The sequence below is a fragment of the Paenibacillus sp. PK1-4R genome (assembly GCF_030369595.1).
Classification (GTDB): Bacteria; Bacillota; Bacilli; order Paenibacillales; family Paenibacillaceae; genus Paenibacillus.
The window spans coordinates 807,403-865,073 of the sequence record NZ_CP126535.1 but is presented as its reverse complement, the minus strand read 5'-3'; the positions used below and the strand labels follow the sequence as shown (position 1 = coordinate 865,073).

The window sequence follows — 57,671 nt, the reverse complement described above, 5'->3', positions numbered from 1 at the left end:
CAAGAATCAATGGGTACGAGGCCTGAGCCGATGAGACTTCAGTCGCCAAGTAAGCATGACTGGATACATACTTCAGGTGTTGAAAAGTAAACCCGGGGAGACCATAATTCTCCGCCATATAAGATAAGATTCGGGGATTAGGGATAAATGGAGTATACTTTTCAGTACCAGCTTCAGCCGGATACCACACCTGAACCATCAATTCTCTCTTGCCTGTCTCTGATTTCCCGAATGTCTCCTCCCGGTTTGGATCGACGAAATGAAAGACTTGCGTGCCTACTTTTAACTCGCCAGTTGGTGCTGGAAGGTCAAAAACCGGAAACACATAGTGGAAACAGACTGTGGCAATCAGCCCAATTGCAATAAAAAGGGGAGCAAGTACTCTAGGAATTCGGGAGACTGGCCGCACGCCTTTCTGCGTTCGAACAACTTTTATAAGAGAAAACATAAACATCAGGGTCGCAAATCCGTATAAAAATACAAGCTGAATCCTGTATCCTTCAACAAGCAAATGTATCACTAAAAAAATGAATCCGACTCCGCTTGTCAGGAGCAAAGCTGTTCTTCGTATACGTTGATTGGGAATGAACAAAAATGCCAATAAACAAACACTTGAGAAGAATAATAAAATTTCAATAAACCTCACGCCAACTCCCCCTGAAAATCAACCCCATCGATGGATAGGGTTAGTATACAGGAGCCACTAGATTGATTGTATTGATCTAACTTACAATTGCCTTACAACTGTGTAAGTTAAGTGAGAGGGCAATAATAAGAAAAAGCCCAACAAATGTGAGCTGTTCCTCTTTCATAAATCAAATTAGATAAAAAAAGACACACTCGATATCATCAAGTGTGTCTTCCTTGTTGCTTGGCGGCGTCCTACTCTCCCAGGACCCTGCGGTCCAAGTACCATCGGCGCTAGAGGGCTTAACGGTCGTGTTCGGGATGGGTACGTGTGGAACCCCTCCGCCATCGCCACCAAACGCGTAGCTTACATTTCAGAGATCGTTCTCTGAAAACTAGATTCGAAACGAAACATGCGATTTAGAACTTGCTAATTGGATAAGCCCTCGACCGATTAGTACTGGTCAGCTCCATGCATTGCTGCACTTCCACCCCCAGCCTATCTACCTCATCGTCTTCAAGGGGTCTTACATACTGGGAAATCTCATCTTGAGGGGGGCTTCACGCTTAGATGCTTTCAGCGTTTATCCCGTCCGTACATAGCTACCCAGCGGTGCTCCTGGCGGAACAACTGGTACACCAGCGGTACGTCCATCCCGGTCCTCTCGTACTAAGGACAGCTCCTCTCAAATTTCCTACGCCCACGACAGATAGGGACCGAACTGTCTCACGACGTTCTGAACCCAGCTCGCGTACCGCTTTAATGGGCGAACAGCCCAACCCTTGGGACCTACTTCAGCCCCAGGATGCGATGAGCCGACATCGAGGTGCCAAACCTCCCCGTCGATGTGGACTCTTGGGGGAGATAAGCCTGTTATCCCCAGGGTAGCTTTTATCCGTTGAGCGATGGCCCTTCCATGCGGTACCACCGGATCACTAAGCCCGACTTTCGTCCCTGCTCGACTTGTAGGTCTCGCAGTCAAGCTCCCTTATGCCTTTGCACTCTTCGAATGATTTCCAACCATTCTGAGGGAACCTTTGGGCGCCTCCGTTACTCTTTAGGAGGCGACCGCCCCAGTCAAACTGCCCACCTGACACTGTCCCCGCACCGGATTACGGTACCAGGTTAGAACCTAGATACGATCAGGGTGGTATCCCAACGTTGCCTCCACATAAGCTGGCGCTCATGTCTCTTAGGCTCCCACCTATCCTGTACAGATCGTACCCAAATTCAATATCAAGCTGCAGTAAAGCTCCATGGGGTCTTTCCGTCTTGTCGCGGGTAACCTGCATCTTCACAGGTATTAAAATTTCACCGGATCTCTCGTTGAGACAGCGCCCAAGTCGTTACGCCATTCGTGCGGGTCAGAATTTACCTGACAAGGAATTTCGCTACCTTAGGACCGTTATAGTTACGGCCGCCGTTTACTGGGGCTTCGGTTCACAGCTTCGGGATTACTCCCTAACCACTCCCCTTAACCTTCCAGCACCGGGCAGGCGTCAGCCCGTATACTTCGCCTTACGGCTTCGCACAGACCTGTGTTTTTGCTAAACAGTCGCTTGGGCCTTTTCACTGCGGCCCCCTCGTGCTATTCACACTACCGGGGCACCCCTTCTCCCGAAGTTACGGGGTCATTTTGCCGAGTTCCTTAACGAGAGTTCTTCCGCGCGCCTTAGAATACTCTTCTCGCCTACCTGTGTCGGTTTGCGGTACGGGCACCTTCACCTGGCTAGAGGCTTTTCTTGGCAGTGTGAGATCATGACCTTCGCTACTACAATTTTCGCTCCCCATCACAGCTCAGCCTTACAATGTGCGGATTTGCCTACACATCAGCCTCACTGCTTAGACGGACATCCATCAGTCCGCGTCACTACCCTACTGCGTCCCCCCATTGCTCATAACGGCTTACGGTGGTACAGGAATTTCGACCTGTTGTCCTTCGACTACGCCTTTCGGCCTCGCCTTAGGTCCCGACTTACCCTGAGCGGACGAGCCTTCCTCAGGAACCCTTAGGCTTTCGGCGGATCAGATTCTCACTGATCTTTTCGTTACTCATACCGGCATTCTCACTTGTATAATGTCCAGCGCTCCTTACGGTACACCTTCAACCCTTATACAACGCTCCCCTACCCCTGATGCAAAGCATCAAGCCATAGCTTCGGTGGTGTGTTTAGCCCCGTTACATTTTCGGCGCAGAGTCACTCGACCAGTGAGCTATTACGCACTCTTTCAATGATGGCTGCTTCTAAGCCAACATCCTGGTTGTCTGTGCAACTCCACATCCTTTCCCACTTAACACACACTTGGGGACCTTAGCTGATGGTCTGGGCTGTTTCCCTTTTGACAATGGATCTTAGCACTCACTGTCTGACTCCCGGAAGTAAGTCTATGGCATTCGGAGTTTGACTGAGCTTGGTAACCCTTGCGGGCCCCGCACCCAATCAGTGCTCTACCTCCACGACTCTGTTTTCCGAGGCTAGCCCTAAAGCTATTTCGGGGAGAACCAGCTATCTCCGAGTTCGATTGGAATTTCTCCGCTACCCCCACCTCATCCCCGCATTTTTCAACATGCGTGGGTTCGGGCCTCCAGTGCGTGTTACCGCACCTTCACCCTGGACAGGGGTAGATCACCCGGTTTCGGGTCTACGTCCACGTACTATGTCGCCCTATTCAGACTCGCTTTCGCTGCGGCTCCGGCTCTTCACCTTAACCTTGCACGGGAACGTAACTCGCCGGTTCATTCTACAAAAGGCACGCCATCACCCCTAAAACGGGCTCTGACTTTTTGTAAGCACACGGTTTCAGGTTCTATTTCACTCCCCTTCCGGGGTGCTTTTCACCTTTCCCTCACGGTACTGCTTCACTATCGGTCGCTAGGAAGTATTTAGCCTTGGCAGATGGTCCTGCCGGATTCATACGGGGTTTCACGTGCCCCGCACTACTCGGGATCCGTCTCGGAGGGAACAGACTTTCAACTACAGGGCTTTTACCTTCTTTGGCGGGCCTTTCCAGACCTCTTCGCTTAACCGGTTCCTTTGTAACTCCATGTGAGACGTCCCACAACCCCAAAGAGCAAGCTCTTTGGTTTGGGCTTCTCCGCGTTCGCTCGCCGCTACTGACGGAATCACTATTGTTTTCTCTTCCTCAGGGTACTTAGATGTTTCAGTTCCCCTGGTATGCCTCTACACAACCTATGTATTCAGTTATGAGTAACTGGAAATTACCCCAGCTGGGTTTCCCCATTCGGACACCCCCGGATCAAAGCTTGCTTACAGCTCCCCGAGGCAGTTTCGTTGTTCGCCACGTCCTTCATCGGCTCCTAGCGCCTAGGCATCCTCCGTGTGCTCTTAGTAGCTTAACCATATCGCTCGTGTTCGAGCTGTCACTCCACTTGGTTTGCTTGTGCAAATCCAAAAGTCGTTCCATTTCGATCACTCGCTCATGCAATCTACCTTATAAACACTTCACTTGTTTACACAAGATCAGCTTAAAGGAATGTTCTAATTCGCGTTTGTTTCGTTTCGATATCTAGTTTTCAAAGAACAAGCTCCATGCAAAAGCAAGCTGTTTGAGAGTTTGAGCTCTCAAAACTGAGCAACGAGTGAGTAGTTTGTGCAGCTAAGCTGCGTATTTGAATGTTTCCGTTGCAGGAAACGATTCTCCATAGAAAGGAGGTGATCCAGCCGCACCTTCCGATACGGCTACCTTGTTACGACTTCACCCCAATCATCTATCCCACCTTCGGCGGCTGGCTCCTTGCGGTTACCCCACCGACTTCGGGTGTTATAAACTCTCGTGGTGTGACGGGCGGTGTGTACAAGACCCGGGAACGTATTCACCGCGGCATGCTGATCCGCGATTACTAGCAATTCCGACTTCATGCAGGCGAGTTGCAGCCTGCAATCCGAACTGAGACCGGCTTTGTTGGGATTGGCTCCATCTCGCGATTTCGCAGCCCGTTGTACCGGCCATTGTAGTACGTGTGTAGCCCAGGTCATAAGGGGCATGATGATTTGACGTCATCCCCACCTTCCTCCGGTTTGTCACCGGCAGTCTATCTAGAGTGCCCATCCGAAATGCTGGCAACTAAATATAAGGGTTGCGCTCGTTGCGGGACTTAACCCAACATCTCACGACACGAGCTGACGACAACCATGCACCACCTGTCTCCTCTGTCCCGAAGGAAAGGTACATCTCTGTACCGGTCAGAGGGATGTCAAGACCTGGTAAGGTTCTTCGCGTTGCTTCGAATTAAACCACATACTCCACTGCTTGTGCGGGTCCCCGTCAATTCCTTTGAGTTTCAGTCTTGCGACCGTACTCCCCAGGCGGAGTGCTTAATGTGTTAACTTCGGCACCAAGGGTATCGAAACCCCTAACACCTAGCACTCATCGTTTACGGCGTGGACTACCAGGGTATCTAATCCTGTTTGCTCCCCACGCTTTCGCGCCTCAGCGTCAGTTACAGCCCAGAGAGTCGCCTTCGCCACTGGTGTTCCTCCACATATCTACGCATTTCACCGCTACACGTGGAATTCCACTCTCCTCTTCTGCACTCAAGTCACCCAGTTTCCAGTGCGATCCGGGGTTGAGCCCCGGGATTAAACACCAGACTTAAATGACCGCCTGCGCGCGCTTTACGCCCAATAATTCCGGACAACGCTTGCCCCCTACGTATTACCGCGGCTGCTGGCACGTAGTTAGCCGGGGCTTTCTTCTCAGGTACCGTCACCTTGAGAGCAGTTACTCTCTCAAGCGTTCTTCCCTGGCAACAGAGCTTTACGATCCGAAAACCTTCATCACTCACGCGGCATTGCTCCGTCAGGCTTTCGCCCATTGCGGAAGATTCCCTACTGCTGCCTCCCGTAGGAGTCTGGGCCGTGTCTCAGTCCCAGTGTGGCCGATCACCCTCTCAGGTCGGCTACGCATCGTCGCCTTGGTGAGCCGTTACCCCACCAACTAGCTAATGCGCCGCAGGCCCATCCCCAAGTGACAGATTGCTCCGTCTTTCCAGTTTCCTTCAGGCGAAGGAAACAACTATTCGGTATTAGCTACCGTTTCCGGTAGTTGTCCCAAACTTGAGGGCAGGTTGCCTACGTGTTACTCACCCGTCCGCCGCTAAGTATCAAGGAAGCAAGCTTCCTATCAACTCCGCTCGACTTGCATGTATTAGGCATGCCGCCAGCGTTCGTCCTGAGCCAGGATCAAACTCTCCAATAAAGTATTGAAAAGAGCGATAAGCTCATTTTGAATCTGACGAGATTAAAAATCTCATTTGTGCTTCAGCCGATTCAAGCCAAGGCTTGTCTCAAACTTTCGCGTTCATTCTGCAAGCAGAATGTTTACTCACTCGTTGTTCAGTTTTCAAAGATCAAACTTGTTTCGTTACCGAATGTTGTTCTCTTCAGCAACTCTTATATAATATCATGTCCAAACCAACTTTGCAAGCTCTTTTTTTAAGTTTCTTTCGAAGCTTATTTCATTCGCTTGCCGCACCGTGTATCTCGTGTTTTTTTGGCCGGAAATAGAATATACCATGTACAGTTATGGAACGCAAGTCTTTTTTCAATAAACATTGAATTCTTATACAATGAGTACCTGTAGACCTTTTAACAAGTATCTCCTTATAAACGGCTAAATGATACATCTGCGCACTAACTTTAATGATCGGAGTAATTAACTTACAAACGCAATAAGTTTTTTATATAATCCTTAATCCAATTATAGAGAAACTCATCTTGTATACAGTACAGACTCATCACGTTATAGAAACTTATTAACCGATGACTTCATTGGATAAACAACCAACAGATCATAGAACATTATACTCATTCCTTCTATATAGAAGGAAAACATTTTTGAAATTCATTTTGCTCAAGAAAAGAATACATAAAAAAGCGAAAGCTCCGGGTTTAAATCCCGTGGCTTCCGCTCTTTCATATATAAGGTTACATACTTAACGCAGTATTGTTCATCACAACTATTGTACGCTTACTCCCCGCCAATAAATACGTATCGGCAGACTACAATGATCGCCAAGATCCACATGAGCCAGTGAATTTTCACTTTACGCTCTGTAACCAAGTTACTGAACACCGCCAGAATCACATAGGATACGATACCTGCGGAGATCCCGTTTGCGATTCCACCTGTGAAAGGCATCAATACAATGGTAAGGAACGCAGGGAAAGCTTGCAGGAAATCATCCCACTCAATGCTGCGCACTTGACTCATCATAAGCACACCCACGATGATCAATGCCGGAGCCGTCGCAGCGGATGGAACAACAAGCGCAAGCGGTGCGATAAACAGGGCCAAAATGAACAACAAACCTGTCGTTACCGAAGTCAGTCCTGTACGTCCACCCGCCTCAACGCCTGAAGCACTTTCAACGTAGGCCGTAATGGTACTTGTACCCAGTGCAGCACCTGCGCTGACACCAACTGCATCGACGAGCATCGCTTTACCAATCGTTTTCTCGCCTTTTTTCTTATCCTTCATAATTCCCATACGTGTTGCAGTACCTACCATCGTACCAAACGTGTCGAACAATTCAACGAAGGTAAAGATGAAGATGATCTCGAACAATCCCAGACTGATGGCACCTTTCAAATCCAGCTGTCCAACTGCCAGATCACTGAAGTTAGGCAACCAGCTTGCGCCTGAAAGACCACTCAGATTCGTAACTCCCATCGGAATACCAATCAGCGTTGTTGCTATGATCCCGATCAGCAGAGCGCCTTTGACGCGCATAACCATCAGTATAGCAATAAGGAGCAAACCAATCAGAGCCAGCAATGCATCGTGATGTGTTACAAAGTTGCCCAATGACAGGTTAAAACTGCTACCTGGAATCGGCTGACTCAGATCTGCGTCTGGTGCAACATTAACTGTTACAGCCACGAGATTAGCAAGTTTGAAACCGATAATGGTAATAAAGAGACCGATACCCACCGTAATGGCCATTTTGATCGACTGCGGAACTGCAACAAGCAGCATTTGCCGAATCTTTGTCACGGTCAAAATAATGAACACGATACCGGAAAGGAACACTGCTCCGAGAGCAGCCTGCCATGTAATCGCCCCATTTGAACTTAGAACGACAGTCATGAAGTACGCATTCAATCCCATACCTGGTGCAAGCGCGATCGGAATATTCACGAACAATCCCATAATAATAGTCATTAATCCGGCGCCGACGGCTGTTGCAAAGAATACTGCATTATCCGACATACCCGCTCCGGCTTGACCCAAGAACAACGTATTTACAAAAAGAATGTAAGCCATTGTCATAAAGGTAGTGAGACCCGCAACAATCTCCGTTCTAACGTTTGTTCCGTTTTCTTTTAATTTAAAGAAACGATCCATAATTACTAACTCCCCCTTAGAGATGTTGAAGCCATATTGAAAAACGACAAATGACCCTGATGAAGATTCTTCACCCAGGGTTCAGCTGACAAGGAGTGGCATGATGCCTTTACTAAGAACAAAAAAAATTCTAATGTGCGTGATGTCCCCGCAATCATGTAGAATTCATGTGCTTAGCCTTCTCCTCTTCGTAGCCAGATCATTAGGGTGATCTCGTAGAGACTCCCGGGCCAATCCCCAGGATTATACGAATAAGTATGCGCTATTTGTTTGTTTCCCATCACTATTTTAGGAGGGCAGTATGTTTTTGTCAATGAGAAAAACGAATATTAATATCACCCTTTTATAATATCGTTCGTATTATTTAACAGATTGAACCAATTCAGCGGTTTACAACCCAATTGAATACGCTTTTTTCGTTGAGATCTCAATGGAATATGTCCATTCTTTCATGGCGAAAGTTCCGCAAGATAACATAAAAAAGCTAACCTGATTCAAGGGCGAGAAGCGCTCTAATCAGGTTAGCTTATGTTTCTGATGCGTTTTAGCAATCAGGTGAATGATATCTAGGAATAACGATGTCTCGTATTCCGAAGGCTTATACTCATTAGGTATATGGAGCAATTTGCGACATGTTCCGGGGCTATTTTTTACCGGATCAGTCCTATGTTAATTATATCTCTGTCTGCGGAGCATCTTGTACCTCTTGTTGTTCCTGATTTGCGTTCGTTGTTGTGTCAGAGGATAACTCCTGGTTTCTGGTCTGATCGGAAGAAGCATCCGTTGCCTCTAAGTTCACAAATGGAAAGTCCCCCGAACCGGAAGCCAGATCTTGCATACCTGAACCGCATCCTGCCAGCATCACCATCAGAAACGCACTTCCAATGCCCATCTTCCATTTGCTCATATAGTCGGTTTTACGCATACATTCAATTCTCCCTTCAGTAGACATATTGCCTTTAGTATGTACTTATTGTACAGGCCGGACCTGAAAGGATCATGAAGTCAACTTTAAAATGGGATTAATTTTGAGAGTGTACTATTTGTAAAAAAGTACCCAAATGAAAATTTTATCACAATATTCACTTTATAAAAAAATGCCCTTTTATTTGCGAAATACCGCAGATAAAAGGGCGTTTTTTTATAATCTATTTTTAAGAGTCTATACCCTATTCCCACTCGATCGTTGCTGGTGGTTTGGAAGTTACGTCATAGACGATACGGTTTACGTTATCAACTTCGTTAACAATCCGTACGGAGATTTTCTCCAGCACATCCCAAGGGATACGTGCCCAGTCCGCAGTCATACCGTCGATGGATGTTACAGCACGGATACCTACAGTGTAGGAATACGTACGCGCATCACCCATAACGCCGACACTCTTCATGTTAGGCAGGGCTGTGAAGTACTGCCAGATTTCGCGGTCAAGACCGGCTTTGGCAATCTCTTCACGCAGGATGTAGTCTGAATCACGAACAATTTTAAGTTTCTCTTCAGTAACCTCACCAAGAACACGGATCGCAAGACCCGGACCAGGGAACGGCTGACGATGAACAATTTCGTCCGGCAGGCCACACTCGGTACCCACTTTACGTACTTCATCCTTGAACAGCGTGCTCAGCGGTTCGATCAGTTTGAAGTTCATGTCTTCAGGCAGACCGCCCACGTTGTGGTGAGATTTGATGGTCTGTGCAGTCGCTGTACCACTTTCCACGATGTCTGTGTACAGTGTACCTTGCGCGAGGAATGCAAAGTCATCGAACTGCTTGGACTCTTCGTCAAATACGTAAATAAACTCGTTACCGATGATTTTACGTTTTTGTTCTGGATCATCCACGCCAGCCAGTTTGGACATGAAGCGCTCTTGTGCATCAATTTTGACAACTTTCATGTCGAATTTGCCGACAAATGTCTCCATTACACTTTCTGCTTCGCCTTTGCGCAGCAGACCGTGGTCGATAAACATACATGTCAGTTGATCACCAATGGCTTTGTGAAGCAATGCAGCTACAACGGAAGAATCTACACCGCCGCTAAGCGCACACAGTACTTTACTGTCGCCAACTTTTTCACGAATGTCTTTGATGGTGTCATCGATGAATGTCTCCATCGTCCAGTTGCCTTCGCAACCACAGATTTCGAACAGGAAGTTACGAATCATGTCGTTACCGCGAACAGAGTGACGTACCTCCGGGTGGAACTGAACAGCATACAATTTACGCTCATCGTTGCTCATGGCAGCGATTGGCGCACTTTCCGTGCCTGCATCCAGTTTGAATCCTGGAGGAAGTGTAACCACGTGGTCACCGTGACTCATCCATACCGTATGTTCGCCTTCAATCCCTTTTGCCAGTGTAGATCCAGCAGCAAACTCCAGGTCGGCTTTACCGTACTCACGCTTCTCGGAACGTTCTACTTTACCTTCGAGCTGTTGGGCCATAAGCTGCATTCCGTAGCAGATACCGAAGATTGGCAAGCCCAGGTCATAAACACCTGGGTCCACGTGTGGAGCATTCTCAGCGTATACGCTGGACGGCCCACCTGAAAATACGATTCCTTTTGGTGCCATTTCTGCGATCTTCTCCGCCGGTGTGTTATACGGCAAAAGCTCGCTGTATACGCCAAGATCCCGGATTCTTCTGGCGATTAACTGGTTGTATTGGCCCCCAAAGTCAAGGACAACCACAATCTCATTCTGCTTATTCATAACCGTGCCTCCCTCAATTCAATGAAACTAATTATACGCAACGACAAAACATACCGTCAAGGAAAGGCGAAACTCCTTTTTTCGACATATCAAAACAGGATTACCAATTGCCTCTAAATATGAAATTTCGAATAGAAAAGCTTGGCAGCAAGATGCTGGTTCAAGTGTATGATCGTGGAAAGACGCCTCGTTCGCAGCTTAGCGCGAAAGGCGTCTTATGTATGGCATGCAGCGATAAACCAAACGCTGCACTTAAATAACAATGCGCCAGCCAATGGTGATCTTCATCTGCCTACAAGTGGCCAAGCTCTATTGGAAAGCGATAGCGATTGTATGGCAGCTGCTTCGCATCTTTGGTGTAACGTTGTAACATCCTTGTGTTACAACGTCTGCAACCGCCGGGCCAAACGAAGTGCCCGGCGCAGGAAGTCCAGACTGTCCGCGCGCAGCGGACGGTCTGGCCCGTACAGCAGCCGTTCCCAGTCGGCTGCAAACCGCGCGATGTCCGCGCCGTCCGCGCCTGCGGCCAAAGCCGGTGATGCTGCATATTCACGCAGCGTCATGCCCGGCGGCCGCGGGCCGTACCGGCGCGCGAGCGCGGCCCAGACCGGAGCGGCGGCACCCAGCAGCCGCTCGCGGTCTGGAAAGCTGCTGCGTGGCCACGCCAGCAGCAGCCTGATCCGCAGCGCGGGGCGTAGCCGCCGCATGCGGAGGAGAGCAGCGGCGCCCAGAAGGGCCGCTGCCACAAGGGCTGCCGCGAGCCATGGCTCCGCGGCAATGGCCCGTGCGCGGGCGAGCAGCCATGCGCCCGCGTTAGCCAATCCGCCGCTCATATTCGGCGGATTCTCCGCAACAGGCTGCGGCCCGGCGAGCGCTGAGACATCTTCGCCCGCGCCTTGCGCCATGGTGAAGCCTGGCGTGGCCTCAAACGGCATCCAGCCTGCACCCGGAAAATACACCTCTACCCAGGAATGTGCATCTCCCTGTGAAATCACATACTGACTGGGCACATCCGGGTCAGCCATTCCAGACCCAAAACCTTTAACCCAGCGTGCGGGGATGCCTTCCGAACGAAGTAACACAATCATAGCTGTGGAGAAATGATTGCAATACCCCTGCCGGGTGACGAATAGAAAATCGTCCACAAAATCTGTTCCTCGCGGTGGCATACGTGTATCCAACGTATACTCGGCATGAGCAGCCAGATAAGTCTTTACGGCTTGCACAGCGTCATAACGGGTCTCACTGCCTTGAATGATTTCCTTGGCAAGCGTCTGCACTCGACCAGGGAGTGATGCAGGCAATTGCAGATAGGTCCTCCGAATGGCTGCCGGATCTTTCCCTTTATTCGTTTCCTCAAGCAGACGTAACTGTTCAGCTGTTGCGACAGGAACCATGACGTCTGCCGAATAATTTTTAACTATCTTATCGTCCCCTGAGCTCGAGAGCCACAATGTTGCCGAATCGCGATTAGACAGCAAAGAAAACATGTTTTCCTGATTATCCTTGTTCTTATCCTGGAACGATACGTTGACCGGTATGCCCCCGGTAAAGAGTGGATTTGGTCCTTTCCACTCTCGCTGCATCGTAATGGTTTGGCGAATGCGACTCCAATAGGTTGGATTCTCCCAACCATCAGCACGCAGCATTCCGGATGGACTTGCCGTTTCGAAGCTTTGACCCGGGTCACTCCAAGTACTACCGTTATAATATGAACGGGTCTCCCCTCGCCAATACGTCACTCTCGGACTCTTCGCTATAAAAAAGATGGAATTCCCCTGCACCAACGGTGCTCCCATAGGCGCGTCCGCTGTGCTATATCCCGTGACTGCCGTTGCAGCAGGGATACTACTGTGCTGTGTATAACCTGCCCAGCGAGCTATGCGTTCACCCATCTGTTCCAGAGATATGCGTTCCGGTTGAGGAATGGAAGCAAACTGGCCAGGTAACGCGGAGAGAAGCACCATACCTGCGGAAGCAACGATAGTTACTGCACTCCAACGGCCATAGGGGCTGCCGCGATAACTCGGAGTCGTGACTCCTGCATTGAGACGTAATAGCTGGAGCAGAGCCTGAATAAGAAAAGTCCATAGGACAGACCGTATTACAGAAGCATACACATCCAGCCCCGCAAAGGATTCAAGCAAAAGCAAATAGAGCAGTGTTGCACTGCCAAACAGCATAACGCTTCGACGTAACAATACGAGGGATTGCACAGAAGCCATGAGCATGCTCCAGCCGCACATCATGAACAAACCTCTCGTTTCTGTACTAATCGAGTGAAATCGCCAGTTATTTATAAAAGTGTCCATATCCGCTGAAAATATTCCCGGATAAGCGACCGCCCAACGGACAGGTTCACTTCCTCCGTACATCAGACATAGCGCAGCGAGTGCAATGAATAATCGGATTAGTACTCCGGTGATCCATCCTGTACGAATTAACCCCGCGAGCAACAATGCTCCCGTTAATCCCGCCATTACGGACAAGAACCGTTCACTGCCCTGCTGATCTGATGATGTAACAGGATATATCCACTCCAGAGACAGTATAAGTAAAATGGCCGAAATAACAATTTTGTACAGGATAGGTACGCTCACATATCCCTCATCCTTTATATCCGTCACAGAATTCTGGTTCACAGCTTTATATATGGAATGGCCCGATTCTATTCTCGTACGGTCCGTTGACTCTAAGTCGGCCACAGTGGAATTGGGTTGCTGGTTACCATTACGCTCCCACATCCGTTACCTCCACCTTTCCCAATGAAGATAACGCAACGTCTGTAACCGCATGGATCGGCACCCCGCTGTGACGAAGCCGCTCCAAACTTAAGCTGTCATATCTCAATCCATTCATCCATCTATCCGTTGATCCTAATTGGTCCTGGTTTGCTTCAGTCAATTGCACCTCTACACGATAACCCGACCCGATTGCAGTTAAGATCCATTCGGCCAGAACCTGATCCATCTTACCTGTGAGAACCACAATTCGCGACCCACTCGTCAGTCCATCCAGCATCTCCGTTCGGAGTGAAACAGAGCCTGATTGTGCTTTGGATATTTGTGCCCCCGCTAACTTGTCCAGTCCATGATTCTCATCATCTGCATGGAACGGCCCATGCTGCCATTGATCTTGTGCATCATAGCTCTTATCGCCGCCTTCCATCCACAGGTGATAAGGAATGTCATCCCGCTCAGCGGTATGAATCCAGCGGGCAGCTGCACGAACCACTCGTTCAAAAGCAGGTGCATCCATGTTCTCCCGTTGTTTTACGTCATAACCCGACGCGCCTTCATACACAAGGATGCCGAGCGAGGCAAGATCCGTGGTATCAGGCAGAAAGGTCTGAAGTTTACCCGTTTTGGCTGTACTTTTCCAATGAACACGTCCCAGTGGGTCACCCTGCTGATATTCACGAAACTCAGGGCTACGGTTTCCCTGGCTATTTCTTCGCTCCGACAGAGTCCCTTCGATCATCGCTGCGAATTCTACCGAATCACCCTTCCCCCAAGCCGTTGCTTGAGGAACAACAATCAGGGGGGTACCTCCTGCGGTCTCTGCGGAGAGGGTATTCCAGCCAAACATATCCCCCCAGTACAATCTGCCCGTATCCCATCTGTAGACTCCTCTGCGTAACCCGGAACATTCATATTGATAGGAAAATTGTCGCCGTGTGCCCGGGAAAATCAATTTGCGATGAACACCTGCAGGTGTGTTCTCACACAGAACGATCCATAACAATGGAATACGGCAATTGAATTCCAGTTCGACCAGAACCCGTACCTGCTCGCCTGCCTCAATCCGGTTCGCGTGTATTTTCCGACGGATGTGAATACGCCGTGGTCTGAGCCAATGGAGAAGCAGGCCTCCTGTGAACATCAAGAAAGCCATAACGGAAAGAAACAACGCCGCTTTGCCCCCATGCCACTGATACAAGGAAGCAAAAGCCACCACCAAGACAGCACTCACAATCCGTTGTCCCAGCGCAGTCATTGCCTCCGTCCCCTTCCCTGTGATGCCATCTGTACAGGTACCGGGACCGATGATAAGGCTTCTTCAATGACTTGAATTTGCCCCCAAACCTCCGCTCTGTTCTGGGCCTTCAATTGAATACGGTGGGAAAGGACAGGCACAGCTACCTCTTTCACATCATCCGGAATGACATAACTGCGTCCTTGAAGATAGGCAAATGACTGTGCCGCAGCCATCCAGGCCAGTGTTCCACGCGGACTGATGCCCAATCTGACCGCCGGAAGGCTGCGAGAGGCTACAGCAACAGCCACCAGATACTGTTTGACGACCGGATCAACATGTACTTGTTTGACTTCACGCTGCATGGCTACGACTTCTTCAGCAAGCAGGACAGGGCGAAGTTCATCAAGCGCTTCTCTACCTTGCATGCGGGTTAACAATTCCAATTCCTGTTCCGGATCGGGATACCCCAGTCCAATTCTCATCATAAATCGATCCAGCTGCGCTTCAGGCAGACGGTACGTACCCTCGAACTGTAACGGATTCTGTGTCGCCAGCAGAAAGAACGGGCGTGGCAAGGCATAGGTTGTGCCATCAACCGTAATACGTCGTTCCTCCATTGCCTCCAGCAGGGCAGACTGAGTGCGTGGTGAAGCGCGATTTATTTCATCAGCCAGGACAATGTTGGACATGACAGGTCCGGGCCGAAACTTGAATTCAGCTGTATGTGGATGATAGATTGAAGTGCCCGTAACATCAGCCGGCATGACATCGGACGTGAATTGAATCCGGCCCATGGAGCAGTCCAGTGCAGAAGCCACGGCACGAACCAGCATCGTTTTCCCGGTACCTGGCACATCTTCCAGAAGTACATGACCTCCACTGAGCATTGCAGTGAGGACATAACGAATCTCTGTTTTTTTGCCAATAATCACACTCTCAACACGCTTCATGACCCTGTTTAGCAATTCAACAGCATGTTCATGTTCCATTCGGATATAAGACATTTCTCTGATCTCCTTCCGTTCATCAGCATTCCTGAACCATAGTAATCTATGATTCAGTGTTGCCCGGAAGTAGAGAGAATAGTCCTGCAAGAATGACTTTCTTCAGATCATTTTATACTTAAATATACTGTTCATTGCCGAAATGGATCTGGAAGTGCCCGCCTTTACCGTCCACTCTGCTTCATTACTGGTTAAGGAATTCACCCTCAACCCCATCTGCTCCAGTAACTCACGTAACGGAACCCAGATGGTTCCACCCTTACTCTGTACTGCCCCCGTTTCAATTGCCCCTGTTGTTGTCAGTGTTCCGCTCACACTGTCTGCATGAATCGTTCTTTCCTTCCATACTGCTATGGCTGTCCTTGTTTCAGAGTCCCAGCGAGTGCTGCCCCCGAATTTTTTCATGAAAGTACGCAAAGGCACCATGATTCGCTGCCCCTCCATGCGGAACTCGCCCGGTTGCAAGGTAGCCGCGGCTAATCCCACCTCTACCTTCAGCTTCTTGGTTGCGAGCCACAACGTCGCATTTGCTTCTACATGCTCTGCGATCCAGGCCTTTCCCGGCGCCTTGCGGGCCTTATACTTACCATCTGGATGTACACGGAATTGAACTGGTTGATCCGTACTTTTTATGGTGTCAAAACGATATCCATGATCACGATAATATTTGATAATACCCGGAAGTGCTTTTACCGTTTCAGCATGTGCACCACCGTCATGCATCAGGACAATGACCGAACGTGCTCCCGCAGGTACTTTGGTCGAATTGCTGAGGATCTCTTTGGCCGGAACACCTTTACGCTTGGAATCGCCACTATCGACGTTCCAGTCCATGACGGTGTATCCACCCAAATGCAGCAAATCAAAATAACTCTGGTCAAAATGCCCGTAGGTACCGCCTGGTGCTCGCACCAGATTTGGACGGAAACCGGTTATCCGCTCCAGCACTTCCTCTGTCTGCTTGATCTGTTTCCAGAACACTTTAAAATCACTGTACAGCTGTTCGTATTGATGATTGAACGTATGATTGCCCAAAGCATGTCCATCCTCCACAAGCCCCCGGATTAACTCGGGATACCGCTCTGCCTGCTCACCCAGCACAAAAAATGTAGCCAAAACCTTCTCCTTGCGCAAAATATCCAATACTTCACGGGTATGGTTACCCGGTCCATCGTCAAAACTCAGATAGACTACCTTGTCTTGAGTATTCTTATCTCCCGGGATCGGATCACCTGAGCCGGAAGCAGAAGATGCATAAGCCGTGCCCGCATATACAGCGAATGCACATAGCAATATCGCAATTCGCACGAGAATGACATACCATTGTCCAGATAAAAACGTATGTATGGTTGTTGCAGAGTTTCCCCCTATTTCCTTGATTCTGAATTCCGGTCTCTGTACCATTTACGAATCGACCTCCACCGTCTCTAGTAATTTGCTGATAGACTTCAGCAGATTTGTTAGAATTATATGGAGGCTACATTGAAAAAAGACGTGATTTTGTTTAATATTTTTTCACAATTTGCTATCTAGCCTGATTGATTCTTCGCTTCAGATTAGGTAGCATAATGGACAGGCAGAACACATTAAAACACCTTGGAGAGTATTCATGCTCCCACCCCGTATTCAGGAGAGTGAAATCTATTGGAATTGCTTGAGAAGATCCAACATCTGTTTGGGTCCTACGGATACAGCGTATTGTTTTTTGGCTTGTTGCTTGAATTCATCGCACTTCCCTTTCCTGGTGAAACAACGATGGCTTACGCAGGGTTTCTCTCCTACAAGGGGCATCTCGACTTCGGAATCCTCACCATACTGGCTTTTCTGGGAACAACGATTGGCATGACAATCACTTATTTTATTGGAGCCAAAGCAGGACTGCCCTTTATAACACGATACGGAAAATGGTTTCTGCTGAAGCAGGACAAGCTCGATAAAACGCAAAAGTGGTTCGCCAAGTATGGTAATGCCTTAATCTTCATCGGTTATTTCATTCCGGGTGTAAGGCATTTCACCGGATATTTTGCGGGCATAGCCGCTGTTCCCTTTCGCAAATTCGCTCTCTACGCCTATTCAGGCGCACTGTTCTGGGTTGTACTGTTTCTGGGCATTGGCAAAATATTTGGTCCTCAGTGGAACGCCGTATTCCATCTGGCTCATCAATATGCAGCATATATCGTGGGAGGAATCGGCCTATTGCTCATCGTAGCCGTGCTCTATCGTTACCGCAAAGCATGGGCAGCAAGATCCACCGTATCCAAGCCAGCCCCTGTTCGACAAAGACAAAAGTAAATTCGGACAAAAGTCCATCTATAATAAGCAGGCAAGGAGTCGCGAATAATCGCGGCTCCTTTTTTTTGTGATAATCCGAATTCATCCAGGTCATACTAACTTGAAAATATAGGGTGTATAGGGAGGTGAAGGCATGAGTGAATCGTCGCTGGAACGCCAAGATCAGAGGCAAATCTCTCCGGATCTAAGCGAAAATATGGAATACTGCAAGCAAGTGATGGGGAACAGCAACGACTTGATGATGCGCCCTCTCCAGTGTTTACATAAATGGCCTGCAGTCATGTTTTACATTGATGGATTAGTGGATGTGCAGATTCTCAATCACTCCATCATGGAATCATTATTGCAAAAGCGTGATCTCCCTGAATTCTCTGCAGACGATGAACATCTCAGCTACCTCCAGAATGATATCCTGATCGCCAGTGATGTATTGCTGGTCGATAATATGGATGAAGTAATGAATGCACTTCTTTCGGGATCAGCTATCTTACTGCTTGAAGGATCTGAACGAGGAATGAAGATTGGCGCAGCAGGCTGGGAAGATCGATCCGTTGGAGAACCTGTCTCCCAAACCGTCGTTCGGGGACCTATGGAAGGCTTCAACGAAAACCTGCGTACCAACACATCATTGATCCGCAAACGAATCCGTAATCCTCATCTTTGGATCGAAGAAAGAGAAATAGGTCGGGTTACCAAAACCCGAGTTGCTGTGCTCTATCTGGAACATATCGTGGATCAGGAGACTGTAAAAGAACTGCGTCGAAGACTCGATGAGATCGATATCGACAGTATCCTTGAGAGTGGATATATCGAGGAACTTGTACAAGACGAAACCAGAACGTTATTCCCCACGGTTTACAATAGTGAACGTCCAGATACGGTTTGTGCTGCTTTGCTTGAGGGCAGAGTAGCCATCATCGTGGACGGTACGCCTTTTGTGCTGCTGGTTCCAGCTTTGTTCGTGCATTTCTTCCAATCGCCGGAGGATTACTATCAACGGGCCGATATCAGCACATTGATTCGCTTGATTCGTTATCTGTCCTTTTTTATCGCTTTACTAGCTCCATCCTTCTATATTGCCATTACCACCTTTCACCAGGAAATGTTGCCCACCAATATGCTCATTAGTCTGGCAGCTCAACGTGAAGGCGTTCCTTTTCCCGCATTCATTGAAGCCATACTGATGGAACTGACCTATGAAATTTTGCGAGAAGCAGGTATACGTATTCCGAAAACGGTCGGTCAGGCCGTTTCCATTGTCGGAACACTGGTGATTGGCCAAGCAGCCGTAGATGCAGGAGTTGTCTCCGCCGCAATGGTTATTATCGTTTCCATAACGGCCATATCCAGTTATGTCATTCCAGAGAATGGACTTTCTATCTCTGTCCGAATTTTGCGATTTGTATTGATGATACTCGCGGCAGCTTTTGGTTTCTACGGTATTCTAATTGTTCTGCTCATTACGGTTACACACCTGTGCAGCTTGCGTTCTTTTGGCGTACCGTATATGTCCCCCTTTGCACCTCTAATTCAGAAAGATCTGAAAGATACGCTGTTTCGTGTACCCTGGTCCCATATGAAAACACGTCCATTCTCTACGGGTACCCCGAACAAAATCCGACAAGCCAGCAAAAAAATGAAGCGTTAATTCGGTAAGGAGAACAACGTATGAACAAGTGCTTCCGATTAATTGTATGCATTGTATTCCTGTTCCCTCTCCTTACCGGATGCTGGGATCGCCAGGAATTGAATGAACTTGGCATTATGCTGGGTCTTGGTGTAGACAAGGATGGCGATTTGATTAAAGTGAGTGCTCAGGTCGTCGTGCCGAATGAAGTATCCTCCAAATCAGGGGGAGGCAATGGTACTCCTGTCACGCTGTACGAAGCGTCCGCGTCCACGCTGTTTGAAGCAATTCAAAAGCTGACCGAGACAAGCCCACGCCGCATATTCATGGCACATATCCGTGTACTGGTGTTCGGAGAAGAATATGCACGCAAAGAGGGCATCTACGATGTTATGGAAGCGTTAATGCGAGAACCTACTGTCCGTCCCGATTATTACGTCATGGTTGCACGAAATACAACGGCTTCCAAAGTACTGAACGTGCTTACCCCACTTGAGAATATCCCTGCGGAGAAGATGTTTAATTCTCTGGACGTATCTGCCAAAACCTGGTCTCCCACTACTACGGTAACTGGTGATCAGTTAATGGAATACATGCTAACTCCCGGAATACAGCCTGTCATCACCGGAGTAGAGGTTGTTGGCAGTTCAGCGATAAGCGGAAGCAAAGATAATATAGCGACAATCAAATCTCCGGCCAATCTGAATTCTACGGGATTAAGCATCTTCAAAAAGGACAAACTGATCGGCTGGTTAACGGAAGATGAATCGAAAGGATACAACTACATCCGTGACAATGTGGTGTCTACTATCAGTCACCTGCCTTGCCGAAAGGGAGGAAAAGTGACTTTCAAAGCTCTCCGCACCAAGACCCAACGAAAAGCAAAGGTCATTAACGACCAGCCTGTGATTCACATCAAACTCAAAAATGTGTCTTCCATTGGTGCAGTAGAGTGCGGAATCAGAATTGGTTCGATGAAAACGCTCAAAGAGTTGGAAAAGGACAGTGAGGAGCGACTGATAGAACTGATGGAAAAATCGGTGAATTCAGTGCGGCGAAAGTTCCATATTGACATTTTTGGATTCGGTCAGGAAGTGTATCATGCCGATCCTAAATTTTTCAAAAAGATTGAAAAGGATTGGGATCAATATTTTGAGAATCTGGATGTTAAGTATGAAGCCAATGTACAGATCAAACGTGTGGGTACACTGGATGATTCATTCAAGGAGGATTTGAAGGAGTGAGACCGGATGTTGATTACAATTACTGTCATTGTCATAGGGGGCCTCGTAGGCTTGGTTGATCTTCCAGGTCTCATCCGCCGCAAGGAATGGAGGGAAACAGCTGTGTGCAGCGGAATGCTCGTCATAGCCACAGGGTTCAGTGTGATTGCAGCCAACCTGTGGGATTTCCCCAGTCCGCTCTATATCATCATGTGGATCTATGAACCTGTTAATCAATTCTTGGCACATCTGACAGGAACCTAGAAAAAGGAGAGGACCATTATGCTGGAACAGGGGCGCCTTGGAACAAGACAATTGACCACTCTCATCTTTATGATGGTGGTCGGGGATATGATGCTGATCTACCCCTCGGTCATCACGTCCTATGCCAAACAAGACTCCTGGATTTGTGCTTTTATAGGCGTTCCTCTGGGGATGGCACTGATGGCCATGATCCTGAAGCTATGTAGCATGCACCCAGAAAAAAATCTGGTGCAGATGGCACGAAGCATTCTAGGGTTCTGGCCAGGTACTTTCTTTTCCTGCCTCTACCTGTTCTTTTTCATTATTGGTGCTTCCACGCATACGAGAGAAGTCGGCGATTTCATGACCACTCAAATCTTCCCGTACACTCCCATTCGCATCATCATTCTGATGTTCGTCATCGTGATCGCCTGGGGAGTGTCTCACGGATTAGAGACGATGGGGCGAAGTAGTGAACTACTGATGCCCGTCGTTATTGTGTTTATTGTCGTCCTTGCAGTCTGCCTGCTTCCTCAGATTGATACTAGAAATTTGAAGCCAGTAAGTGATACGAGTGTTGTCTCTATCTCGCAAGGCATTCTGGTAAGCATTATATATCCGATCGGTGAAGTCGTTCCCATCATGATGATACTGCCCTATGTTGCCAAGCAGGCTCATCGAACACGGGACGTAATTATTGCAGCTGGTTTAGGCAGCTTGGTATTGGCAACGCTCGTTACCATATCGCTGCTGGTCTTGGGTGCCTTTCTTACGCAACATAACATATATGCTTCTTTTGTTTTGTCCCAGAAAATCAGTATTGGGAGCTTTTTTGAACGTATTGAAGCCATTATGGCTTCTTCCTGGCTGATCTCGACGTACTTCAAAGCGATGATATACTTATACGCTTTTATTGTTGGTTGTGCAGAACTGTTCAAGCTTAAGCAGTATCAGATACTGGTACTCCCTGCGTCCATACTTGTGTTCGGATTAGCCAATCTGATCTCACCCAGCATTACTTTTATCGTGATCACCATTGTTCCATATTGGGTAGACTGGGATACCACACTGGGGATCATTCTGCCCGGCTGTCTTCTGCTGATACAATTGCTCAAGTCTTACAGAAAATCATCGGTTACTCCAAACAATGCCTCACAGGAATGAGTGCTTTTTTTGGGGGAAGGAGCCTGGTGTGGATGGAAAAATGGTTCATTCATGAATATCATCCATGCCTAATATAGAGAAGGAGAACGGTGTCTATGTTAATTAAGGAGAAAATCACCATTAGGCAATTTACAGTCCTTACCTTTCTCGTCATGATTGGGGACATGATTCTACTCTATCCCTCCGTGGTTACTGCTTCCGGTAAACAGGATGCATGGATCTGTTCTCTTATCGGTCAACCGATCGGCATACTTATCATGTGGGTGCTATACAAACTTCATCAGACGCATCCTGATCTTTCCCTTATTGAAATCTGCCAAAAAATACTTGGCCGGTGGGCAGGATCTGTTTTGGCAGCTGCATATCTATTTTATTTCGCCATAGGCGCTGTCATATGTATCCGTGAAGTCGGTGACTTTATGACCACACAGATCTACCTTCAGACCCCCATCCGGGTCATCCTAATTATCCTTATGTGCGCTCTGGTCTGGGGGCTTATGCATGGCTTGCATACAATAGGAGCAAGCAGTGAAATGCTGACTCCAATCGTTGTTGCATTTATGATTCTATTATTTCTGGGGCTGATGCCCAAAGTAGACAGTTCAAATCTACAGCCTTACTTGAACATCCCTTGGCTTCATCTGATGCAGTCTGTCATTAGAGGGGCTTTCACTTCCTTTGGTGAACTAATCGTGATCACCATGGTTCTTCCTTATGTGATGTCCGGGCCTCACATCAAACGGGACATGTTACTCGCTACTTTATGTGGAGGGCTGTTGCTAACCACACTGTTGCTCATTTCACTGATGATATTTGGCCCCTTTCTGACCCAGCATGACATCTACATCTCCTATACCCTGTCCCAGAAAATTAATATCGGCAACTTTTTCGAGCGAATTGAGGCGTTCATGGCGACCGCTTGGTTAATTGCTACCTATTTTAAAAGCCTGCTGTACATGTTCTCCTTTGTCGTTGGAACAGCTCAGCTATTTCGATTAAAGACATATAAACCTCTCATCCTGCCATCAGCCATGTTATTATTCGCTTTAGCTGTACTGATTTCTCCCAATGTCATTTTCTACACCAATACGATTATGCCCGCTTGGGTGGATTGGGATATCACGGTAAGCTTTATTATTCCGCTATTCCTACTGCTCGTGCATCGGCTTCGTTCTGTCAAGAGCAAGAATAATTCAACCAATCATAAGCGCTTGCCAACCTAAAAAGGCTGTGTTCACGGAAATTCCGCGAAGCACAGCCTTTAATGATGAAACGGTTAAGATGTATTTATTCACACATGTCTAAATGATTTATTACAATGTCTTCAAAGCCTCAAGCGCAGCCTCGATATGTCCTTTGACCCGAACTTTGGACCAGTCCTTGATCAATTTCCCCTCTTCATCAATCAGAAAAGTGGAGCGAACCATACCCATGTACTCCTTGCCATACATTTTCTTCAGCTGCCATACCCCGTATTGCTCGGCTACGACATGCTCTTCATCCGATAACAATGTGAACGGCAGACCATACTTGGCAATAAACTTGTCATGTTGTTTCATCGGATCGGTGCTGATTCCGAGAATGACTGTGTTCAGCCCTTCAAATTCAGCATGTCGATCCCGGAAATCACAAGCCTGTTGCGTACAGGACGAAGTCATATCCTTGGGGTAAAAATAAAGCAGTACCCGCTGTCCGCGGTAATCCGAAAGCTTTACCGATTCTCCCGTACTGGACGGAAGTTCAAAATCCGGTGCCAATTCGCCTACATTTAACGTCATGTCAGTTCCTCCCTAATCTCCCCCATGAATTGCTATAGGGCGTTATTATGAACCTGCTCCGCGATACCGCTTCACACCATAATTCCAAAGAAGCAAGCCCATGGAACCAAACACCAGTCCCATCACAGGTGTGAGGAGCGCCATACGATGCATCTCGGACCTTTCCAGGAACAATGCTGCGGGATAGATCCCCACGAAGGCAAACGGAATGATCCAGGTTAACAGCACCTGAATGGCACGGTTATAGATCGTTACCGGGTAGCGTCCATATCCTTGAATGTTATACATCAACGGCAGGATACCTGTTGGCGCGTCCGAATAAAAGGATAGTGAAGTCAATGTGGTATAGATGCCTGCATAGATCATGACTGAGCTGAGTGCCAATATAATTAAGGCAGGGATATGCCACCACTCCAGCATCAGACCCATCTCTGCTCCGCTGAAGATCATGATGATCAAGCCGATAAACGAGCCCACGAGTGCAGGCGGGTCCACATTTTCAAGCAATATCTGGAACAGGTTATGTGCAGGGCGTGTCAGGATCCGATCCATCTCACCTTTGACGATGTACCGCTCGCTGAATCCCCACAGATTGATAAAACAACTGAAGATGCCATAGGGCACCATAAAATATCCATAAACAAAGAGCACTTCACTCTCACTCCAACCGCCCAGGTTATCCGTGTGGCGGAAGACCACAAAGATAAAGATCAGGTTGGTTGCCTGGAACAGCAGATCCGATAGGATCTCCACCCAGAAATCGGCACGGTACGTGAGTCGTGTTTTCATGTAATTCTTCAAATATTCCCAGATCAGACCCATATAGTACATATCTGTTATCCCCCTTGCACGAACAGACGCTTGCGCGCCTTACGCCAGATCAATACCATCGGAAGCAGCAGTACGGCAAACCAGAACACCTGAATACCGAGTACATTCCAGATGGCGGTACCTTCCACTCTTCCAGTGAACACGGAACCAGGCAGATACGTAATGGCCTGAAAAGGCAATACCTTCATCACCGCGGACATCCAGCCTGGATACAGGCTGATCGGGATGATTAGACCGGAGAACAAATCAACTACGACACGTTTCATACGCATCATGCCTTCGTTGTTTTCCACAAAGAATGCCGCCAGTCCCGTTATCACATTAATCTGGGAATTAATGAGGAAACTGAAGAACAGCATGACAAGAAAGCCAATCCAAGCGGATGGCGCCGTAGGCAGTTCAACCGGGAACAGCAGAATGGCAATGAGCATCCCCGGAATCATGAGCAGCAGGAAGCGGAAAATGCCTTCGCCAAGACCCTGCATCATTTTGACCATAACGTAATTGATCGGCCTGATGAATTGAATCGCAATGGACCCATCCCGTATGTCTGCGGCAATCTCTCGATCCAGGTTGTTAAAGTAAAAGGCACGTGCCATCCAGGATACAGCGATGTAAGTGGTCATCTGCGCTGCCGTGAAGCCGCCGAGTTCACCACTGCTACCGTAAATAGCTTGCCAGGTAAAGTAATACACGCCGATATTCAGCGTATATATCAAAATGCCGGAGTAATAATTCACCCGGTATGCCAGCATCGTTAAAAAACGGATGCGCATAAAATCAATAAATGCACTATTCATCTCAGGATACACCCACCGCTTCTTTCCCTGCTCCCACAATCTCGGGACGCTCGGCGGAACCGGATTGGTAAATACTGCGCACAATCTCATCCGTGTTGATCTCAATAATCTGAATATCGGTAATATCGGCTTGTCCAACGACACGTCCGAGTACATCCGAAACGTTCAGTTCCAGCGGAATCCATACGGATGCGGACAATTCATTCTCAACCGTCCAACGTACAGGCAACGCAGCAGTCCATTCCTGCATCTGACTGATATTGTGAGCTGAACCAAACTTGAAGCGGATCTCCCGCTCCTTACCCCACTGGGACTTGAGATGATCCAGACCTCCATCATAGATGATGTTGCCTGCATCAAGCATGATGACCCGGGAACACAGTGCCTCAATGTCCTGCAAATCGTGGGTTGTGAGCAGAATGGTTGTTCCATGCTCCTTGTTCATGTCTTTCAAGAAATCCCGAATTTCCGACTTCACCACAATATCCAAACCAATAGTTGGCTCGTCCAGGAAAACAATACTCGGGTTGTGCAACAATGCTGCCACTAACTCGCAGCGCATACGCTGACCAAGACTGAGCTTCCGCACCGGACGGCTTAACAGGTCCTGCAGCTGCAATCGCTCAACCAGTTCATCCAGCCGTTTACGGAAATCGACCTCTCCTACACGATATACTTTACGCAATAAATGGAAGGATTCGATAACACCAATATCCCACCACAATTGACTGCGCTGACCAAAAACAACACCAATATTCTGTACAAACTTCTCACGTTCCTGATACGGAACATATCCACCAACCGATATTTGCCCTGAAGTAGGCACCAAAATGCCGGTCAACATCTTGATCGTTGTTGATTTACCGGCACCGTTCTCCCCAATATATCCGCATATTTCGCCCTGCGGAATCTGAAATGAAATATCATTTACAGCCAATACCTCCTGGTATTGACGTGCAAACAGGTCCTGGAACGCGCCCTTCAGCCCACCTCGGCTTTTCTGGACGCTAAACGACTTGCGCAAATCTTTGACATCAATCGCCAGCATGATTATACCTCACTTGGATTTTGTTGAAATTGCTTGTAGCCCAAAAAGAAATTATAATGGTATCAGTCAAAATTCAGCAAGCTTTAAAATAGTCTGGAGCTGCGTCCTGCCCTGTATGTTGGGAAAAGACGTGTACGGAAAGCTTCGACTACATCTTACTTGAATACTCGAACTCGTTTTTTTATTTCATCTCAAATACAAAGGAGAGCTAGCATGACCAGAAAGACGAAGAGAACCATATGGATTTCTCTTGCCGCCTTCGTGTTAATTATTGGAGGAGCAGCGGCATATTATTTCGGTTCTATTCTCAATCAGTTGGACGGTTTGGCAAAGGACGGCGACGATTCACCATTTGCAGGCATCGAAAATGTGGAGAAAGTAAATACTCCTGACCCACCCAAATGGGAAGGCACAGAAACGGTAAATATTCTCGTTATGGGTGTCGATGCACGTGGATTGAAAAAAGGTGAAGTTCCTCGCTCCGACAGCATGATGGTTGTATCGCTCGACCCACTTACCAAAAAAATCAATCTGTTCTCCATTCTGCGCGACACTTACGTCAATATTGACGGATATGGCAAGGAACGGATCAACACCGCTATCACCCATGGTCCTAATGCAGCGATGCAAGCTGCCGGCGACCTGCTCGGCATTCCTGTACAGTATTATGTGTATACGGATTTCCAGGGATTCATCAAATTGGTGGATGCCGTTGGCGGTGTTGATTTTGATGTGGAGAAAGACATGCACTATACAAGTAAAGCAGACAATAACGAATACGATATTGATCTCAAAAAAGGATATCAGCATCTGGATGGCGAGACAGCGCTCATGTACGTTCGTTTCCGTCATGATGCGATGTCGGATTTCGCCCGTTCCGAGCGTCAGCGTGAATTGCTAAAAGCTGTAACGGCGAAAATGCAGTCAACAACAACCATTGCCAAACTGCCTGCCATTCTGGAACAGGTTAATCCTTATGTAGATACAAATCTGACACTCTCCGATATGTGGAAGCTGGGTGGTCTCGGATACCAGAGCAGCATGAACGGCAGTGAGCAGATTCCACCAATGAACCTGCTGAAAGAAGAACGTACAGCAGGCGGTGCACAAGTATTGACGGTTACCAATGAAGAGAAATTGAAGCAGCATATTCAGGATATTATTCACCCGCCTGCTACAACGGATGATAGTACGAACAGCACCGAAGATAAAACAGCCAGCGCTGACGATCAGAAGTCAGAGCAACCGGCTCAGTAAATCCAAACATGCAGAGGGCAGCCATTATGCTGCCCTCTCGTTGTGCCCAGCTATAATATTATGAGAAAATCATCATATCTTTCTGTGGCTTGTACCTTTATCATATTTTGAATTACGAAAGGAAGTTATCTTATGAATACATCACGTTCCCGTTCCGAACTTCTATACGCAGAAGCACTTGAACATATTGTTGGGGGTGTTAACAGCCCTTCACGCTCGTTCAAAGCCGTTGGTGGCGGTGCACCTGTATTTATGAAAAAAGCCCAAGGAGCCCACTTCTGGGATGTGGATGACAACCGTTATATTGATTATCTGGCCGCTTACGGTCCGATTGTTACAGGACATGCCCACCCTCATATTACGCAGGCCATTACAGAAGCGGCAGCAAATGGTGTACTGTACGGTACCCCAACAGAGCTTGAGATCAAGCTCGCCAAAATGCTGAAGGAAGCCATTCCTTCCATGGATAAAGTGCGCTTTGTTAACTCCGGTACAGAGGCGGTCATGACCACGATTCGGGTCGCTCGTGCCTACACCAAACGCAATAAGATTGTAAAATTCGCCGGATGTTACCACGGTCACTCAGATCTGGTGCTTGTGGCTGCCGGTTCTGGCCCTTCTACGCTCGGAATTCCTGACAGTGCGGGAGTTCCAGCCAGTATTGCACAAGAAGTCATTACTGTGCCCTACAATGATCTGGAAGCCCTGAAGGATGCTTTGGAGCGCTGGGGTGATGATGTTGCCGCAGTCATGGTTGAGCCGATCGTTGGGAACTTCGGTATGGTTATGCCGGAGCCTGGCTTCCTGGAAGGTCTTTGTGCCATGACACGGGCTAACGGCTCATTGGTTATCTATGACGAAGTCATTACGGCTTTCCGTTTCCATTACGGTTCTACTCAGACGTATGCCGGACTCGAAAACCATGCGGAGATTGAACCGGATCTGACGGCTCTTGGTAAAATTATTGGTGGCGGCCTGCCAATCGGTGCTTACGGCGGACGCAAACACGTTATGGAGCAGGTTGCCCCACTCGGACCGGCTTATCAGGCGGGAACGATGGCTGGTAACCCTGCATCCATCTCAGCTGGTATCGCATGTCTGGAGGTCCTGCAAGGCGAGGGTGTATACGAAGAGATGGAACGTCTTGCTATCGACCTGACGGCAGGTCTGCAAGCTTCTGCTGACCGTCATGGAATTGCACTGACGATCAACCGGATCCGCGGTGCGTTCTCCACCCATTTCTGTGACCATCCGGTTACGAATTATGATCATGCTCAAGACACGGATGGAGAGCTGTTTGCTTCCTTCTTCCGTCACATGCTGAACCGTGGCATTAACCTGGCTCCATCCAAATATGAGGCTTGGTTCCTGACCACGGCCCATACAGACGAGGATGTTCAGGCTACATTGGAAGCCGCAGAAGCTTCCTTCAAGGCGATGGCTCAGGAATAAATTGGATTATTTCCATTCACAATATAGCGTACAAGCTGTATGGTCGATGGATTAACAACTCATGGAAAAGGCGTCCAACAAGTGATCAACTTGTGTGGACGCCTTTTGTTATATACCAACAACACTCCGATTCTTCACCTTATTTCTGCCTGATCTGAAGTTTCAAAATTTCCTCCCGGATCTTCTGTATCCCTTCCTCGATTCGCTGCTTAGGCACATTGGAGATGTTCAAGCGCAGCATCTGATCCTGATGCGCTTGATATGTTCCCTCCGGATAATACCGTTCTGTCGTATCAACGATGACTCCGTGCTTTTGAAGCCGGGACAGCAGAACACGAAGCGGCATATCACCCGCCAAAGGCAATACGGTATGCTCCCCACCTGTTCGAGGAGCGTCCATAAACGGAGCAAAGTCTGGATATGTGTCCAGTTGCTCATGCACCGTGTGCATCCGGGCAGCATAGCGGTTACGAATCACTTTCCTGTGATGAGCAAACATTCCGCTGTGGACATAGATCTCCAGCGCAGCTTGAGACAGAACGGAAGTGTCGATATCGAGCATTTTTTTGTAAGCCCCAAAAGATTGAATTAGTGTTGAGGGCAGAACAGCTACACCAATGCGCAGACCTGGAAACAAAATTTTGGAGTAACTCTTCAGATAGATGACCCGGCCTTCGGTATCATAGGACCATAACGGGTCCTGTTTCGTATTGTCCTCCAGATCAGCCAGATAATCGTCCTCCACCAGATAGACATCGTACCGCTGTGCAAGCCGGATCAGTTTCTTTTTCTCAGCAACAGTCAACGATGTGCCAATCGGATTGTGAAAGCGAGGCATGACATAGAAAAACTTGATATCTTCCTCAGCGAACTGACGTTCAAGCGATGCCCAGTCCAGCCCATCCAGGGCACGTCTCACACCGGCAATCGGCACATTTAATCCACTCAGTAGCGAGGGCATATTGTGATAGGTCGGTAGTTCAAGCAGTACTTTTCTCTTTCCATTAGGAAAAGGCATCAATGCAAGTACAGCCAGTGCCTGTTGCACACCTGATGTGATAAAGAACTGCTCCGTTCTCGCAAACACCTGATAATCCGCAAACTGCTTCTGCAACAGCATGATAAGCGAAGGTAATCCCTGATCCGTGCCATACATAAATAACTCTGCCTGTTTCTTCTCCATCGCCTGATCCACACAATGACGAAAGTCTGCATAAGGGAACACCCTTGGATCGGGAGCAGCTGAAGCAAAGTCCAACGCTCCCTGCCAGTCCATGTCCTGAGCACCTGTCCCGTTCTGAACGGCATAATAGCCAGATTGAGGTATGGCGTACACCAAATGCCGTTGCTCCAGCCACTCATATGCACGAATCGCTGTACTTATACTGCATTGATATTGTTCTGCTACAACTCGAACGGCTGGAAGACGGATGCCCTTATCTGCCCACTGGCGACGATCCTGCTGCTGCATCTGTTCCTGAATCCATTGCTTTAATGCTTCGGCAATCACTTCGTATTTTTTCACTGCACCCATCCCTCTCCCACAATTGTACCGATACAGTTAAACCTTTTATCTATTGTAGCACGATGCACCCGGCAGTATATTGAATAAGTCCAGCACATGCCTCAAACCTGACATAATTCAGGATAATGAAAGATAAAGCGCTATGACTACTGTATTGGAGGAGCATTTATGAACAAAACACACACTCGGGGATACGCTTATATCGCAGCTGTATTGTACGCAGCTATTATCGGTCTATCTTTTTTATTTGTTAAAATGACCGTCACTGTTGCACATCCAATTGATGTCCTTGCCCACCGATTCGCCCTGTCGCTGATCGTTGTTAGCATTCCTGTCATTTTTGGCTGGATCAAAATCCGACTGAGCCTTCGTGATCTGTGGCGAATCATTCCACTGGGGCTGTTATCTCCCGTCTTATTTTTTGCCTTTCAAGCCTTTGGGCTTGTATCTTCCAACTCATCGGAAGCCGGTATTATTCAGGCCATGGCCCCTGTATTCACACTCGTTCTCGCTTCAGTCTTCCTGAAGGAACGCACATCCACGATGCAGAAGCTGTTCCTGCTTCTGTCTGTTGCTGGAGTGGTCTTTATTTTCATAATGCAAGGAAGCGGCATGTCTATAGGTAACCTGAAGGGCATTGCATTATTGCTGTTATCCACGGTCTGTTTTGCAGGGTATGGTGTGCTTGCAAGACCATTAACCCAGAAGTACAAACCAATGGAATTAACATGGGTCACACTGATGGTTGGCTGTATTGTATTCAACGCCGCTTCCCTGATCCGACATGCGTCCAGCGGTTCCATGATGGACTACATCAAACCGCTTGGAGATACATCCTATCTGGGTGCGCTCGCTTATCTGGCGATCCTCTCCACCATGATCTCTACCCTGCTTGCGAGCTATGCCCTGACCCATCTGGAGGCTTCGCAAATGAGTGTATTCAGCAATCTGTCCACGCTCATCTCCATCGTAGGAGGTGCATGGATACTGCATGAACCAGTGGGTAGCTACCACTATATTGGTGCATTGTTGATTATTGCTGGTGTGCTTGGCACCAATATGAGCGGTCGCAAACATAGGCTGGTCACCGGGATCAAGTCAGATTCCCCATATTGAGACAGCGATGAAGTTGGTTCGCCGGTTCAACGAGTTATACGCTGCCATCCTCCCCGAACCCCGCATTTTGACTGGAGAGCGGCCCGGGAAACGATGTTAGAGGTAAGAGAAGCCATGGGTATTCGTTATTTTGACTGACAGTATGAAGCGCTCCAATCCCGTTAACACTGCTGAGGACAGTCTATCGGGAAAAGGAGACCCCTCAGCATGAAACGAACACAACCTTCTTTTTTACAAGCTATGATGTTGATCATGTTGTCCGTTGGCTTGATCAGCCATGTTCTGATTATTCCTGCCCTTTTGGCTGCGGCCAAAAGGGATTCTTGGATTTCCGTCCTGCTATCAGCCGGACCATTTCTGATATTTGCGCTAATGCTCGCCTATGTCTCTCGTTTCCTCCAGCATCAAACCCTGCATGAATGGTTAACATCCCGTCTCGGCAAGCCTATCGGCCTGTTCTTTCGAGTGGGTAACAGTCTCTTTTTTCTGAGCGCAATCTATTTCACCCTGCACGATACCACGACTTGGGCCAAAACAAATTACCTGACAGAAACGCCAATTCTGGTAACCAGTATTGCCCTCATGTCTCTCTGTGCCTATGGGGCATATAAAGGCATCCGCTCACTGGCATTTACGGCAGGATTGATCCTTCCACTGGTGGTACTGCTGGGCTTCTATGTTGCAATTGTGAACACTCAATACAAGGATTACAGTCGTCTCCTGCCTGTGTTAGAACACGGCTGGCATCCGGTGCTTAATGGCATGATTTACAGTCTTGCAGGCATGTTTGAACTGCTGTTCATCTGGTATATCCAGCCTCATCTCACTAAACGTATACGTGTATGGCAGTATCTGATGCTCGCAATCATTCTTGTGGGACTAACAGTCGGCCCACTCATCGGGGCGATTGTGGAATTCGATCCTTTTGAGGCTGCCAAAATGCGATATCCCGCCTTTGAAGAATGGCGAATTGCCTCCTTGGGCAAGTACATCGCCCAGACCGACTTCTTTTCCATCTACCAGTGGCTCGCAGGCTCGTTCACCCGGATTAGTCTCGCCATGTATATTGTAGTAGAAATATGGAATATTAAGAGCTCTACCAGAAGGCTTATCAGTTGTATCTCGTTAGGTGTCTTCTTTATTCTAACCATGTTGTATCCTCTGGATGATATGACCTTCGAAAAGCTTCTGGTCGAATACATATTTCCGTTCAATCTCGTGTATTTGAGCGGACTTGCGATTATCGCGACGACGGTTGCCTTTATCCATTCACGCCATCAGAGGAGGAAACATCATGGAGCATCAAGCGATTGACACCACGTCCCATGAAACACTGCTTGCCTCTTTGAAAGAGCAGTTCAATCCATGTGCAGATGTTGTTATTCAGACCTTTCCTGTCAAAGATGAATCCGATCAGCCAGTCATTTTGCTCTATTGCGAAGGACTGGTCGACGGCAAACAAATCAATCAATTTATTATTCCCCGTCTGGAACAACACTCCCTGATCATTGAGGAATCACATCCCCACGAACTGGGATTAACCTTAAATCCGATTGAGGATCTCACTGATTCCAAGAAACTTAATCTTTTGATTTTTAGTGGACAACTACTGATCATTTTTGGTAATGGTGTGCAGGCCTGCAGTCTGGATATCGCTGATATCCCGGGACGCAGTCCAGAAGAATCAGCCATTGAAACATCAGTTAAAGGCCCGCGCGATGGATTCACCGAAGAACTCACTACCAACGTGGCCCTTATTCGCAAACGAATGAAAACATCTTCGATGTGTTATGAGAAATATGTCAAAGGTGGTCGTACCCAAACTGCCATTGGACTTCTATATGTAAAAGATATTATTAATCCAGACATTCTGAAAGAAGCACAACACAATCTGGATCAGATTGAGATTGACGGCATTCTGGGTACCTCAATCATGGAGCGAGCTGTCATGGGAGGGATTCGGAGTATTTTTCCACTCACAGATAATACTGAACGTCCTGATTTTGTCGTCGATTCCCTGTTAAATGGACGTTTTGCCGTTCTCATTGAAGGTTCTCCTGTGGCGGTCATCGCACCAACTACACTTTTCAATCAGTTGAAGTCCCCGGAAGACAAAAGCACACCTTTTTTCATAGTTACCTTCGAACGGATTTTGCGTATTTCCGGTCTGCTGATTGCCTGTTTCTTCCCAGCCTTCTACATCGGCCTGACCAGTTTCAATGTGGAACAGATTCCGCTACCTCTCTTGGCTACAATTGCTGGTACTAGAATGGGCCTGCCCATGCCGGTGACGCTGGAAGCCTTTTTAATGATTTTTATGTTCGAGCTATTTAACGAAGCCGGTCGGCGGTTACCACGTGCGTTAGGGCAGACGGTCAGCGTGGTCGGCGGACTTATCATCGGGGATGCAGCCATTCGTGCCGGGATTACATCGCCCACCATCATAGTTACGGTAGCGATCTCAGTCATCTCCAGCTATATTCTCGTGAATACCGTGCTCAGCGGGGCTACTGCACAAATTCGTATCGGAATGCTCATTATTTCTTCGATCCTTGGATTATTTGGATTTATGATCGGACTGTTCGCTCTGTTGGTACACCTCGTATCGTTGGAGTGTTATGGCGTATCCTATCTGTCACCCGTATCTCCCTACATTCCAGGAGACTTCACTCAAGCCGTATCCATGCCCCCTTCCATGAAAAAAAACAAGCGTCCAGAAGCACTTCACACCCAAGATTCCACTCGCTGGAGAAAACGGTCATGACCAGATGGATGTCCATGAGTGGCCTACTTGCGGGGTGCTTGATCCTGCTAACGGGATGCTGGGATTCCAAAGAGGTGCAAAGTATTAACTTCATCACGGCCATTGGAATAGACTATGTGGACAACCAATATATTGCGTATGCCCAGTTGATTGACTTCTCCAGTATTGCAAAACAGGAAACGCCAACTTCCCGGGAAACAAGGGATATCTGGATTGGACGGGGCGAAGGTTCAACACTGAGCATGGCTATTAACGACTTGTATGAAACATCACAGCAGCAAACGCTCTGGACTCATGTTAAAGCCATTGTTTTATCGAAAAATGCTCTGGAAGGGAAGCTGGAGGAAATATTTAATACGTTGCTGCATTCAGGTCAACTGAGATATACACCCTGGATTTACGCGACAGAGCAGAACATTCCGGATGTGCTCTCCCCATCTGCGCTGCTGAACCAATCTGCCCAGACGATTGAGTTATTCGAGCCCATGAGGCTATACAAACAGCATTCCGGTTTCGAACCTATTCGGCTCCATCAGCTTCTCGATGGACTACGGGAGCCGGCTTCCGTCGTTCTTTTACCCTCGGTATCAACGAGGAACGAGACCTGGTTCAACGGCGATAAAACGCCACCCCTTGTTAGAATGGACGGGTTTTATGTCATTTCCAAAGGCACAAGTCAGGGTAGAGTTGCAGGAGCAGATGCAGATGGTACACGTTACGTAAATTATGAGCGCGTACATCAGTACCCACTATACGTATATGGGAATGGTGGGAAAACTCCTGATTTAACCTTGATGCTTCGCCATCCCAAGACGAGAATCACGGCGAGAAAACAAGGAGATGGCGTCACATTTGATCTAGTTACCTCGGTCAAAAGCTCCATCACCGAAGATCACGGGGCTCCTCGGTCTCCACATGCCATGGAACAGGAAGCGGAGAAACAAATCGAATCCCAAATCCGAGATACGTTCGAAAAAACCAAGTCACGCAAGATCGATTCATACGGTCTCGTGGAACACCTCTATCGCCACAATCTGCCCTTATGGCAACAAGAGGTCTCCCAACGTGCTGACCCCCTGGAGCGTTTCAAGCTCGGCAAAGTAGAGGTCCATGTGGATATCCTTAATGCGAGCACGTATAAATACAGCGATTAAATGAAGAAAAAGAAGCCCCGTGCCTGCATTGGATGCAAGGTTACGGGGCTTCTTACCATCTCCAGCTATGCTGTCGATTGGGGAAGTTATCCTAATGGATACGCCATGACACTCATCAAAGCCAATTCAGGCTGGGTCGTGTCCAAACGACTGTACTGGACGATAACCGGGATGTTGCTCGAAACCGTAATCGCATAAGGCACGCCCGGTGGAATAGACTGCTCCCCGGATCGTAGCGATGCAGTGCGAATGTGCTTCGTCCTTCTCGCTGGCACTTCAGCGACCATACCTTCGAGTGGTTCTCTGTCTTCAAAATAAATCGTGATATGCAGCTCCGCATCCGTGGCACTGGTGTTCAGTACACAGATGCTCTCATGACTCTCCAATGTGCCCCGGCTCTCCGGGGGAATGTAACCATCTGGAATGACCCAGTAGGTGTGACCTGTAGCTGCTGAAAAATTCTTACGGGCAGATGTGCCTAATTCTGTCTGGTCAGGTGTCATTGAAATACATCCTCCTTTTTTGCGATTGCAATTTAGGTTAAAAATCCGTGGGCTCGCGCGGCAGTCGCTTCGGTGGACGGATCGGGCTGTGGGCCACTGTTGGCTCGGGATTTCTATTCATTTCCCCCTCAGCAGGGGAAATCCCGCTCCAAAGGCGGACGCTTCGCTCCCTCTACCCGATTCCGCCCTCCTCCGCTGCTACGCTCGCCTGTTTTTTAAAAGATTATTGCCTTCGCTCTTTCGCTGGGCAACTTTTGCTGGCTCGTTACTTCGTTTAACTTGCTACAGCTTTTAAACCCTGAATAGCTGCGGGGCAGTCGCTTCGGTGGGCAGATCGGGCTGCGGGCCGCTGTTGGCTCGGGATTTCTATCCATTCCCCCTCAGCAGGGGGAATCCCGCTCCAAAGGTGGACGCTTCGCTCCCTCTACCCGATTCCGCTCTCCTCCGCTGCTACGCTCGCCTGTTTTTTTAAAGATTATTGCCTTCGCTCTTTCGCTGGGCAACTTTTGCTGGCTCGTTACTTCGTTTAACTTGCTACAGCTTTTAAACCCTGAATAGCTGCGGGGCAGTCGCTTCGGTGGGCAGATCGGGCTGCGGGCCGCTGTTGGCTCGGGATTTCTATCCATTCCCCCTCAGCAGGGGGAATCCCGCTCCAAAGGTGGACGCTTCGCTCCCTCTACCCGATTCCGCCCTCCTCCGCTGCTACACTCGCCTGTTTTTTAAAAGATTATTGCCTTCGCTATTCGCTGGGCAACTTTTGCTGGCTCGTTACTTTGTTTAACTCGCTACAGCTTTTAAACCCTGAATAGCTCGCAGGGCAGTCGCTTCGGCGGGCGGATCGGGCTGTGGGCCGCTGTTGGCTCGGGATTTCTATTCATTTCCCCTCAGCAGGGGAAATCCCGCTCCAAAGGCGGACGCTTCGCTCCCTCTACCCGATTCCGCCCTCCTCCGCTGCTACGCTCGCCTGTTTTTAAAAGTTTATTGCCTTCGCTCTTCGCTGGGCAACTTTGTTTTTCTCGTTACTTCGTTTAACTCGCTTAATTATTTAGGGCATGAACCTATCGCAGATACATCTGCAGCGGCTGCAATTGCAACTCGCGGATGGCTTCTGCCACCTGCTGGGCAAGGCGGCGGGCGCCTCGTTCCTGAAAATGTGTGTTATCCTCCACGCCTGAGGGGAAGTTCACATACTCGCCTGGCAGCACCCACATAAAGTCGTCCTTGGTGCCTTCTACGCCTGCCTGCTCGAACAGAAGACGGCTGCGCTCAGCCAGATCGATCAGCGGAACATCTTCCTCTTCCGCCAGTTCACGCACGGCGATGATATAATCGCCATGTGTATCGGTCAATGTGCCATCGTCCGCAAAATAGCGACGATGCACCGGGGTTATGAGCACTGGACGAGCCTTGGCTTCGCGTGCAGCGTCGATATACTTTTTCAAATATTCCTTATATGTTGTGAATGGGTCCGTCCCACGTTCAGGGTCCGGCTTCTCATCGTTATGTCCAAATTGAATAAACAGAAAATCTTCAGGCTTGATTCGCTCCAGAATGGCGCTGAGTCTGCCTTCATTAATAAAACTGCGGGAACTTCGGCCTGACTTGGCGTGATTATCCACTGCCACATCATGTTTGAACTGTGCTGGAAATAATTGACCCCAACCACAATACGGATATCCACTTTCCGGCTGATCCGTTACGGTAGAATCCCCAGCAAGAAATACAGTCATGGTCTGATTCGCAAGAGTAATCTCCAAAGCATTAATTCTCGGTGCAGGACCGGAGAATGACAGACGAAGTCTGCCGCCGCGAACAACAACAGAGAATCTAACCTCTGCGTATTGTCCGGGAAGTGTGCGAATGGTTGGCAGTACAAGTCTACCCTCACCAGCTTTCACGCGGGTCACTGTCTCAGCCAATTCATCACCTGCAACGAGTAATACTTGGTAAGTTCCGTCGGGAACATCCACGATGAACGATGCTTTGAGCGGAATACAGAAGCCTGAACGCAATCGGGCAGACATGGTTGTCTGCCCCGGATTGTTATAATGTTGTTTCGTAGGATCCGACACATCGTCATCACGAATGCGTTGTTTCTCATACACCAGAGATCCTGCCTCGAATCCGTATCCTCCGCGTTCCTCATATGCGGTTGTTGCAGTTACTTTCAGATAATCCCCTGTCTCATCTGCTCTTCCCGAGTCCGGTCCAAAGTTAAACTTCCAGCTGGTCACGGACACTGCCTGGCCCTCTGCCGCTGCCTCCATGGCAACGGCCTGACTACCCTGAGCTTTATTCAAAAGCGATAACCTCCTTGGTTAACTTTCGTAAACGTTCATTCGGGCGAAGATACGAAGATACAGTAATCTGGCTTATCCTTTCAATCCGCTGGTGCTCATCCCTTGAACAATTTGTTTCTGGAAGATGAAGAACACAGCTACAACCGGAACCAGACTGACGATGGACATGGCAAACATTGCGCCCCAGTTGGAAGCAGATTCACTATCGAGGAACATTTTCAGTGCCATCGACACGGTGTATTTATCAGGCGAGTTCAGGTACAATACCGGACCGAGCAGATCCTCCCATCTCCAGTAGAAGGAGAAGATGGCTGCAGTCGCCAGAGAAGACTTGATCAGCGGCATAATAATCTGGATATACAATCTAAACTTGTTACATCCATCGATGGTTGCAGCCTCATCCAGTTCCTTCGGAATCGTTCGAATGAACTGTACCATCAGGAAGATGAAGAATGGCATTCCGAAGAATGTAGGTACAACGATTGGCAAGATAGTATTCAGCCAGCCGAGCTTCGTGAAAATGATGTACTGAGGAACCAATACCACGTCATGTGGCAACATCAGTGTTAACATCATCAAGGAGAACCAGAACGTGCGTCCCTTGAAATTCAATCTGGCAAAACCAAAAGCGATCAGCGATGACGATATTACGGCACCGATCGTGGAAATAACCACAATTACAAGTGAGTTGGTGATGTAATCCATAAACGGTCTCCCAGCTGTGCCTTTCCAGCCATCCACATAGTTGCTCCAGATCCACTCCGCAGGAAACAGGGTATCCGCAGTGACGAATATCGTACGGCTTTCCTTGAATGAACTGAATAGCATCCATAGGACGGGATAGAGCATCAGGAGGGCAAGAGCTGCAACGAACAGGTGATAAACGGGCCATTTTACATTTCTCCAAACCATCGTTACTTCCCTCCTTCAGATTCGTAGAACACCCAGTACTTGGATGTCAGGAAGACAGCTACCGTGAGTATACCAATCATGATGAGCATGACCCAAGCCATTGCCGAAGCATAACCCATGTTGTTAAACATAAACGCCTGACGGAACAGATACAGGGAATACAACATCGTACCGTCCATTGGACCACCTTCGCCTTTGGAGATAATATAGGCAGGTACAAACGTCATGAATGCTCCAATCGTCTGCATAATCATATTGAACAGGACGATCGGGCTAAGCAGTGGCAAGGTGATGCTGAAAAATTTCCGTATAGGATTCGCCCCATCCACACCTGCTGCCTCGTACATCTCAGTAGGGATATTTTTGAGACCAGCCAGGAAGATCAGCATGGACGAACCAAACTGCCACACAGACAGTGAGATGAGCATAACCAGAGACGCATTTGGGTCACCAAACCAGCTTATAGGCCCGATCCCAATTGCCGTTAGAGCACTGTTGATAACACCCTCATTACTGAAGAGGTTACGCCACATAATGGATACGGCCACACTACCACCGATAATGGATGGCAGGTAATACAGCGTCCGGTACGTTCCAATCATACGAGAGCCAGTGTTTAGGACCATCGCTACGAAGAGGGCAAAGATCAACCTTAACGGTACCCCAATGAATACATACAGAAACGTCACTTTGACCGAGTTCCAATATTTCGGGTCATCAAAAAACATTTTGGTGTAGTTATCAAGCCCAATCCACCGCGGAGAAGTGAACAAGTTATAACTCGTGAACGACATATATAAGGACACAAACATGGGGATGAGTGTGAAGCCCAGGAATCCAATAATAAACGGGCTTATGAACGCATATCCAGTTAAGTTTCTACGTAACGACGAATACTGCCTCAATGGAACGAACCTCCTTCATGGATCAGCTTGCTCCCTCATCCTGGCTTCGGTCATCTGGACGGGGAAAGGCCCTCGCATTTGCGAGTAGCCGCATTCCCGACCATCCCTGAAGTGGGACGAGCAAGCCATCATTCAACTGTTATTTATTGTTCGCAAGTACAGATTCGGCGTTCTTTCGGAATGTTTCTGCTGCCTGTTCAGGTGTAATTTTGCCAAAGTTCAACTCTTCAACCACATCTGCCAGAGCAGAGATTACTTCAGGTGAACCAACCGGTGGCGGAGAACTCATTGGTGAAGCTTTTGGCTCCATGGCTGCTACGAATTCAAAGACTTGTTTCGTTGCGTCACTCAGCTCAGGTGCGATAGCTTCTTTGATTGCTCCTGAGATTGGCACACCGCGCTCACCTTTGATCAGTTTGTTGGCTTCCACGTCATTCACCCAGAAATCAATGAATTTAGCCGCTTCTTCCTTCACTTTGGAGTTGGACGTTACACCCCAATACATACTTGGTTGCATATATAGTCCTTTTTCCATATCCGGTCCTGGCATTGGAGCGATTTCGAGTGGACGGTTCGCTACCTGTTGCAAGGCTACGAACTGGTTGGACCATTGCCATACGCCGATTCCTTTTTCCTTCACGAGATCTGATTCCTCAATAATGCCTTTGGTTTGGTTGGCTACATCCGGCGTAGGTGCTGCACCTTGCTCGATCATGCGGCGCATAAGTCCGAAGAACTCCACAAACAATTGGTCATCATCATAACCAAGGCCAGTTCCTTCTGCATTGTAAAGCGAATGTCCTTTGGTACGCAGGAAGTAATGGAAGAAGATATCAGGAGCTACCCCTCCATCCAAATACAGGCCTTTCTCTGCGGCTTGTTTACCCAGTGCTTCGTATGATTCCCATGTCATATTTTCAGGCATAGCTTCCGCTCCCGCTTTTTTAAGCAAAGCAGGGTCATATTGGAAGCCCAGAACGTTAACACCGGCAGGTACACCGTATTGTTTACCGTTAATTACACCTGTGCTAATAACGTTCTCGGACACATCGTCCACTTTGATCTGATTGCCCAGATAAGGCGCTAGATCCTCAAGCTGACCATTCTGTGCATATTGGCTGATGTAGGAAATATCCATCTGAACGATGTCAGGCAACTGATTTGCAGCTGCTTGTGGTGCGAGCTTTTTCCAGTAGTCATCAAATGAAGCATATTCCACGTCGATTTTGACATTCGGGTTTTTCGATTTGTACAGGTCGATGACCTTCTGTGTATATTCATGCCGTGCATCCGAACCCCACCAAGCGATCCGCAGGGTAACCGATCCATCCGATGATCCCTGTTCGCTACCTCCACCTGAACTACACGCCGCTGTAAAAACGAGCAATGCAGCCATCATCAGGAATATTGCCTTTTTCACCATGCCAATCTCCCCTTTTATGTTGATATGGTTGTGTGAACGAGTTATCCTTTTATTTCTGATAACGCTTTCACAAACTTGTTAATGTCATTTTCGCAAATGTACGACCAGAGTTGAATACACAAAACCGTCTTGTTGGTTCAAAAAACAGAGGAGGACAACAGCCTCCTCTCGGCGCTGTTCGTCCTCCCCAGACATGAATTACACGATTGATAGTCCATTGTTATATGCCGATCCTGCGGAATTCCGTAGGTGTCATACCGGTCCACTTTTTGAACACCTGACTGAAATATTGTGAATTCCCGCCGAATCCGAACAATTCAGCAAGCTCGAACACTTTCACATCCCCGCCTCTGCGAATATGGTCACATGCGCGTTCAATGCGCAGACGATTCACGTAATTGGAGAAATTCTCGCCTGTGACTTTTTTGAAAATCTTGCCCAGATAATCCGGGTTCATATACAACATCTGATGGGCGACTCCATTGAGCGAGAGATCAGCCTCTCCATAATGACGATCCACGATATCCATCATCTTCTCAACGGCAGAAGACTGACGACTGATATGATTTTTGTAATAACCGGAAGTTAATCGGGCGGCACTGCTTGCAACAAAAGACTTCAAACCAGATAACGTATCGATATGCGGCAGTTCTGCCATACGCTGGGTGAATTCCGTTGCCTCCTCAGGCGGACAGACATGGACCATCGCCGAGTACAGCTGCACTACGTAAGAGCGAGTCACTTCAATTTCCAGCTGCTGGCGTGATAATAGATCAAACAGACGATCCACCTCTACCGCTGTTTCTTCGGTATTGCCCGATTTGATCAACTGACACAGTTGCTCGGCATCCTGTTCTACATGCAATCCGTCGCATTCTCCGGCCAGTACCAGATCATTCTTCGTAATCAGCTTGCCTTCACCGATGAAAAAACGATGGTTCAGATACTGCAACGCCTCACGAAACAACCGCCGGGACTGAATCATTCGATCTGCTTCACTCAGCGCAGCGGTCACTTCCAATTTATATAGTCTGGTGAATGCAGCACGAACCTCTTCAATACTTTCTTTCAGTCCGGCCGAATCGGCTGAATCCGCAAGCAGGATGAGGAGTTTGCCTTCAATGGTTGTGCTTAACAGGACATGTGGGAGCAGGTCACTGGCTATGTTTTTGATCGCAAATAAGTGACTGTAATCATGTTCATCTACAATTCGGAACAGCAGTAACCGAACTGCGTTCTCTTCAAGCTCCAGATCAAACAGCTCCTGATAATACTCCAGATCAACCGGCCCATAGGTGCGGTTGGTCATGAACTCCAGCAGAAATTGCTCCTTCACATGTGGAAGGACACGCTGCAATCGCTGTTTCATCTCACCGGCAACATGCTCCCTCACCTGAGCATCCTGATGTTCCTGCAACAGTTCAGTTAACGCATCATGGATCTGATTCTCGTTGCAGGGTTTGAGCAAATAATGCTTCACGCCATATTGCATCGCTCTGCGAGCATATTCGAACTCCTTGTAGCCGGATAACATAATGAAACGTACACCCGGATATGCTTCGGATGCCTTCTCTATGAGTCCGAGACCATCCAGACCTGGCATGGAAATATCCGTAATAATAATATCGGGTCTCGACTGCCCAATTTTGTCCAATGCTTCGATCCCGTTTCTCGCCGTTCCCACCAATTCCGTACCTGCTGCGGCCCAATCGACTACTTGGGAAATCCCCTCCAGAATGACACGTTCATCATCTACGAGCATCACTTTGTACATCGTCATCGTCCTCTCTGATCCAAGGTATGCTGATCGATACTACAGTTCCTGATCCGGGCTTGCTGCTCATCACCATTCCACCTTCATCGCCGAAGGTCAGTCTGATTCGTTCCTGGATGTTAGATAACCCAATGCCCTGTCCTCTTGTCTGAATACGTCCTTCGTGTAGTTGTTCCAGGAATTCCGGTGTCATCCCCGGACCGTCGTCCTCGACTTCAATAATCACCTTATCTCCATCTGCTCTCGCCCTAATACGGATCCGGCAAGGGTCAATGCTTGGTTCGAGTGCATAATGTATGGCGTTCTCCACCAAAGGCTGTAATGTTAACTTGGGAATTCGAGCCGTTCCTACCTCCGGCGCAATTTCCATGTCGAAATCCAGTCTTTCCTCAAAACGCGTGCGCTGAATTGTCACGTAACTGCGGACAATGTCCAGCTCTCTTTCCAGCGTGATCCACTTCTCGGACATATTCACAGAGCTACGCAGCAGAAATCCGAGAGCCTCAACCATTTCCGAGATCTGTCGTTGCTTCTGTACTTTAGCCAGCCAGTTAATGGATTCCAGCGTGTTGTATAGAAAATGTGGATTAATCTGCGCCTGAAGCGCTTTCAACTCAGTCTCACGAATCACCAGTTGCTTGGCATAATTCTCATCAATCAATTCACGTATTCTTTGAAGCATCATCTTGAATGTGCGATGCAGCAGCCCAACCTCGTTCTGTGGAGATATCGGAATATTGCCGAGGGCAGCCTCCTCCAGTTTATCCAGATCACCTTTCTCGATATTACGCATCTTTTTGATCAACTGCGCAATCGGATGGGTAATACTGCGAGAGAATCTCGCTCCAATAATAAGCGCCGCCAGAAAAATCATAATGAAGATCACCGTGACCAACTGTTTGACAAACTGGATCTTTTTAAACATCTGGTCAAACGGGGTTGTGTACAAATAGGTCCAATCCGTATAGGAAGAATGAGCACGAGCTACAAAGTGCCTCCCCTGCTCCAACATGGTAATTCCATAGGGCTGGGTGCGCTTCAGCTCAGACTCAATCTCGGCTTCACTGACCGACGATTCTGTTGGATAGATCACTTCTATTCCGTCGGTAATGAGTAATTGGGAGTCCTCAGCCGGTTCTTGCATCTGATCCTGTACAATTCGGTCCAGCCGTACCCGGATGATCAGTGTGCCGAGGTCCTCCAATGTAAATGCTCCGCCAATAAAGGATTTCACCTGTCGGACCGACAAGAGTCGGGACTGTTTATCCCCACTGGTGTGCCAGGCATTGGAGCCGGAATATTGCTGTCCCAGTGCAACCAGTTCCTTTTGCTTCGACTCTGAAATTCCCTCCCGATTGCCAGCGGCCATAACGTTATTATCATTATCGATAAATAGCATGGAATAGACGTATTTTTCGGAACCGGCATAAGCGACTAACCTGTTGGTAATTTTTTTGCGTAATCCATTTTTCTCATAACCCGTTTCTACCTTTTTCAGTTGGAGCAGATATTGCTGAAGCGGCTCGTCCGACATCACCTTGAAGGAAAGATTGGAAATTTCACGCAGTTGATTCTCAATGCCTACCGAAGACATATTGAGGACTTGCGAGGATTTCTCATAGATCTGACGGTCATAGATACTGAACACATATCGAAGTACGGACGCATAAAACGTAAAGCTGATTAACATCAAAAGTCCGATGAGAAGAATCGTTTTGTGATGAATCGGCAGTGTTGTGAAAGCGTTCTTAATTTTGTTCATCCTAAGCGCTCCTTTGGCTTGCGAGGGGTGCCTGTCATGCTATAGGTTAGTGGTTTTATTGTAAGTTATTTTCATATTTACACATCCATTGGTCATCTGACAAGATATATTTATGCAACATTTCATGTCATTAGAGAAGGTATACACCTGTGTCAGCAACGTAAAAAGAACACAAAACAGCCAGAATACCTTGAACAAATCAAGGTATTCTGGCTGTTGAATATCATCATGTTAAAACATAAAATACAATTTACGGATTAACAAAAACAGTTTTCAGCTTCGCTACATATTGCACATCAAAGCCAAGACCTTCAGCTACCATGGCAAGTGGTACATATGTTTTGGACTCCTTGCCTACCTTATTCAGGAATGCAGGTGTATCCACAGTAACCGATGCTCCATTTACCTTCACAGCATTGGCACCAATCTTCACAGCAACCTTTCGGTCTCCATATGTAATGGTTGCGGTTGAAGTCTTGTTATCCCACACTGTAGTAGCACCGACCGCATTCACGATGTCTTGAATCGCCACAAAGTTTTTGCCGTTACGGATAATCGGTTTGTACGGAGTATTTAATGTTTTGCCACTCACGATAATATTCATTGGTTCACCTGTGGCAGGTGCAGTCAACTTGGTGTAATCTCCCCAGATCGTTTTGGCAAATACTTCGGCAATGGCCGCATATCCAAATTGGTTCGGGTGGAAATCACGATCTTTGATCATATGTGTCATCGTGCCTTCACCACCAACAAACTCCTTGGCCACGTGTGCGACTTTGACATCGGTACCCTGAGCAGTGAATTGTGCTGCAATGCCATCAATAGTCTGTGTGAAGCCTTGGGATGCCTCCATCAGTTTGGAATAGAGTGCCTTGCCTGCTACTTCTGGCATCGGTTGATACTGGTCGGCGATGACAATTTTAGCTGTCGGGTTAATTTCATGGATATCATTAATCGCTGCACTAACATTGGCTGTATATGTTGCGAGTAATTCTTTTACCTTCGCTTGCAGTTCCTGATCACTCAGTTTGTCTGCTGTACCGAGAAGCTCAGATACATCATTTCCCCCAATGGTAATTGCAACCAGATTGGCCTGTGCTACACTCTCACGGATTGCAGCAGTATTGGCTCCGATCTGTCCCGCTCTTGGATCAGGAAGACTTGGTTGAATGGCTTCAGAAGTCAGTGTTTTTCCATCCTTAATTGCAGTAGTGAAGTTTTTCAGGCCACTGGTTTTCAATCCGGCAATCCCGTAGTTGTCCACCTGTGTACGTCCATGCAGCAAACCCTGCTCATGCAAACGTTCTACATAACCATAAGGCAATTCTTTTGTGTTGGGCTCATAACCTACCGTTATGGAATCTCCCAATGTGACGATGCGGAACTCCTTGGTTACGGCTACTGCATCTTTCTTCGCAGTCAGCGAAGTCTCGTTTGTACCCGATGGCAATACACCGGTTTTGGTGTCAGCCGCGTGTGCAGGCAATGCAGATGATGTAAAGAGCAGCATTCCTGCCAACATGCTTACCGTTAAACCGGCAGCTGTATTTTCCCATATACGTTTACGCTTCATTCAGGATAACACTCCTTCTCGCGAATCTATAATTACACTAATATAGTGTACATCGGTCATTCCAATGATATAAGTCGTGTTACTCTATTCTATCATTTTAAAGTAGGCGTTGTCCTCTCTGCTGAGAGCACACATGAAATAACAGACTCCCTGGTGGGGAGCCTGTTATTCGTGAAGCACAGCTATAACGTTCAGTAGTTAAGATTGCGGCTTATTCGAGTCCTCAGAATTCGAATGACCCTTGTCGCTCGCCGTTTTGTTCCCGGTAGCTCGCTCCAGATACCGATCATAACGATCATCCACTTCGCGTGCCATCTTCCGGTACTTTAACGTTTCCTCGACAATTGGATCACGTTCCGTCTGGATTCGCACTTCATACTTGGGAGGAATCAGCTGGCGTTCACGCTGATCGGTGTCGCCGGACTCTTCCATGTCCCCTTCCGTCAGCATATCACTGAGCCGTCGTTCCAGTTCTTTGGATTCATCCATTGTTTTCGCTCCTTTAATTAAAGTCATACATGCGTAACTATTACTTTTGTACTTTCACTTCGTGTACAGAACCATCTTCCGATCGCTGTTATCCCCAGATTTCTTTGATTCCCTTTTCCAAGGTAGAAATCCGGTGATAAAGGCGAGCGCTCCGCTTCTTCAGATGCTTTCTATCCCCTCCGTTAATGTACAATTAAAAGTAATTAAAGCATCGATAAGTTGAATAGACTCACTCCAGACCAGTAGCTTTCGCTTCCTTCAGCACATCCGTCAGTGCATCATGGATTTTGCCATTGCTGGCAACGACATGGTTCACAGACAGTTGGTAAGGCGTTCCGATGGTATCCGTCACCTTGCCACCTGATTCTTCAACCAGCAGCGCACCTGCGGCAATATCCCACGGTTTCAATCCAACTTCGGTGTAGGCGCTGAGACGTCCTGCTGCAACATACGCCAGATGAAGGGCGGCAGATCCGCCTGCACGCAAGTTACGAACTTGCGGAGCAAGCGCCTGTACAGCGGCCATATTCAGTGGCAACGCAAAGGTTGTGTCTGCCGGAAAACCAACCGCAATCAGGCTCTGAGCCAGTTTTTGTTCACCAGATACAAGCATCCGGTTTCCGTGAACATATGCTCCTTTCCCTTTTTCCGCAACAAACATTTCATCACGGGAAGGGTCGTAGATCACGCCGACAATGACTTCACCATTGTGAGCCAATGCAATGGACACCGAATAAAACGGGAATCCGTGTACAAAGTTCGTCGTTCCATCCACAGGATCAACAATCCACAGGAACTCTTCTTCCTCGGCCTCTTTCAGTGCTTTTGCCGAAGCTTCCGGTCCGGGTTCGACGCCTTCTTCACCCAGAATGGCATGGTGGGGAAAATGCGTGAGAATCAGGCGGCGGATCATCTGCTCCGCTCCTTTATCCACTTCGGTCACCAGATCTTGGGGTGAATATTTGGTGCCAAGTTCAGCTACCGTCCCAAGACGGCTTTTGATCCATTCGCCAGCTTTGGAAGCTGCATTAATGGCAACGGCAGTATAGCTTTTGCTTGTCACGACATAAGGTGTCTTTTCCTTCTCATTCAAAGCGTTCACTCTACTTTCTATATCAATCTACGAAAAGTTGAAATACTTGTTAAAAGTATACGCCCCACAGGTCGTAAAGTTTCTCGTTGCCCAGGCCCCTTTTGGCACTACGGATGAATGATGACGGTAGACTCGTCCACCCACTCCACACCCTCTTCGTGATAGAATGCCAGCTTCTGCATCAGTTGCACAAGAGCCTCATCCTTGCGTTTAGCCTCAATCATCACGTCAAGCCTCGGGGTATCTGCCGCGATATGACGCAAGAAGTCGAGCACAGGCTCTACCTCCACACCATCGGCATGACCTCGCAGATCCTTCTCACTCTTTGGACTGGAGACATGGATTTTGGGTGGCAATGGCTGATCAGCCGGTGAATCTGCCTGCGCGAGCGGTGAATCCCAGGTTTTCAGGATATCAGGCCACAGATCCCATGGCTGTTCTCCTTCGTTGTTCACCCACTGGTGATGAATATCCAGCACCATGGGCAATCCCAAGCGCTGGCACACGGCTAGTGTCTCAGGCGCATTGAACGTTTTGTCATCATTTTCGAGTGTGAGCCGCTCCTGAATGTCCCGATCCAGCTTCAAAAAGTTTTCTTCAAAACGAAGCGCCGCCGAAGGCTTGTCCCCGTATGCACCACCAATATGTATATTGTTCTTGGCAGTGGCATTCAGTCCCATGGCATCCAGCATCCGAACATGATGACGAAGGTCGCGAATCGAGTTGTGCAGAACTTGCTCGCGGGGGGTACTAAGTACGGTAAAATGATCCGGATGAAAGGACACACGCATATGATTTTCCTTCACAAAATCACCAATGGCCGCAAAGTCCTGCTTCAGTGCCGGGAACGGGTCCCAGTCATTCAGGTCCTCGTGTGTTGCCAGTGGAATCAATTTGGAAGAGAAGCGATATACATGAATATGGCTACCCTTGTTGTGCCTGAGCAAACGTAATGTATTGTGCAGGTTCTCGGCTGCAATCCGTTCAAGCTTGCGGATCGCTGCTTCCCTGTCATCGATTTTGTTAAAACTCGACATGGTCATGGTCCGGGAAGGCGAGGCGTTCTCTATAAGCACGGACATTGCCACGTAACCAAAGCGTACGAGCATGAATCTCTTCCTCTCTATTAGGGCGGAGAACCCGCACGGCATCTTCAGCCGTCAGGATGTACCGTCACTGTATATAACCAAGTTTTACCCTAAAAGAGTGACCATAATCGTATTCTGGCAAATCCGTCCTTCCGACCCGCACTTACAGTCAACAACTACTCCTGTGCTTGCTCCCCAAAGAACATCTCATCCGCAAGGGCAGTCTGAATGCGTGATTCTTCCTCAGTCAACTTGCGGATGAGTTGCATCTCCACCTCAGTTACCTCTTGCCCCTGGAAGTTGATCTCTGCAATGGAAACCACGATCTTGACGATGGCTACAGCCACGTTATCCGGTGTGTATGCAATCACTTTCTGGCCGGTAGGAAATACCCGGAAGCCCTGTTTGACCATTTTGCCGCGTCCGTATTCAAGCAATTCGAACAGCTCCTGCTCATTCTTGAACTTGCATACGGAATTGAATTCAGTCTGAAATCCCATGCATATCCCTCCTGATCTTGTGGTCGCAGGCTACGCCTGTACGCCGTTCTCGTAATTCAGTGCCTGCTTGCGGTTGTAACGCTCCAGTGCCAGCTCAATCATGCGATCCAGCAGTTCGGCATACGATACACCTGTCTCACGCCAAAGAAGTGGATACATGCTGTATGGTGTGAAACCAGGCATGGTGTTAACTTCATTAATAAGCAATGCGCCATCATTTTTCCGAATGAAGAAGTCGGCACGTGAAATACCGTTACCTTCAATCGCACGGAACGCCTGCAAAGCTGCCTCGCGAATGCGATCTGCGGCCTCTGGGTCCAGTGGAGCTGGAATCAGCATCTGTGATTGACCATCAATATACTTGGCTGCATAGTCATAATACTCACCGGATGATACGATCTCGCCTGGAACGGAAGCCATGGGCTCGTCATTGCCGAGGACGCTGACCTCAACTTCGCGGGCTTCAACGAACTCCTCTATGACAACCTTCGTATCATACCGAAGTGCGAACTCGACAGCTGTCTTCAGCTCATCGCGGTTACGTGCTTTGGAGATGCCTACACTGGAGCCCAGATTCGCCGGTTTGATAAAACAAGGATACCCCAGCTGATCTTCGACCTGTACGATCATTTCGTGCTCTGTCTGCTTCCATTGTGTCGCGTTAAAATACGTAAAGGCACATTGGTCAATGCCGGCCTGTGCAAACAGCTTTTTCATGACCACTTTGTCCATGCCGCCAGCCGAAGCCAGTACACCTGCACCTACATATGGCATATCCGCCATCTCGAACATGCCCTGAATGGTGCCATCCTCTCCAAACGTACCGTGCAGCAGAGGGAACATCACGTCCAGCGCTTCTGCTCCGCCATACAAACGGCCAAACAGGGCGTTCAGCGCATCCTGCGTTCCACCCGCCGATTGCTCCAGCTTCAGATCTTCAATCTGCGCGAACGGCGCATGCATGACAGGTCCTTTTTTCCACGTCCCCTGCTTGGAGATATAAAAAGGAACCAGTTCATACTTTTCATAATCAAATGCGTTTGTTACAGCAAACGCCGTTTGCAGCGACACCTCATGCTCGCCTGATTTTCCGCCGTACACGACGCCTACTTTTAATTTATCCATACTCATGTGTACCCTCCGATTATCTGTGCCTGATGCTGTCATGTTTGCATGCTCAACACCCTTGTTATTCTGCTTGCGTTATCTGATCTTATTTTACACGGAACTGAATGTCTGCGTCACCGCATCCCGAAAATCTTTCGTCATCAAAACTCATCTGCAATATGAAAAAGCCGGTATACCGTCCGCTCCGTCCAAGCGTAAGAATCCCGGTAATCCCAAAATCGGTGACGGCTGCTAACCGTATGTGCGTTAACAAGCGGCATGCCGCCCGCATCAAACGCGGTCACAACGGTGCTGTGCTGAAATCGTCCATCTCCATCCCAATCGTAGAGAATAACATCGCCGAGCATCAGCTGCTCAGGACGCTCCACTTCTGTCGCGGTCAGACCCCAGCTGCTGCCTGACAAATAACGCTCCAGACTGTTGGAAACTGCCCAACTGTAACTCCACATTTCGGAGCCGTTCACATACCCTTTATACCACCAGCCGGCTTCTCTCCTACCAGTATAGTGGATGGGTGCGCCCCCTGCAAAGAGACATTGGGACACGTAATTGGTACAATCCACATCAAATTCCTCAAATGCCGGATTCCCCGCATTCCACCACCGATCTGCATAGGCAACTGCCAGATCTCTGCGATATGACTGTTGCCGTGAACTTCTTCCTTGACCCAGCACTTCCCGATTCAGCAACGGCCGATTCATCGCCTGTACAAAATCAGCTTGTTGAAACGGACGTCCTTCCCCAGCAGGGCGACGCTCCGGCACTTCTCGCTCGACCCGTCCAATGATCCATCCACCACTCTGCCGCAGAAAGGTTAACCGCTCCCGCTCAATCCGGTCCTCCCGGTGAGTGATCCCGCTCTTCTCGTAGAACAGTCTGCTGTACAATTGTACATCCACCACCGCTTCTTCCTGGCCATCCATAAGCGTGCGCACAAGCTTGGCGCTGGTCTCGCTGCGAAGAGGCACGGCGCGCCGCTTACGATACCATTCGTCCAGCCTTGCCATACGCTCTCCCCGTTCCACCACGAAGTCAGGATCGGTAACGATCCGTTCGCTGGTCTGTGGACGGTAGTCGATCTCACAGCGATTGTACTGGTTCACGTAAGTATATAAGGCACTCTTCCATTCCCGTTCCAAGCCTATGTCCCCCTTTGGCATGAGTTCTGTCTGGAATATTTCATTGCGTATATAAACTCCTACTATTCATATGAAAGGGTCTTCGGTTGTATGTACACGGCTCAGGAGGGAGATCCGAAATTCGGCAAATACAGGTACACAAGATATCTTATTCCTGCTCGCTTCACGAAAACGCCTTCATCGGTCCAAAAGCTTGCTTGATCAGGCAAAAAGACCTTTACGTACGGAGGTGAAAACGGTATACTTAAAACTAAAGTTATGATTATGAAATTACGTTTCATCTGATGAAACTAACGAACAAGAACACGGAACGATGAAGGCCTGTTCTTCACCTAAATGAACGTTTTCTTCATCTCACCGACACATCCCAAGGAGGTACATGTATGTCAGCAAAGAATCATTTCTCCGCCGCTCGCAGTCTTGAGGTTGGAGGCAAGTCTTACCGCTACTACAGTCTCGATGCTCTTCAGGAAAACGGCCACGGCGATCTTTCCAGGCTTCCTTTCTCCATTAAAGTGTTGCTTGAAGCAGCAATTCGTCAATTCGACGGACGTGCTATCACCGAAGAACACGTCAAACAACTGACCGGCTGGGCAGATGGCCGTGACAATAACAAGGAAATTCCATTCATCCCTGCACGTATCGTTCTGCAGGATTTCACCGGTGTACCGGTTGTCGTTGACCTCGCTGCAATGCGTGATACTGTGAAAAAAGCAGGTGGCGATCCAAAACAGATCAACCCGCTCGTACCGGTCGATCTCGTTATCGACCACTCCGTTATGGTTGATGCTTTTGGTACCAACGATGCACTTGATTACAATATCAAAGTTGAGTTCGAGCGTAATGAAGAGCGTTACCGCTTCTTGCGTTGGGCGCAAACGGCATTCAATAACTTCCGTGCAGTTCCACCATCCACAGGGATCGTTCACCAGGTTAACCTGGAGTATCTGGCTTCCGTGGCAGCAACAAAAACTGTTGACGGCGAGACCGTTGTATTCCCGGATTCCCTCGTAGGTACAGACTCCCACACCACCATGATCAACGGACTTGGCGTTGTTGGTTGGGGTGTTGGTGGAATCGAGGCCGAAGCAGGTATGCTGGGCCAACCGCTTTATTTTGTTACACCGGACGTTATCGGTTTCAAACTGACAGGCAGCCTGAGTGAAGGCGCAACAGCAACGGATCTGGCACTGACCGTTACCCAATTGCTTCGTAAAAAAGGCGTTGTTGGTAAATTCGTAGAGTTCTACGGACCAGGTCTTGCCAACATCGGTCTGGCTGACCGTGCAACAGTAGCCAACATGGCACCAGAATATGGCGCTACCATCGGTTTCTTCCCTGTTGATAGTGAAACGTTGAACTATCTGCGTAACACTGGCCGTCCTGACGAGCAAGTAGAGTTGGTTGAAGCTTATTACAAAGCTCAAGGCATGTTCCGTACTTCCAGCACCGTTGACCCTGAATTCACAGATGTGATTGAACTGGATCTCGGCTCTGTTGTACCAAGTCTTGCCGGACCAAAACGTCCACAGGATCGCATCGAGCTGACACAAATGAAAGAAAGCTTCAACAGCATCATTCGCACACCTGTAGATAAAGGCGGCTACGGTCTGAGCGATGAGAAAATCGAACAATCCGTACCTGTGAAACACCCGAACGGTTCCACCAGTGAACTGAAAGCAGGCGCTGTTGTGATCGCGGCGATCACAAGTTGTACGAATACTTCGAATCCAAGTGTTATGGTTGGAGCGGGACTACTGGCGAAAAAAGCAGTTGAACGCGGTCTGACCAAACCAGGATATGTGAAAAGCAGTCTGACACCAGGTTCCCTTGTTGTTACCGAGTACCTGGAAAAAGCAGGTCTGATCACGTATCTCGACCAACTCGGATTCAACGTTGCCGGCTACGGTTGTGCAACATGCATCGGTAACTCCGGCCCACTGCCGGACGAAGTGAGCGAAGCTATTGCTGAGAACGATATGACCGTAGCGGCTGTATTGTCCGGTAACCGTAACTTCGAAGGCCGTGTACACGCACAGGTTAAAGCCAACTACCTGGCATCGCCACCACTCGTTGTGGCATATGCACTTGCAGGTACTGTGAATATTGACTTTGAAACCGATCCAATCGGTTATGATACGAACAATGAGCCTGTATTCCTGAAAGACCTCTGGCCTAGCTCCGAGGAAATCAAGGATACCATCGCTAGTTCCCTGAACGCTCAGATGTTCCGCAACAAGTATGAGAACGTATTTACAGCCAACGAGCGTTGGAATGCGATCTCTGTACCGGAAGGCGAATTGTACGAGTGGGACCCGAACTCCACGTACATTCAGAATCCTCCGTTCTTCCAGGAGCTTGGCGACAAGTTGAACGATATCGCAGATATCCGTTCTGCACGCGTTATGGCATTGCTTGCGGATTCCGTAACAACGGATCACATCTCGCCAGCAGGTAATATTGCACCATCCAGCCCGGCTGGACTGTACTTGAAAGAGCATGGCGTAGAGCGCAAAGACTTCAACTCCTACGGTTCACGTCGTGGTAACCATGAAGTCATGATGCGTGGTACGTTTGCCAACATTCGTATTCGTAACCAGGTAGCTCCGGGTACTGAGGGCGGTATCACGAAGTACCTGCCAACGGACGAAGAAATGTCCATCTACGATGCTTCCATGAAGTATCAGGATGAAGGACAGAACCTGATCGTTATCGCTGGTAAAGAGTATGGTACAGGAAGCTCCCGTGACTGGGCGGCAAAAGGAACATTCTTGCTCGGCGTCAAAGCCGTTATCGCAGAAAGCTTCGAGCGTATCCACCGCAGTAACCTGGTGGGCATGGGCGTAATGCCACTGCAATTCCAGGAAGGTCATGGCTGGTCCAGCCTTGGTCTGAACGGACGTGAAACGTATGACATTACTGGCCTCAGCAATGACGTGAAGCCAGGACAAGAGTTGAAAGTTACCGTAACTCGTGAAGACGGTACACAGTTCGACTTCCCTGTTATCGCTCGTCTGGACAGCATGGTTGACGTGGATTACTACCATAACGGCGGTATCCTGCAAACTGTATTGCGTCAAATGATGAAAAAAGCTTAATGATATAAATCATTAATGTGATGAAGTTATACCAAAAAGCTCCCCATCACGTGCGATCTGCACGTGGTGGGGAGCTTTTTATTTAACTGTCGATATGCATCATCAATTTAATTATGAGTAGGTTCTTATCACTTAAAACTCAAAATTTAATCCAACTTCTGAATCATCAGGTGGTTCAGGAATACGATATACACCTCTGCAATTTAATTTCTCCACGTTGATCCAGTCCACAAAATCATCCGCCCCGTAACTACGAATAAAGTGAGCATATTCCGTATTTCCCTCATGATCAATAGACTCGATATACAGGGTGAATGGGTGCTTATACTCTAGGCTCTGCAAAAAATCGATAAATTCTCCTCTCCACTCGCCGATTTTTCCTGCATATTGATTGGGAACGTAATAGTAGAACACATCAAAGTGATATACAACAATTTTCATTAACATTTACAAGCCTCCTAGAACTTACAGATCACAGTTTAGAGTTTTAAGATCTCCATACCTTCTCTCAGTTGTTCCGATACAGCGGTATAGTACTCAATGCTATCCGCAAGTTCGCGTTCAGTCTTATGTATAAGATAATAGGAATATTTCTGCATCAAATCATGCTCGTTTAACTCAACAGGGAGATAAATAATCTCAACATCATTCGAATCGAAATAATGACGATATCCTCTCTCCGATTGTCCCACTTTCATGACTGTTTTTATCACCAGCAACTCATCACGTGTACAAGCTCTTATCAGATCAGTTCTTTTATGTTCTAAATCACGCACTACTTCTTCATCGTAGTGATTATTCGTAGCTTCAGCAATTTCAGTTTCAATTTGCATAATGGCTTTCATTATTCCTGCTAGTTGTTTAGCTAATGAATACAATGTATGTCCTCCTTTTTTTTGTAAGGAATAGGTACTAACGCATCATCTCTACTCTACCTCATTTGCGATGTTACTCGCAAAGTTCACTGGTCCTATGCTAAATTTGATACCTTATAAAACAACAAAAAGACTCCCCGTAACGTGCAATCTGCACAGTGATGGAGAGCCTTTGGTTTCATTATGTGTGTGTCCTCCCTTACTTAAGGCCAACTGCCTTTTAATGCCCAATGTGATGTGAGGCTTGATCTAACAGTTGAATCGTGCCCATGATCAGAAACAAACACGACAGAGCAATTAACGAGCCTCCGACCCATCTCGACATGATCACTCGCTCCGTAATCTGTTTTTCCGAAGCATCCGTTACCTTGTGTGGATACACGAGAAACGTTAGCCCTGCGCTAATGAACAGTACAGCCATTATAATCAAGTCCTTCTCCTCCTTACACGTGACTTTCCTTAGAATTTAACTTTTTCGTCGTCACGCGGGATTCTCCTCCCGACAACACCTTTTTCAGACCCATAGCCATAGTGAAAACAACATATCCAATCAAGCCGCCGATTGTATTAAGCATCAGATCATCCACATCAAATATGCCCATTCCAGTCACTAACTGTGTCACTTCATAGCCCAGACTGAGCAGCAGAGACAGCAAGAGTACCTTTACTCCAGAGAATAACTTGTTGCCCGTCAACACAGGAATGAAGATGCCCAGTGGCATAAAGGCCAATATATTGCCTACCAGATGGATTGCGGTGCCCGGACGATGTAACGACAGACTGTTCCAGTCTCGTGAGATTTCCTGAAATGGTGTCAGGTTGACGGTTCGAGTATGGACCAGATCCGGTTGTTGCAAGAACGCCATCAGTCGATCCTTCACGATGCCAAAATCGACCGAACTTCCTTTGAACAGGATCAGCTTAGTCAGCAGATATAAATAGATAATGAAAACGGCAATCCAAAGGATGTAATGTTTGCTTTTCTTCTGGTTGTTGTGCTTCATGTTGTTTTGCCTCCCTTGTGTTGTCCTGTTATTTCTTTACGGTGACAATAACGCCATCCTTGTTATCCCCCGATATTTCAGTTTGGCCTTCCTCAGGTATGTAAACAGTTGTGTCTCGGGTGGCTCGATAATAGCGAATATGATA

General features: G+C 48.1%; 46 protein-coding genes, 3 rRNA genes and 1 riboswitch (2 of these 50 only partly in view). Of the genes, 13 read left to right on the top strand and 36 right to left on the bottom strand.

Annotation, left to right across the window (positions count from 1 at the left end; all coding sequences use genetic code 11):
* The 11 genes from QNO02_RS03635 to QNO02_RS03585 form a co-directional block, all read right to left on the bottom strand.
* Nucleotides 1-646 carry the 5' portion of an alpha/beta hydrolase family protein gene (locus tag QNO02_RS03635; RefSeq protein ID WP_289391113.1) on the bottom strand. It extends 860 nt beyond the left edge of the window, so 646 of the gene's 1,506 nt are visible here — the first part of the coding sequence; its start codon is at nucleotides 644-646; its stop codon lies beyond the left edge, outside the window.
* A gap of 223 nt (nucleotides 647-869) precedes the next feature.
* Nucleotides 870-986 (bottom strand): 5S ribosomal RNA (rrf, locus tag QNO02_RS03630).
* Between the two features lie 75 nt (nucleotides 987-1,061).
* Nucleotides 1,062-3,989, bottom strand: a 23S ribosomal RNA gene (locus QNO02_RS03625).
* Nucleotides 3,990-4,295: 306 nt separating this feature from the next.
* Nucleotides 4,296-5,848 (bottom strand): 16S ribosomal RNA (locus QNO02_RS03620).
* Together the 16S, 23S and 5S rRNA genes form the textbook arrangement of a ribosomal RNA operon.
* A 771-nt stretch (nucleotides 5,849-6,619) precedes the next feature.
* On the bottom strand, nucleotides 6,620-7,996 hold the full coding sequence (locus tag QNO02_RS03615; RefSeq protein ID WP_036614057.1) for an NCS2 family permease: 1,377 nt from the start codon (nucleotides 7,994-7,996) through the stop codon (nucleotides 6,620-6,622).
* Nucleotides 7,997-8,167: 171 nt separating this feature from the next.
* Nucleotides 8,168-8,267: riboswitch (purine riboswitch) on the bottom strand.
* A gap of 402 nt (nucleotides 8,268-8,669) precedes the next feature.
* Nucleotides 8,670-8,921: a hypothetical protein gene (locus QNO02_RS03610; RefSeq protein ID WP_091039080.1), complete on the bottom strand. Its 252-nt coding sequence runs from the start codon at nucleotides 8,919-8,921 to the stop codon at nucleotides 8,670-8,672.
* 244 nt (nucleotides 8,922-9,165) lie between these two features.
* Nucleotides 9,166-10,704 (bottom strand): glutamine-hydrolyzing GMP synthase, encoded by a 1,539-nt coding sequence (gene guaA, locus QNO02_RS03605; RefSeq protein ID WP_091039079.1) that lies wholly within the window; start codon nucleotides 10,702-10,704, stop codon nucleotides 9,166-9,168.
* Between the two features lie 380 nt (nucleotides 10,705-11,084).
* Entirely contained in the window at nucleotides 11,085-13,304 is a 2,220-nt protein-coding gene (locus tag QNO02_RS03600; RefSeq protein ID WP_289391112.1) for a transglutaminase-like domain-containing protein, read from the bottom strand.
* Between the two features lie 130 nt (nucleotides 13,305-13,434).
* Nucleotides 13,435-14,700: a DUF58 domain-containing protein gene (locus QNO02_RS03595; protein WP_289391111.1), complete on the bottom strand. Its 1,266-nt coding sequence runs from the start codon at nucleotides 14,698-14,700 to the stop codon at nucleotides 13,435-13,437.
* Nucleotides 14,697-15,686: an AAA family ATPase gene (locus QNO02_RS03590; protein ID WP_289391110.1), complete on the bottom strand. Its 990-nt coding sequence runs from the start codon at nucleotides 15,684-15,686 to the stop codon at nucleotides 14,697-14,699. Before QNO02_RS03590 ends, QNO02_RS03595 begins: the two co-directional genes overlap by 4 nt.
* A gap of 102 nt (nucleotides 15,687-15,788) precedes the next feature.
* A complete protein-coding gene (locus QNO02_RS03585; protein ID WP_289391109.1) occupies nucleotides 15,789-17,090 on the bottom strand; it encodes a polysaccharide deacetylase family protein in 1,302 nt (433 codons plus the stop codon).
* A 240-nt stretch (nucleotides 17,091-17,330) separates the two neighbouring features.
* Here QNO02_RS03585 and QNO02_RS03580 point away from each other — a divergent pair, with 240 nt between their 5' ends.
* The 6 genes from QNO02_RS03580 (at nucleotide 17,331) to QNO02_RS03555 (ending at nucleotide 23,458) form a co-directional block, all read left to right on the top strand.
* Entirely contained in the window at nucleotides 17,331-17,978 is a 648-nt protein-coding gene (locus tag QNO02_RS03580) for a DedA family protein (protein ID WP_091039070.1), read from the top strand.
* Nucleotides 17,979-18,111: 133 nt separating this feature from the next.
* On the top strand, nucleotides 18,112-19,626 hold the full coding sequence (locus QNO02_RS03575; protein ID WP_289391108.1) for a spore germination protein: 1,515 nt from the start codon (nucleotides 18,112-18,114) through the stop codon (nucleotides 19,624-19,626).
* Nucleotides 19,627-19,646: 20 nt separating this feature from the next.
* Nucleotides 19,647-20,849, top strand: coding sequence for a Ger(x)C family spore germination protein (locus QNO02_RS03570; RefSeq protein ID WP_091039068.1), 1,203 nt, complete (start codon nucleotides 19,647-19,649; stop codon nucleotides 20,847-20,849).
* Nucleotides 20,850-20,855: 6 nt separating this feature from the next.
* Entirely contained in the window at nucleotides 20,856-21,092 is a 237-nt protein-coding gene (locus tag QNO02_RS03565; protein WP_091039066.1) for a hypothetical protein, read from the top strand.
* Between the two features lie 18 nt (nucleotides 21,093-21,110).
* Complete coding sequence (locus QNO02_RS03560) at nucleotides 21,111-22,235, top strand: GerAB/ArcD/ProY family transporter (protein ID WP_133387489.1); 1,125 nt, start codon at nucleotides 21,111-21,113, stop codon at nucleotides 22,233-22,235.
* Between the two features lie 95 nt (nucleotides 22,236-22,330).
* On the top strand, nucleotides 22,331-23,458 hold the full coding sequence (locus QNO02_RS03555) for a GerAB/ArcD/ProY family transporter (protein WP_289391107.1): 1,128 nt from the start codon (nucleotides 22,331-22,333) through the stop codon (nucleotides 23,456-23,458).
* 90 nt (nucleotides 23,459-23,548) lie between these two features.
* Here QNO02_RS03555 and bcp read toward each other — a convergent pair whose 3' ends face one another.
* From bcp to QNO02_RS03535, 4 genes are read right to left on the bottom strand one after another with little or no spacing between them, the layout of a single operon-like run.
* Nucleotides 23,549-24,013 (bottom strand): thioredoxin-dependent thiol peroxidase, encoded by a 465-nt coding sequence (gene bcp / locus QNO02_RS03550; protein ID WP_036668208.1) that lies wholly within the window; start codon nucleotides 24,011-24,013, stop codon nucleotides 23,549-23,551.
* Nucleotides 24,014-24,058: 45 nt separating this feature from the next.
* Entirely contained in the window at nucleotides 24,059-24,844 is a 786-nt protein-coding gene (locus QNO02_RS03545) for an ABC transporter permease (RefSeq protein ID WP_076333833.1), read from the bottom strand.
* 5 nt (nucleotides 24,845-24,849) lie between these two features.
* Complete coding sequence (locus QNO02_RS03540; protein WP_062837592.1) at nucleotides 24,850-25,644, bottom strand: ABC transporter permease; 795 nt, start codon at nucleotides 25,642-25,644, stop codon at nucleotides 24,850-24,852.
* Nucleotide 25,645: 1 nt separating this feature from the next.
* Nucleotides 25,646-26,692, bottom strand: coding sequence for an ABC transporter ATP-binding protein (locus QNO02_RS03535; RefSeq protein ID WP_036614079.1), 1,047 nt, complete (start codon nucleotides 26,690-26,692; stop codon nucleotides 25,646-25,648).
* Between the two features lie 213 nt (nucleotides 26,693-26,905).
* Here QNO02_RS03535 and QNO02_RS03530 point away from each other — a divergent pair, with 213 nt between their 5' ends.
* Nucleotides 26,906-27,949 (top strand): LCP family protein, encoded by a 1,044-nt coding sequence (locus tag QNO02_RS03530; RefSeq protein WP_091039059.1) that lies wholly within the window; start codon nucleotides 26,906-26,908, stop codon nucleotides 27,947-27,949.
* A 132-nt stretch (nucleotides 27,950-28,081) separates the two neighbouring features.
* Entirely contained in the window at nucleotides 28,082-29,401 is a 1,320-nt protein-coding gene (locus QNO02_RS03525) for a glutamate-1-semialdehyde 2,1-aminomutase (RefSeq protein ID WP_289391106.1), read from the top strand.
* 139 nt (nucleotides 29,402-29,540) lie between these two features.
* Here QNO02_RS03525 and QNO02_RS03520 read toward each other — a convergent pair whose 3' ends face one another.
* The gene (locus QNO02_RS03520) at nucleotides 29,541-30,935 is read right to left on the bottom strand and encodes an aminotransferase-like domain-containing protein (protein WP_289391105.1); all 1,395 of its coding nucleotides are present in this window, start codon (nucleotides 30,933-30,935) and stop codon (nucleotides 29,541-29,543) included.
* Nucleotides 30,936-31,094: 159 nt separating this feature from the next.
* Between QNO02_RS03520 and QNO02_RS03515 the strand changes: the two genes are divergently transcribed.
* The 4 genes from QNO02_RS03515 to QNO02_RS03500 all read left to right on the top strand — a co-directional run bounded on the left by QNO02_RS03515 (nucleotide 31,095) and on the right by QNO02_RS03500 (nucleotide 35,960).
* On the top strand, nucleotides 31,095-32,042 hold the full coding sequence (locus QNO02_RS03515; protein WP_289391104.1) for a DMT family transporter: 948 nt from the start codon (nucleotides 31,095-31,097) through the stop codon (nucleotides 32,040-32,042).
* Nucleotides 32,043-32,249: 207 nt separating this feature from the next.
* Nucleotides 32,250-33,356, top strand: coding sequence for a GerAB/ArcD/ProY family transporter (locus tag QNO02_RS03510; protein WP_289391103.1), 1,107 nt, complete (start codon nucleotides 32,250-32,252; stop codon nucleotides 33,354-33,356).
* On the top strand, nucleotides 33,337-34,806 hold the full coding sequence (locus tag QNO02_RS03505) for a spore germination protein (protein WP_289391102.1): 1,470 nt from the start codon (nucleotides 33,337-33,339) through the stop codon (nucleotides 34,804-34,806). Before QNO02_RS03510 ends, QNO02_RS03505 begins: the two co-directional genes overlap by 20 nt.
* On the top strand, nucleotides 34,803-35,960 hold the full coding sequence (locus QNO02_RS03500) for a Ger(x)C family spore germination protein (protein ID WP_289391101.1): 1,158 nt from the start codon (nucleotides 34,803-34,805) through the stop codon (nucleotides 35,958-35,960). The genes QNO02_RS03505 and QNO02_RS03500 overlap by 4 nt, the downstream gene beginning before the upstream one ends.
* 86 nt (nucleotides 35,961-36,046) lie before the next feature.
* Here the strand turns inward: QNO02_RS03500 and QNO02_RS03495 are convergent, their stop codons facing one another.
* The 15 genes from QNO02_RS03495 to QNO02_RS03425 form a co-directional block, all read right to left on the bottom strand.
* A complete protein-coding gene (locus tag QNO02_RS03495; RefSeq protein ID WP_289391100.1) occupies nucleotides 36,047-36,463 on the bottom strand; it encodes a sensory rhodopsin transducer in 417 nt (138 codons plus the stop codon).
* A 380-nt stretch (nucleotides 36,464-36,843) separates the two neighbouring features.
* The gene (locus QNO02_RS03490; protein WP_143023646.1) at nucleotides 36,844-37,089 is read right to left on the bottom strand and encodes a hypothetical protein; all 246 of its coding nucleotides are present in this window, start codon (nucleotides 37,087-37,089) and stop codon (nucleotides 36,844-36,846) included.
* Between the two features lie 432 nt (nucleotides 37,090-37,521).
* Nucleotides 37,522-38,730, bottom strand: a complete 1,209-nt coding sequence (locus QNO02_RS03485) for a rhamnogalacturonan acetylesterase (protein ID WP_502921873.1) — start codon at nucleotides 38,728-38,730, stop codon at nucleotides 37,522-37,524.
* Nucleotides 38,731-38,835: 105 nt separating this feature from the next.
* The gene (locus QNO02_RS03480; RefSeq protein WP_091039044.1) at nucleotides 38,836-39,675 is read right to left on the bottom strand and encodes a carbohydrate ABC transporter permease; all 840 of its coding nucleotides are present in this window, start codon (nucleotides 39,673-39,675) and stop codon (nucleotides 38,836-38,838) included.
* Nucleotides 39,676-39,677: 2 nt separating this feature from the next.
* Complete coding sequence (locus QNO02_RS03475; RefSeq protein WP_091039042.1) at nucleotides 39,678-40,580, bottom strand: carbohydrate ABC transporter permease; 903 nt, start codon at nucleotides 40,578-40,580, stop codon at nucleotides 39,678-39,680.
* A gap of 139 nt (nucleotides 40,581-40,719) precedes the next feature.
* The gene (locus tag QNO02_RS03470; RefSeq protein ID WP_091039041.1) at nucleotides 40,720-42,003 is read right to left on the bottom strand and encodes an ABC transporter substrate-binding protein; all 1,284 of its coding nucleotides are present in this window, start codon (nucleotides 42,001-42,003) and stop codon (nucleotides 40,720-40,722) included.
* Nucleotides 42,004-42,223: 220 nt separating this feature from the next.
* A complete protein-coding gene (locus QNO02_RS03465; RefSeq protein ID WP_289391098.1) occupies nucleotides 42,224-43,777 on the bottom strand; it encodes a response regulator in 1,554 nt (517 codons plus the stop codon).
* A complete protein-coding gene (locus tag QNO02_RS03460; protein ID WP_289391097.1) occupies nucleotides 43,752-45,539 on the bottom strand; it encodes a sensor histidine kinase in 1,788 nt (595 codons plus the stop codon). Before QNO02_RS03460 ends, QNO02_RS03465 begins: the two co-directional genes overlap by 26 nt.
* A gap of 250 nt (nucleotides 45,540-45,789) precedes the next feature.
* Nucleotides 45,790-47,112, bottom strand: coding sequence for an SGNH/GDSL hydrolase family protein (locus tag QNO02_RS03455; RefSeq protein WP_133387480.1), 1,323 nt, complete (start codon nucleotides 47,110-47,112; stop codon nucleotides 45,790-45,792).
* A 198-nt stretch (nucleotides 47,113-47,310) separates the two neighbouring features.
* Complete coding sequence (locus QNO02_RS03450) at nucleotides 47,311-47,601, bottom strand: hypothetical protein (protein ID WP_091039031.1); 291 nt, start codon at nucleotides 47,599-47,601, stop codon at nucleotides 47,311-47,313.
* Nucleotides 47,602-47,830: 229 nt separating this feature from the next.
* On the bottom strand, nucleotides 47,831-48,694 hold the full coding sequence (locus QNO02_RS03445; protein ID WP_430982076.1) for an inositol monophosphatase family protein: 864 nt from the start codon (nucleotides 48,692-48,694) through the stop codon (nucleotides 47,831-47,833).
* Nucleotides 48,695-48,801: 107 nt separating this feature from the next.
* Complete coding sequence (uvsE, locus tag QNO02_RS03440; protein WP_289391096.1) at nucleotides 48,802-49,803, bottom strand: UV DNA damage repair endonuclease UvsE; 1,002 nt, start codon at nucleotides 49,801-49,803, stop codon at nucleotides 48,802-48,804.
* Between the two features lie 155 nt (nucleotides 49,804-49,958).
* Nucleotides 49,959-50,282 carry a hypothetical protein gene (locus QNO02_RS03435; protein ID WP_036614107.1) on the bottom strand — a complete coding sequence of 108 codons (324 nt, stop codon included), beginning with the start codon at nucleotides 50,280-50,282 and terminating at the stop codon, nucleotides 49,959-49,961.
* Nucleotides 50,283-50,312: 30 nt separating this feature from the next.
* Nucleotides 50,313-51,413, bottom strand: a complete 1,101-nt coding sequence (locus QNO02_RS03430; protein ID WP_036614110.1) for a D-alanine--D-alanine ligase — start codon at nucleotides 51,411-51,413, stop codon at nucleotides 50,313-50,315.
* A 137-nt stretch (nucleotides 51,414-51,550) separates the two neighbouring features.
* Nucleotides 51,551-52,570: an amidase domain-containing protein gene (locus QNO02_RS03425; RefSeq protein WP_197997991.1), complete on the bottom strand. Its 1,020-nt coding sequence runs from the start codon at nucleotides 52,568-52,570 to the stop codon at nucleotides 51,551-51,553.
* A gap of 362 nt (nucleotides 52,571-52,932) precedes the next feature.
* Between QNO02_RS03425 and acnA the strand changes: the two genes are divergently transcribed.
* Nucleotides 52,933-55,647: an aconitate hydratase AcnA gene (gene acnA / locus QNO02_RS03420; protein WP_091039027.1), complete on the top strand. Its 2,715-nt coding sequence runs from the start codon at nucleotides 52,933-52,935 to the stop codon at nucleotides 55,645-55,647.
* Nucleotides 55,648-55,779: 132 nt separating this feature from the next.
* Here acnA and QNO02_RS03415 read toward each other — a convergent pair whose 3' ends face one another.
* The 5 genes from QNO02_RS03415 to QNO02_RS03395 all read right to left on the bottom strand — a co-directional run.
* Nucleotides 55,780-56,094 (bottom strand): hypothetical protein, encoded by a 315-nt coding sequence (locus tag QNO02_RS03415; RefSeq protein WP_047841416.1) that lies wholly within the window; start codon nucleotides 56,092-56,094, stop codon nucleotides 55,780-55,782.
* A gap of 32 nt (nucleotides 56,095-56,126) precedes the next feature.
* Nucleotides 56,127-56,525: a hypothetical protein gene (locus QNO02_RS03410; RefSeq protein WP_289391095.1), complete on the bottom strand. Its 399-nt coding sequence runs from the start codon at nucleotides 56,523-56,525 to the stop codon at nucleotides 56,127-56,129.
* A gap of 217 nt (nucleotides 56,526-56,742) precedes the next feature.
* Nucleotides 56,743-56,952 carry a hypothetical protein gene (locus QNO02_RS03405; protein ID WP_091039025.1) on the bottom strand — a complete coding sequence of 70 codons (210 nt, stop codon included), beginning with the start codon at nucleotides 56,950-56,952 and terminating at the stop codon, nucleotides 56,743-56,745.
* A gap of 13 nt (nucleotides 56,953-56,965) precedes the next feature.
* Nucleotides 56,966-57,526 carry a VanZ family protein gene (locus QNO02_RS03400; RefSeq protein WP_289391094.1) on the bottom strand — a complete coding sequence of 187 codons (561 nt, stop codon included), beginning with the start codon at nucleotides 57,524-57,526 and terminating at the stop codon, nucleotides 56,966-56,968.
* Between the two features lie 28 nt (nucleotides 57,527-57,554).
* On the bottom strand, nucleotides 57,555-57,671 hold the 3' end of the coding sequence (locus tag QNO02_RS03395) for a M15 family metallopeptidase (RefSeq protein ID WP_289391092.1). 747 nt of this gene lie beyond the right edge of the window; 117 of the gene's 864 nt are visible here — the last part of the coding sequence; the start codon falls outside the window, past its right edge — the gene reads right to left on this strand; its stop codon occupies nucleotides 57,555-57,557.

Excerpts from the sequence above, each read along its gene's own strand:
- QNO02_RS03485 (WP_502921873.1), bottom strand. The coding sequence starts at position 38,730 with ATGGAGGCAGCGGCAGAGGGCCAGGCAGTGTCCGTGACCAGCTGGAAG.
- QNO02_RS03505 (WP_289391102.1), top strand. The coding sequence starts at position 33,337 with ATGGAGCATCAAGCGATTGACACCACGTCCCATGAAACACTGCTTGCC.
- QNO02_RS03575 (WP_289391108.1), top strand. The coding sequence starts at position 18,112 with ATGAGTGAATCGTCGCTGGAACGCCAAGATCAGAGGCAAATCTCTCCG.
- QNO02_RS03430 (WP_036614110.1), bottom strand. The coding sequence starts at position 51,413 with ATGAGTATGGATAAATTAAAAGTAGGCGTCGTGTACGGCGGAAAATCA.
- QNO02_RS03515 (WP_289391104.1), top strand. The coding sequence starts at position 31,095 with ATGAACAAAACACACACTCGGGGATACGCTTATATCGCAGCTGTATTG.
- uvsE (WP_289391096.1), bottom strand. The coding sequence starts at position 49,803 with ATGCTCGTACGCTTTGGTTACGTGGCAATGTCCGTGCTTATAGAGAAC.
- QNO02_RS03495 (WP_289391100.1), bottom strand. The coding sequence starts at position 36,463 with ATGACACCTGACCAGACAGAATTAGGCACATCTGCCCGTAAGAATTTT.
- QNO02_RS03545 (WP_076333833.1), bottom strand. The coding sequence starts at position 24,844 with ATGTACTATATGGGTCTGATCTGGGAATATTTGAAGAATTACATGAAA.
- QNO02_RS03400 (WP_289391094.1), bottom strand. The coding sequence starts at position 57,526 with ATGAAGCACAACAACCAGAAGAAAAGCAAACATTACATCCTTTGGATT.
- QNO02_RS03585 (WP_289391109.1), bottom strand. The coding sequence starts at position 17,090 with ATGGTACAGAGACCGGAATTCAGAATCAAGGAAATAGGGGGAAACTCT.
- QNO02_RS03570 (WP_091039068.1), top strand. The coding sequence starts at position 19,647 with ATGAACAAGTGCTTCCGATTAATTGTATGCATTGTATTCCTGTTCCCT.
- QNO02_RS03535 (WP_036614079.1), bottom strand. The coding sequence starts at position 26,692 with ATGCTGGCGATTGATGTCAAAGATTTGCGCAAGTCGTTTAGCGTCCAG.
- QNO02_RS03470 (WP_091039041.1), bottom strand. The coding sequence starts at position 42,003 with ATGGTGAAAAAGGCAATATTCCTGATGATGGCTGCATTGCTCGTTTTT.
- QNO02_RS03425 (WP_197997991.1), bottom strand. The coding sequence starts at position 52,570 with ATGCCAAAGGGGGACATAGGCTTGGAACGGGAATGGAAGAGTGCCTTA.
- QNO02_RS03510 (WP_289391103.1), top strand. The coding sequence starts at position 32,250 with ATGAAACGAACACAACCTTCTTTTTTACAAGCTATGATGTTGATCATG.
- QNO02_RS03530 (WP_091039059.1), top strand. The coding sequence starts at position 26,906 with ATGACCAGAAAGACGAAGAGAACCATATGGATTTCTCTTGCCGCCTTC.
- QNO02_RS03455 (WP_133387480.1), bottom strand. The coding sequence starts at position 47,112 with ATGAAGCGTAAACGTATATGGGAAAATACAGCTGCCGGTTTAACGGTA.
- QNO02_RS03525 (WP_289391106.1), top strand. The coding sequence starts at position 28,082 with ATGAATACATCACGTTCCCGTTCCGAACTTCTATACGCAGAAGCACTT.
- QNO02_RS03565 (WP_091039066.1), top strand. The coding sequence starts at position 20,856 with ATGTTGATTACAATTACTGTCATTGTCATAGGGGGCCTCGTAGGCTTG.
- QNO02_RS03595 (WP_289391111.1), bottom strand. The coding sequence starts at position 14,700 with ATGACTGCGCTGGGACAACGGATTGTGAGTGCTGTCTTGGTGGTGGCT.
- QNO02_RS03450 (WP_091039031.1), bottom strand. The coding sequence starts at position 47,601 with ATGGATGAATCCAAAGAACTGGAACGACGGCTCAGTGATATGCTGACG.
- QNO02_RS03560 (WP_133387489.1), top strand. The coding sequence starts at position 21,111 with ATGCTGGAACAGGGGCGCCTTGGAACAAGACAATTGACCACTCTCATC.
- QNO02_RS03480 (WP_091039044.1), bottom strand. The coding sequence starts at position 39,675 with ATGGTTTGGAGAAATGTAAAATGGCCCGTTTATCACCTGTTCGTTGCA.
- QNO02_RS03465 (WP_289391098.1), bottom strand. The coding sequence starts at position 43,777 with ATGTACAAAGTGATGCTCGTAGATGATGAACGTGTCATTCTGGAGGGG.
- QNO02_RS03555 (WP_289391107.1), top strand. The coding sequence starts at position 22,331 with ATGTTAATTAAGGAGAAAATCACCATTAGGCAATTTACAGTCCTTACC.
- QNO02_RS03415 (WP_047841416.1), bottom strand. The coding sequence starts at position 56,094 with ATGTTAATGAAAATTGTTGTATATCACTTTGATGTGTTCTACTATTAC.
- QNO02_RS03590 (WP_289391110.1), bottom strand. The coding sequence starts at position 15,686 with ATGTCTTATATCCGAATGGAACATGAACATGCTGTTGAATTGCTAAAC.
- QNO02_RS03520 (WP_289391105.1), bottom strand. The coding sequence starts at position 30,935 with ATGGGTGCAGTGAAAAAATACGAAGTGATTGCCGAAGCATTAAAGCAA.
- QNO02_RS03490 (WP_143023646.1), bottom strand. The coding sequence starts at position 37,089 with ATGGATAGAAATCCCGAGCCAACAGCGGCCCGCAGCCCGATCTGCCCA.
- bcp (WP_036668208.1), bottom strand. The coding sequence starts at position 24,013 with ATGACGTTAAATGTAGGCGAATTGGCACCGGATTTTGAACTTCCGTCC.
- QNO02_RS03460 (WP_289391097.1), bottom strand. The coding sequence starts at position 45,539 with ATGAACAAAATTAAGAACGCTTTCACAACACTGCCGATTCATCACAAA.
- QNO02_RS03615 (WP_036614057.1), bottom strand. The coding sequence starts at position 7,996 with ATGGATCGTTTCTTTAAATTAAAAGAAAACGGAACAAACGTTAGAACG.
- guaA (WP_091039079.1), bottom strand. The coding sequence starts at position 10,704 with ATGAATAAGCAGAATGAGATTGTGGTTGTCCTTGACTTTGGGGGCCAA.
- QNO02_RS03435 (WP_036614107.1), bottom strand. The coding sequence starts at position 50,282 with ATGGGATTTCAGACTGAATTCAATTCCGTATGCAAGTTCAAGAATGAG.
- QNO02_RS03500 (WP_289391101.1), top strand. The coding sequence starts at position 34,803 with ATGACCAGATGGATGTCCATGAGTGGCCTACTTGCGGGGTGCTTGATC.
- acnA (WP_091039027.1), top strand. The coding sequence starts at position 52,933 with ATGTCAGCAAAGAATCATTTCTCCGCCGCTCGCAGTCTTGAGGTTGGA.
- QNO02_RS03540 (WP_062837592.1), bottom strand. The coding sequence starts at position 25,644 with ATGAATAGTGCATTTATTGATTTTATGCGCATCCGTTTTTTAACGATG.
- QNO02_RS03610 (WP_091039080.1), bottom strand. The coding sequence starts at position 8,921 with ATGCGTAAAACCGACTATATGAGCAAATGGAAGATGGGCATTGGAAGT.